This window comes from Bradyrhizobium sp. CAR08, from assembly GCF_052871955.1.
In genome coordinates this window covers 159,651-212,569 of sequence record NZ_JBIXJX010000004.1, presented here as the reverse complement: position 1 = coordinate 212,569, position 52,919 = coordinate 159,651, and the positions used below count along the sequence as shown (strand labels likewise).

The 52,919-nt window shown below is 62.5% G+C and carries 67 protein-coding genes (2 of these 67 cut by a window edge); 51 read left to right on the top strand and 16 right to left on the bottom strand.

The window, feature by feature from the left end; translation table 11 throughout:
• The 23 genes from ACIPUD_RS11045 to ACIPUD_RS10935 all read left to right on the top strand — a co-directional run.
• Positions 1–289, top strand: partial view of a LexA family protein gene (locus ACIPUD_RS11045; RefSeq protein WP_446480633.1) — the 3' portion only. The gene continues 68 nt to the left of window position 1, outside the view; the window shows 289 of its 357 coding nt (coding positions 69–357); the start codon falls outside the window, past its left edge; it ends in the stop codon at positions 287–289.
• Positions 286–912: an MT-A70 family methyltransferase gene (locus ACIPUD_RS11040; RefSeq protein WP_446480632.1), complete on the top strand. Its 627-nt coding sequence runs from the start codon at positions 286–288 to the stop codon at positions 910–912. The genes ACIPUD_RS11045 and ACIPUD_RS11040 overlap by 4 nt, the downstream gene beginning before the upstream one ends.
• On the top strand, positions 909–1,676 hold the full coding sequence (locus tag ACIPUD_RS11035; RefSeq protein ID WP_446480631.1) for a hypothetical protein: 768 nt from the start codon (positions 909–911) through the stop codon (positions 1,674–1,676). The genes ACIPUD_RS11040 and ACIPUD_RS11035 overlap by 4 nt, the downstream gene beginning before the upstream one ends.
• A gap of 19 nt (positions 1,677–1,695) precedes the next feature.
• Positions 1,696–2,268, top strand: a complete 573-nt coding sequence (locus ACIPUD_RS11030; protein WP_446480630.1) for a hypothetical protein — start codon at positions 1,696–1,698, stop codon at positions 2,266–2,268.
• Between the two features lie 55 nt (positions 2,269–2,323).
• On the top strand, positions 2,324–2,512 hold the full coding sequence (locus ACIPUD_RS11025) for a hypothetical protein (protein WP_247455430.1): 189 nt from the start codon (positions 2,324–2,326) through the stop codon (positions 2,510–2,512).
• A gap of 5 nt (positions 2,513–2,517) precedes the next feature.
• Positions 2,518–3,093: a hypothetical protein gene (locus ACIPUD_RS11020; protein WP_446480629.1), complete on the top strand. Its 576-nt coding sequence runs from the start codon at positions 2,518–2,520 to the stop codon at positions 3,091–3,093.
• Positions 3,090–4,217, top strand: coding sequence for a DNA polymerase III subunit beta (dnaN, locus tag ACIPUD_RS11015; RefSeq protein ID WP_446480744.1), 1,128 nt, complete (start codon positions 3,090–3,092; stop codon positions 4,215–4,217). Before ACIPUD_RS11020 ends, dnaN begins: the two co-directional genes overlap by 4 nt.
• Before the next feature lie 10 nt (positions 4,218–4,227).
• Complete coding sequence (locus ACIPUD_RS11010) at positions 4,228–4,446, top strand: hypothetical protein (protein WP_446480628.1); 219 nt, start codon at positions 4,228–4,230, stop codon at positions 4,444–4,446.
• Positions 4,443–6,374, top strand: a complete 1,932-nt coding sequence (locus ACIPUD_RS11005; protein ID WP_446480627.1) for a DNA cytosine methyltransferase — start codon at positions 4,443–4,445, stop codon at positions 6,372–6,374. The genes ACIPUD_RS11010 and ACIPUD_RS11005 overlap by 4 nt, the downstream gene beginning before the upstream one ends.
• A 16-nt stretch (positions 6,375–6,390) precedes the next feature.
• Positions 6,391–6,975 carry a LemA family protein gene (locus ACIPUD_RS11000; RefSeq protein WP_446480626.1) on the top strand — a complete coding sequence of 195 codons (585 nt, stop codon included), beginning with the start codon at positions 6,391–6,393 and terminating at the stop codon, positions 6,973–6,975.
• A 10-nt stretch (positions 6,976–6,985) separates the two neighbouring features.
• Positions 6,986–7,939 carry a TPM domain-containing protein gene (locus ACIPUD_RS10995; protein ID WP_446480625.1) on the top strand — a complete coding sequence of 318 codons (954 nt, stop codon included), beginning with the start codon at positions 6,986–6,988 and terminating at the stop codon, positions 7,937–7,939.
• A 172-nt stretch (positions 7,940–8,111) separates the two neighbouring features.
• A complete protein-coding gene (locus ACIPUD_RS10990; RefSeq protein ID WP_446480624.1) occupies positions 8,112–8,915 on the top strand; it encodes a hypothetical protein in 804 nt (267 codons plus the stop codon).
• A 20-nt stretch (positions 8,916–8,935) separates the two neighbouring features.
• Positions 8,936–9,211: a hypothetical protein gene (locus ACIPUD_RS10985; protein WP_446480623.1), complete on the top strand. Its 276-nt coding sequence runs from the start codon at positions 8,936–8,938 to the stop codon at positions 9,209–9,211.
• Positions 9,208–10,299: a DUF7146 domain-containing protein gene (locus tag ACIPUD_RS10980; protein WP_446480622.1), complete on the top strand. Its 1,092-nt coding sequence runs from the start codon at positions 9,208–9,210 to the stop codon at positions 10,297–10,299. Before ACIPUD_RS10985 ends, ACIPUD_RS10980 begins: the two co-directional genes overlap by 4 nt.
• Complete coding sequence (locus tag ACIPUD_RS10975) at positions 10,296–11,618, top strand: DNA-methyltransferase (RefSeq protein WP_446480621.1); 1,323 nt, start codon at positions 10,296–10,298, stop codon at positions 11,616–11,618. The genes ACIPUD_RS10980 and ACIPUD_RS10975 overlap by 4 nt, the downstream gene beginning before the upstream one ends.
• The gene (locus tag ACIPUD_RS10970; RefSeq protein ID WP_446480620.1) at positions 11,615–12,361 is read left to right on the top strand and encodes a DNA-methyltransferase; all 747 of its coding nucleotides are present in this window, start codon (positions 11,615–11,617) and stop codon (positions 12,359–12,361) included. The genes ACIPUD_RS10975 and ACIPUD_RS10970 overlap by 4 nt, the downstream gene beginning before the upstream one ends.
• Complete coding sequence (locus ACIPUD_RS10965) at positions 12,358–13,782, top strand: replicative DNA helicase (protein ID WP_446480619.1); 1,425 nt, start codon at positions 12,358–12,360, stop codon at positions 13,780–13,782. Before ACIPUD_RS10970 ends, ACIPUD_RS10965 begins: the two co-directional genes overlap by 4 nt.
• Before the next feature lie 104 nt (positions 13,783–13,886).
• The gene (locus ACIPUD_RS10960; protein ID WP_446480618.1) at positions 13,887–14,777 is read left to right on the top strand and encodes a DUF6456 domain-containing protein; all 891 of its coding nucleotides are present in this window, start codon (positions 13,887–13,889) and stop codon (positions 14,775–14,777) included.
• Positions 14,778–15,008: 231 nt separating this feature from the next.
• Positions 15,009–15,404 (top strand): hypothetical protein, encoded by a 396-nt coding sequence (locus tag ACIPUD_RS10955; protein ID WP_446480617.1) that lies wholly within the window; start codon positions 15,009–15,011, stop codon positions 15,402–15,404.
• 10 nt (positions 15,405–15,414) lie between these two features.
• Positions 15,415–15,693 (top strand): hypothetical protein, encoded by a 279-nt coding sequence (locus ACIPUD_RS10950; RefSeq protein WP_446480616.1) that lies wholly within the window; start codon positions 15,415–15,417, stop codon positions 15,691–15,693.
• Between the two features lie 28 nt (positions 15,694–15,721).
• The gene (locus ACIPUD_RS10945) at positions 15,722–15,997 is read left to right on the top strand and encodes a hypothetical protein (protein ID WP_446480615.1); all 276 of its coding nucleotides are present in this window, start codon (positions 15,722–15,724) and stop codon (positions 15,995–15,997) included.
• A complete protein-coding gene (locus ACIPUD_RS10940) occupies positions 15,994–16,332 on the top strand; it encodes an HNH endonuclease (protein ID WP_446480614.1) in 339 nt (112 codons plus the stop codon). The genes ACIPUD_RS10945 and ACIPUD_RS10940 overlap by 4 nt, the downstream gene beginning before the upstream one ends.
• A 10-nt stretch (positions 16,333–16,342) precedes the next feature.
• Complete coding sequence (locus ACIPUD_RS10935) at positions 16,343–16,723, top strand: hypothetical protein (protein ID WP_446480613.1); 381 nt, start codon at positions 16,343–16,345, stop codon at positions 16,721–16,723.
• A gap of 230 nt (positions 16,724–16,953) precedes the next feature.
• Here the strand turns inward: ACIPUD_RS10935 and ACIPUD_RS10930 are convergent, their stop codons facing one another.
• The 15 genes from ACIPUD_RS10930 to ACIPUD_RS10860 form a co-directional block, all read right to left on the bottom strand.
• Positions 16,954–17,223: a hypothetical protein gene (locus ACIPUD_RS10930; protein WP_446480612.1), complete on the bottom strand. Its 270-nt coding sequence runs from the start codon at positions 17,221–17,223 to the stop codon at positions 16,954–16,956.
• Positions 17,220–17,546, bottom strand: a complete 327-nt coding sequence (locus tag ACIPUD_RS10925) for a hypothetical protein (protein ID WP_446480611.1) — start codon at positions 17,544–17,546, stop codon at positions 17,220–17,222. The genes ACIPUD_RS10930 and ACIPUD_RS10925 overlap by 4 nt, the downstream gene beginning before the upstream one ends.
• Before the next feature lie 129 nt (positions 17,547–17,675).
• Entirely contained in the window at positions 17,676–18,044 is a 369-nt protein-coding gene (locus tag ACIPUD_RS10920; protein WP_446480610.1) for a hypothetical protein, read from the bottom strand.
• Complete coding sequence (locus ACIPUD_RS10915) at positions 18,044–18,325, bottom strand: hypothetical protein (protein WP_446480609.1); 282 nt, start codon at positions 18,323–18,325, stop codon at positions 18,044–18,046. Before ACIPUD_RS10915 ends, ACIPUD_RS10920 begins: the two co-directional genes overlap by 1 nt.
• Positions 18,322–18,510, bottom strand: coding sequence for a hypothetical protein (locus ACIPUD_RS10910; protein WP_446480608.1), 189 nt, complete (start codon positions 18,508–18,510; stop codon positions 18,322–18,324). The genes ACIPUD_RS10915 and ACIPUD_RS10910 overlap by 4 nt, the downstream gene beginning before the upstream one ends.
• A gap of 266 nt (positions 18,511–18,776) precedes the next feature.
• Complete coding sequence (locus ACIPUD_RS10905; RefSeq protein ID WP_446480607.1) at positions 18,777–20,948, bottom strand: DUF3560 domain-containing protein; 2,172 nt, start codon at positions 20,946–20,948, stop codon at positions 18,777–18,779.
• A gap of 120 nt (positions 20,949–21,068) precedes the next feature.
• Positions 21,069–21,788: a hypothetical protein gene (locus ACIPUD_RS10900; RefSeq protein WP_446480606.1), complete on the bottom strand. Its 720-nt coding sequence runs from the start codon at positions 21,786–21,788 to the stop codon at positions 21,069–21,071.
• 98 nt (positions 21,789–21,886) lie between these two features.
• Complete coding sequence (locus ACIPUD_RS10895; RefSeq protein WP_446480605.1) at positions 21,887–22,282, bottom strand: hypothetical protein; 396 nt, start codon at positions 22,280–22,282, stop codon at positions 21,887–21,889.
• A 239-nt stretch (positions 22,283–22,521) separates the two neighbouring features.
• On the bottom strand, positions 22,522–22,932 hold the full coding sequence (locus tag ACIPUD_RS10890; protein WP_446480604.1) for an ArdC family protein: 411 nt from the start codon (positions 22,930–22,932) through the stop codon (positions 22,522–22,524).
• Positions 22,933–23,085: 153 nt separating this feature from the next.
• Positions 23,086–23,790, bottom strand: coding sequence for a hypothetical protein (locus ACIPUD_RS10885; RefSeq protein ID WP_446480603.1), 705 nt, complete (start codon positions 23,788–23,790; stop codon positions 23,086–23,088).
• Positions 23,791–24,141: 351 nt separating this feature from the next.
• On the bottom strand, positions 24,142–24,513 hold the full coding sequence (locus tag ACIPUD_RS10880) for a hypothetical protein (RefSeq protein ID WP_446480602.1): 372 nt from the start codon (positions 24,511–24,513) through the stop codon (positions 24,142–24,144).
• Between the two features lie 34 nt (positions 24,514–24,547).
• On the bottom strand, positions 24,548–24,805 hold the full coding sequence (locus tag ACIPUD_RS10875) for a hypothetical protein (RefSeq protein ID WP_446480601.1): 258 nt from the start codon (positions 24,803–24,805) through the stop codon (positions 24,548–24,550).
• A gap of 13 nt (positions 24,806–24,818) precedes the next feature.
• The gene (locus ACIPUD_RS10870; protein ID WP_446480600.1) at positions 24,819–25,001 is read right to left on the bottom strand and encodes a hypothetical protein; all 183 of its coding nucleotides are present in this window, start codon (positions 24,999–25,001) and stop codon (positions 24,819–24,821) included.
• 47 nt (positions 25,002–25,048) lie between these two features.
• Positions 25,049–25,276, bottom strand: coding sequence for a hypothetical protein (locus ACIPUD_RS10865; protein ID WP_446480599.1), 228 nt, complete (start codon positions 25,274–25,276; stop codon positions 25,049–25,051).
• A gap of 120 nt (positions 25,277–25,396) precedes the next feature.
• The gene (locus tag ACIPUD_RS10860; protein ID WP_446480598.1) at positions 25,397–25,729 is read right to left on the bottom strand and encodes a hypothetical protein; all 333 of its coding nucleotides are present in this window, start codon (positions 25,727–25,729) and stop codon (positions 25,397–25,399) included.
• Positions 25,730–25,992: 263 nt separating this feature from the next.
• On the opposite strand from ACIPUD_RS10860, the gene ACIPUD_RS10855 reads away from it, so the two are divergent.
• The 20 genes from ACIPUD_RS10855 to ACIPUD_RS10760 all read left to right on the top strand — a co-directional run bounded on the left by ACIPUD_RS10855 (position 25,993) and on the right by ACIPUD_RS10760 (position 43,696).
• On the top strand, positions 25,993–26,262 hold the full coding sequence (locus tag ACIPUD_RS10855) for a hypothetical protein (protein WP_446480597.1): 270 nt from the start codon (positions 25,993–25,995) through the stop codon (positions 26,260–26,262).
• The gene (locus tag ACIPUD_RS10850; RefSeq protein WP_446480596.1) at positions 26,255–26,449 is read left to right on the top strand and encodes a hypothetical protein; all 195 of its coding nucleotides are present in this window, start codon (positions 26,255–26,257) and stop codon (positions 26,447–26,449) included. Before ACIPUD_RS10855 ends, ACIPUD_RS10850 begins: the two co-directional genes overlap by 8 nt.
• Before the next feature lie 314 nt (positions 26,450–26,763).
• Positions 26,764–27,120, top strand: a complete 357-nt coding sequence (locus ACIPUD_RS10845; RefSeq protein WP_446480595.1) for a hypothetical protein — start codon at positions 26,764–26,766, stop codon at positions 27,118–27,120.
• A 10-nt stretch (positions 27,121–27,130) separates the two neighbouring features.
• A complete protein-coding gene (locus ACIPUD_RS10840) occupies positions 27,131–27,652 on the top strand; it encodes a hypothetical protein (protein WP_446480594.1) in 522 nt (173 codons plus the stop codon).
• 6 nt (positions 27,653–27,658) lie between these two features.
• On the top strand, positions 27,659–29,371 hold the full coding sequence (locus ACIPUD_RS10835; protein WP_446480593.1) for a terminase large subunit: 1,713 nt from the start codon (positions 27,659–27,661) through the stop codon (positions 29,369–29,371).
• Positions 29,372–29,431: 60 nt separating this feature from the next.
• Positions 29,432–31,060, top strand: a complete 1,629-nt coding sequence (locus ACIPUD_RS10830) for a phage portal protein (RefSeq protein ID WP_446480592.1) — start codon at positions 29,432–29,434, stop codon at positions 31,058–31,060.
• Positions 31,032–32,444, top strand: coding sequence for a S49 family peptidase (locus ACIPUD_RS10825; protein ID WP_446480591.1), 1,413 nt, complete (start codon positions 31,032–31,034; stop codon positions 32,442–32,444). The genes ACIPUD_RS10830 and ACIPUD_RS10825 overlap by 29 nt, the downstream gene beginning before the upstream one ends.
• A gap of 36 nt (positions 32,445–32,480) precedes the next feature.
• Positions 32,481–33,506, top strand: coding sequence for a phage major capsid protein (locus ACIPUD_RS10820; protein ID WP_446480590.1), 1,026 nt, complete (start codon positions 32,481–32,483; stop codon positions 33,504–33,506).
• A 149-nt stretch (positions 33,507–33,655) separates the two neighbouring features.
• Positions 33,656–35,038: a phage major capsid protein gene (locus tag ACIPUD_RS10815; protein ID WP_446480589.1), complete on the top strand. Its 1,383-nt coding sequence runs from the start codon at positions 33,656–33,658 to the stop codon at positions 35,036–35,038.
• Between the two features lie 86 nt (positions 35,039–35,124).
• Entirely contained in the window at positions 35,125–35,610 is a 486-nt protein-coding gene (locus tag ACIPUD_RS10810; RefSeq protein WP_446480588.1) for a hypothetical protein, read from the top strand.
• A 76-nt stretch (positions 35,611–35,686) separates the two neighbouring features.
• Positions 35,687–36,355, top strand: coding sequence for an SAP domain-containing protein (locus ACIPUD_RS10805; protein WP_446480587.1), 669 nt, complete (start codon positions 35,687–35,689; stop codon positions 36,353–36,355).
• 69 nt (positions 36,356–36,424) lie between these two features.
• Complete coding sequence (locus ACIPUD_RS10800) at positions 36,425–37,105, top strand: hypothetical protein (RefSeq protein WP_446480586.1); 681 nt, start codon at positions 36,425–36,427, stop codon at positions 37,103–37,105.
• Positions 37,105–37,458, top strand: a complete 354-nt coding sequence (locus ACIPUD_RS10795; protein WP_446480585.1) for a hypothetical protein — start codon at positions 37,105–37,107, stop codon at positions 37,456–37,458. The genes ACIPUD_RS10800 and ACIPUD_RS10795 overlap by 1 nt, the downstream gene beginning before the upstream one ends.
• Complete coding sequence (locus ACIPUD_RS10790; protein ID WP_446480584.1) at positions 37,458–38,111, top strand: hypothetical protein; 654 nt, start codon at positions 37,458–37,460, stop codon at positions 38,109–38,111. Before ACIPUD_RS10795 ends, ACIPUD_RS10790 begins: the two co-directional genes overlap by 1 nt.
• A complete protein-coding gene (locus tag ACIPUD_RS10785) occupies positions 38,111–38,581 on the top strand; it encodes a phage tail terminator-like protein (protein WP_446480743.1) in 471 nt (156 codons plus the stop codon). Before ACIPUD_RS10790 ends, ACIPUD_RS10785 begins: the two co-directional genes overlap by 1 nt.
• Before the next feature lie 9 nt (positions 38,582–38,590).
• On the top strand, positions 38,591–38,812 hold the full coding sequence (locus ACIPUD_RS10780; RefSeq protein ID WP_446480583.1) for a hypothetical protein: 222 nt from the start codon (positions 38,591–38,593) through the stop codon (positions 38,810–38,812).
• A 70-nt stretch (positions 38,813–38,882) separates the two neighbouring features.
• Complete coding sequence (locus tag ACIPUD_RS10775) at positions 38,883–40,364, top strand: phage tail tube protein (RefSeq protein ID WP_446480582.1); 1,482 nt, start codon at positions 38,883–38,885, stop codon at positions 40,362–40,364.
• Between the two features lie 34 nt (positions 40,365–40,398).
• Entirely contained in the window at positions 40,399–40,806 is a 408-nt protein-coding gene (locus ACIPUD_RS10770) for a hypothetical protein (RefSeq protein ID WP_446480581.1), read from the top strand.
• 1 nt (position 40,807) lies between these two features.
• A complete protein-coding gene (locus tag ACIPUD_RS10765) occupies positions 40,808–42,502 on the top strand; it encodes an SGNH/GDSL hydrolase family protein (RefSeq protein ID WP_446480580.1) in 1,695 nt (564 codons plus the stop codon).
• A gap of 129 nt (positions 42,503–42,631) precedes the next feature.
• A complete protein-coding gene (locus ACIPUD_RS10760; RefSeq protein WP_446480579.1) occupies positions 42,632–43,696 on the top strand; it encodes an acyltransferase family protein in 1,065 nt (354 codons plus the stop codon).
• 12 nt (positions 43,697–43,708) lie between these two features.
• Here ACIPUD_RS10760 and ACIPUD_RS10755 read toward each other — a convergent pair whose 3' ends face one another.
• Complete coding sequence (locus ACIPUD_RS10755; RefSeq protein ID WP_446480578.1) at positions 43,709–44,770, bottom strand: hypothetical protein; 1,062 nt, start codon at positions 44,768–44,770, stop codon at positions 43,709–43,711.
• A gap of 239 nt (positions 44,771–45,009) precedes the next feature.
• Between ACIPUD_RS10755 and ACIPUD_RS10750 the strand changes: the two genes are divergently transcribed.
• The 8 genes from ACIPUD_RS10750 to ACIPUD_RS10715 form a co-directional block, all read left to right on the top strand.
• A complete protein-coding gene (locus ACIPUD_RS10750; protein ID WP_446480577.1) occupies positions 45,010–46,056 on the top strand; it encodes a hypothetical protein in 1,047 nt (348 codons plus the stop codon).
• Positions 46,057–46,211: 155 nt separating this feature from the next.
• Positions 46,212–46,643 (top strand): hypothetical protein, encoded by a 432-nt coding sequence (locus ACIPUD_RS10745; protein ID WP_446480576.1) that lies wholly within the window; start codon positions 46,212–46,214, stop codon positions 46,641–46,643.
• Between the two features lie 122 nt (positions 46,644–46,765).
• Complete coding sequence (locus ACIPUD_RS10740) at positions 46,766–47,056, top strand: phage tail assembly chaperone (protein WP_446480575.1); 291 nt, start codon at positions 46,766–46,768, stop codon at positions 47,054–47,056.
• Positions 47,056–50,688, top strand: coding sequence for a phage tail length tape measure family protein (locus ACIPUD_RS10735; RefSeq protein WP_446480574.1), 3,633 nt, complete (start codon positions 47,056–47,058; stop codon positions 50,686–50,688). Before ACIPUD_RS10740 ends, ACIPUD_RS10735 begins: the two co-directional genes overlap by 1 nt.
• A gap of 4 nt (positions 50,689–50,692) precedes the next feature.
• Complete coding sequence (locus tag ACIPUD_RS10730) at positions 50,693–51,043, top strand: phage tail protein (protein ID WP_446480573.1); 351 nt, start codon at positions 50,693–50,695, stop codon at positions 51,041–51,043.
• The gene (locus tag ACIPUD_RS10725) at positions 51,040–51,780 is read left to right on the top strand and encodes a phage minor tail protein L (protein WP_446480572.1); all 741 of its coding nucleotides are present in this window, start codon (positions 51,040–51,042) and stop codon (positions 51,778–51,780) included. Before ACIPUD_RS10730 ends, ACIPUD_RS10725 begins: the two co-directional genes overlap by 4 nt.
• Positions 51,781–51,782: 2 nt before the next feature.
• The gene (locus ACIPUD_RS10720) at positions 51,783–52,478 is read left to right on the top strand and encodes a Mov34/MPN/PAD-1 family protein (protein WP_446480571.1); all 696 of its coding nucleotides are present in this window, start codon (positions 51,783–51,785) and stop codon (positions 52,476–52,478) included.
• A 4-nt stretch (positions 52,479–52,482) separates the two neighbouring features.
• On the top strand, positions 52,483–52,919 hold the 5' portion of the coding sequence (locus ACIPUD_RS10715; protein ID WP_446480570.1) for a hypothetical protein. The gene runs 277 nt beyond the window's last position; only the first 437 of its 714 coding nucleotides appear in the window; the start codon lies at positions 52,483–52,485; its stop codon lies beyond the right edge, outside the window.

The window sequence follows — 52,919 nt, the reverse complement described above, 5'->3', positions numbered from 1 at the left end:
CATTGCTCCATCCTACGAAGAGATCCGCGAGAAGATGGGTCTCGCGTCGAAGAGCGGCGTTTGCCGGCTGATCGACGGGCTGATCGAACGTGGCGCGCTGGTGCGCCTGCCGGGCAAAGCGCGAAGCTTGGCAGTGCCGACGGATGCCGAGCCTGACGCCTTGTCGCTGGATCCGCTGCCTGAGGTGCGGCGTGCGATCGACGTCTATGCGGCCGAGCACAACATCAGCGCAAAAACCGCCTGCGAGGAGGCGTTGCGCGCCTATTTCATGGAGGCGGCCGCGCGATGACCGGCTGGTTCTTTGACCCATTGCCGATGTTCGGGTTCGATGTCGTGGACATCGATCCGCCGACGGAGTTCAAACTCCGCTCGAAAAACGGCAACAAGAAATCAGCTTCCGCTCAATACAAAATCATGTCGTGGGAAGATTTGGCGCAGCTGCCGGTTGGGCATCTTGTTCGCGGCAACGGCATCATTGCTCTCTGGGCAGCCCCGCCGACGCTGAAGAAGTCGTTGTGGTTGCTTGATCGGTGGGGCGCACGGTTTAAGACCGAGCTCGTTTGGCCGAAGGGCCGCATGGGTACCGGCTATCGCTCGCGCGGGATGCACGAGTCTGTTTTGCTCGGGGTGTTCGGCGATGAGCATCAGATCCACGACGCGCTATACGGCGAGATCAAGGGTAAGGCGCGCGGGCACTCACAAAAACCGATCGAGTGGTATCAGCATCTCCGTGAGAAGACGCCCGGCCTCGAGAGATTGTGCCTCTTTTCTCGGGAGAACCATCAAGGCTTCACTCATTGGGGTGACGAGGTCGGCACCATTGAAGTCGGCGCCAGGGTGCCGCCGCGCCGCCGCAAGAAAGAGAAAGAGACTTCCGCGGCCCCGCTCTTCGACGATGGAGCGGTGGCATGAGCGAGACCAAGATCTGCTCCCGATGCCGGACCGAGAAAGAACTTGCGGCGTTCTACATTAACCGGCGCTACGCGGCCGGCTATACAGCGCGCTGCCGAGATTGCGTCAAGCAAGCTGCGAAGGAATGGGCGTCCGAGAATCCGGACCGACGCCGCGACGTTCGCCTTGAGTGGAATGGCCGAAACAGAGCGCAAAAATGTGCATCCTCCGCCGCCTTACGCCAGCGCAAGCTCAGCGAACCTGGCAGTACGCTCCGACAGGACGATCGTGAGCGAGTAAAGCGGTGGCGTGCAGCTAACCCGGAAAAGGCCGCCGCCGCAGAGGCTCGGGCGTATCGAAAGCGCTGCCATGAGAGGCCCGAAGTTGAGAAGGCACGTCGCGCTCTCAACCGTGATCGCATGCTGGCACATCCTGTTCGCAGTATTGCCTGTCGGTTGAGTGGTAGCGTGCGGTCCGCGATCAAACGGCAGTCGACCAAGTCAACTCGCACGCTCGAACTGATCGGGTGCTCCATCCCGCAATTCATTGCGCACATTGAGCGCCAATGGCTGCGGGGAATGTCTTGGGAAAACTGGGGCCAAGGAGAAGGCTGCTGGCATCTCGACCACAGAAAGCCAGTTAGTTCGTTCGACTTGACGGACGCGGCTCAGCTGGCCGCGTGTTTCCACTACACCAACCACCAACCGCTGTGGGCAATCGAGAACCTTCGCAAGGGGGCGAGAGACCCGATCGAGTTCGCGCAAGCGAACGGACTCCTTCTTTAACCAGCAACCGGAGAACTTAATGACGATCCCAGGAAAGAATGAGCCCGGCCAGGCCGCGCTCGATGCCTCCAACCTCTCGAGGATCCGCCAGGCACAGTCCGACGCGGCCGCCAAAAATGAGGAAAACAACACCGTCAAGAATCGGCTGCGCGGCGTATTCGCGCAGACCGCGCAGCAGGGCCTGCACAATGAAGCGGGCAAGCTTGCTCTGAAGCTGGTCGAGGGCGGCGACGACGCCATCAACGAGTTCTGCGAGATGGTGCGGAAGTGCGGCGCCTATGTCGGGTATCTCGGCAAGGTGCTCAGCCCTCAACAGTTCGAACTCTTCGGCATGGCGGGCCTGGGTCCGACACCGGAGGACGAGCGCGCCAAGATTGAAGGACGCGCCGCCGGCTTCCGCCTTGATGGCGAGCCTCTCTCAACCGAGACGGATAGCCCGTACGACATTGGGTCGATCAAGGGCCAGGTCTGGCTGCGCGCATTCAGGGACGCGCGAGGCGAACGCGACACGGTTCTTTCGATGCCGCCGCCGGCACCGGAGGGTGGCGAGCCCGCGTCCAAGGGCGATGGCGCCGAAGACGGCGGAGCGTAGCCCCGACGAGACGACCCGCAGCAATTCCGCGAACGGTAAATGAGGAGAGGAAGTGATGAAGAACAAACCGTTTCTGTACGACATCAAGGCCGACGTGAAACTGAAGGAGAGCAACGAAACGGGAGCCGTCATCGGCCGCGCCGAGTATGAGGATTCTGCCAACTCCTACCTGATCCGGTACCGCGCCGGTGACGGCCGACAGACAGAAGCCTGGTGGGCCGAATCCGCCATCGGTCCGGCCTGATTGCCATGGAGATCCTGGGCCTAGACGTTGCGACTACCACCGGCATCACTTTGCTGGACGGTGAGCGCTATGCCTGGGCCCGGGCGTTCCGGTGGGAAGGGAAGTGCTCCGGCGAGATATTCAGGCACTGCCGGAAGACGCTCTACAGGATCATCGAGGACAACCACGTCAAGCATGTTGGCGTGGAGGAGCCACTTCGCACGGACATCGAGATCGGCACAGGAAAGCTCGATCCCGACACCGGTCTCGTGATCAAGACGCGGCCGCCGATGCAGACGTTCCAGCGCATCTACGGACTTTGTGCGGTCGTCGAAGAAGTCTGCGCCGCTCACGGCGTCAAGCACCACTATGTCAACCAAGGGACATGGCGGAAGGCGTTTACCGGAAACGGCAAGGCGTCGAAGGACGACTCGCTCCTGCTGGCGCAATGCATCGACAAAACAATCACATCACTCGACGCCGCCGAGAGCCTCGGCGTGGCTTGGTGGCTTCGTGGCCACCTCGACAAGCGCTTCGCAGCGCCCCGCGGCGATCTGTTCGAACCAAAATTGGCACCAACCCGGAAGGAGACACCATTTTGAGCACGTCATTCAAGGCAGTCCTTGAGCATGCCGCTCTAGTTAAAGCGCTAGCCCGCGTCACGCGCGTGGTCGAGAAGCGCAACACGATCCCGATCCTCGGGAACGTCCTCATTGAGGTCCAGCAGGACAAGATCCTTCTGAAGGCGACCGATCTCGACCTAGAAGTGATCGACATGGTGTCGGCACAGGTTGCCGCGAAGGGGGTGACCACGGTACCCGGGGGTCTCCTGCATGACATCGTCCGCAAGATGCCGTCCGGCTCGCAAGTCACGCTTGAGCAGGACGAAGCCAAGAACGTCGTGATCGTGAAAGCGGGACGGTTTCGCTCGTCCCTCCAGACGTTGCCGGACGCTGACTTCCCGAACCTCTCAGCTGGCGACATGACGCACTCGTTTATGCTGAAGAGCTCGGAACTTCATCGGCTGATCGCGCGCATTGAATTCGCCATCTCCACCGAGGAGACACGCTACTATCTCAACGGGATCTATTTCCACACCCGCCGGGAAGGTAACCGCAACACCCTTCGCGGTGTCGCGACCGACGGTCACCGTCTGGCGCGGATTGATCTCGACCTCCCAGAAGGTGCCACCGGCATGCCGGGTGTCATCATCCCCCGCAAGACGGTTGCGGAAGCTGACAAGCTGTTCGGTGTCGGCGACCATGAGGTGCAGATCGAGCTTAGCCAGGGCAAGATCCGGTTCATCGCGGGGGACCTGGTCCTAACCTCGAAGCTGATCGACGGCATGTTCCCGGACTACGATCGCGTCATCCCGCAAAACAACGAAAAGGTGCTCAAGATCCCGCGCGCGGATCTTTCATCGGCCGCGGATCGGGTCGCGACGATTTCGAGCGAGCGCGGTCGGGCCGTGAAGATGTCGCTCGCCGACGGAAAGCTTACGTTGACGGTGAGCAATCCAGACGCAGGCAACGCGGTCGAAGAGATGGACGCGGAGTACACGGCCGACAGCATCGATATCGGATTCAACAGCCGGTACCTCCACGACATCGTTGCGCAGGTCCAGGGTGACACCCTCGAGCTCAACCTAGCGGATCCCGGTTCGCCGACGATCTTCAAAGGCAGCGACGGCGACGCGCTCTACGTGCTCATGCCGATGAGGGTTTAGGAGCATGGCAGTGGATCGCGACGCTCAAGCCCTCGAGCGAGAACTTCACCGCATCTTCCGCAGCTACGGCGTCAACCCGACGGACATTGAAGGCGTCCAGCACGTTGGCATCTGCTCGACCAGACAGGTCGGCGACCATGGCGGGGCTTATGTGCCGTCGATGCCCGCGGTCCGGGTGGCCATCGCGTTGCCGACGCTGGCGCGTGACATCCTGGAGGCGCTGCGTTGAGAAAGCGGAAGATACTTGTCGCCGATCTCCTCTGCGGTGCCGGCGGTTCGTCGACTGGCTGCGAGCGAGCGTTGCGTGATCTCGGACTCGAGATGGAGCTTGTCTGCGTCAACCACTGGGGTGTCGCCCTCGAGACACACAAGAAGAACCACCCCGAGGCGCGGTTTTACTGCCAAGACATCGCAACGGTGCGTCCCCACATCATCGTGCCGGAAGGCTACCTCGATCTGCTGATGGCCTCTCCGACATGCACGCACCACTCCGTCGCGCGGGGCGGCAAGCCGACGTCGGATCAGCAGCGTTCGGATCCTTGGCACATCATCACTTGGCTGACCGAGCTCCGGGTCAAACGCCTCATCATTGAGAACGTTTGGGAGTTTATCGGCTGGGGCCCGGTGGATGCGCGAACCGGCAAGCCGATCAAATCGCGGAAGGGTGAATATTTCCGGGCATGGATCGACACTATCCGTCGGCTCGGCTTTGAACCGGAATGGCGGAAATTGAACGCCGCGGACTACGGCGATGCCACGACCCGCCAGCGCTTCATCCTCATGGCACGAAGCGACAACAAGAGCGTGCACTGGCCGGTGCCGAGCCATACCAAGACGGGTGACGGAAAACTCCTGTTCCCCGGGATGAAGCCCTGGCGGCCGGCCCGGGACATCATCGACTGGGATCTGAAGGGCAGGTCGATCTTCAACCGGAAGAAGCAGCTAGCTCCCAAGACGCTCGCCCGCATCTACGCCGGCGCCCTGAAGTTTGGCTGGCCCGATCCGTTCCTCGTCATCCTGCGCAACCACATGGATGGCAAGAGCGTGGATGGGCCGCTGCCGACGATCGCCGCGAGCGGAACACATATCGGCCTCGCCCAACCAATCATTGTGAACATGAAGGGGCAGTCGACCGCCACAGGAGCGGACTATCCGCTCCCGACCCAGACGTCGCACGCCGGGCACGTCTATGTCGCGGAACCATTCGTCATGGCCCCGGGCAGTACCGGCGCGCCGCGCGCGACAGACGAGCCGCTGCCGACCATTACTACCGGTGGTGCCGGTGTCGAGGAGCGGCCAGGCTGCGCCCGGCCGATGTTGATCGAGCCCTTCATCCTCAACCGCCATGGCGACAACGGCGGCAACCGCGCTCACGACATCGGCGCGCCGGCGCCGACGGCAAACTGTGACGGTGGCGGCTATCTCGTGGAGCCGTTCATCCTGTCTAGGCATGCCGAGGGCGCGCCGCGCTCGGTCCACGAGCCCACACCAACCCAGGTGGCCAAGCAGAGTCACATTCTGATCTCGCCCTACTACGGCTCGGGATCTGGGGAGACCTGCCAGTCAGCCGAGGAGCCGCTCCCGACGGTCACGTCCAAGGGCAGGTTTGGCATGGTGGTGCCGGTCACCCACACCCAAGGTGGCAACGTGGCGCGCGACGTCCGCGACCCGCTGCCGACCCTTACGACCGCCAAGGGCGGCGAGTTCGCCATGGTCATGCCTGTTACACACGCTGACCGGTCCGACCGCGTCCGCGATCCCGCTGAGGATCCGTTGCCGACGGTCACCGGCGCCAACCGCGGCGAGCTCGCGTTCATCGCGGCGCAGTTCGGCGAGCGGGAAGGGCAGCCCCCGCGGGTGCACGACGTTGAGCAGCCAACGCCTGCGATCTGCGCGACCGGGCACATCAACCTCGTCGAGGCGACTCCTCAGTTCGACATCCTGTTCCGGATGCTCGAACCGCACGAACTCGCCGCGGCGATGGGCTTCAACAGTGAGGAAGCCGAGTACGAGTTTGCCGGCACCAAGACCGAGAAGATCAAGCAGATCGGCAACGCGGTGTCGGTCGCGAAGATGAAGGCCTGTGTCTCCGCAATTATGGCAGATGCAGAAATGCGCAACGTAGAAGCGGCCGCGCCGAAACGCGCTATCGCCTAATCAGAGGAGGAAGATCATGAAGAAGTGGATTGCGATCGGTGTTGTGGTGCTCGTCGGCTTGTGGGCGCTCACGTCGTTTAATGGGTTCGTCCGGATGGATGAGAATGTCCAGAACAGCTACGCCCAGGTTCAAAACGTCATGCAGCGGCAGGCGGATCTGATCCCAAATTTGGTGGAGACCGCGAAGGCCTATGCAGGCCACGAAAACAAGACGCTGGTCGGCGTCGCCGAGGCGCGCTCGAAGCTTTCGACGGTGGCCAAGATGGACCCCGACAAGTTGGCGAAAGATCCTGACCTCCAGAAGCAACTGATCGAGGCACAGCAGACCATGCAGAAGAGCGTGGTCGAGCTCAACATGGTCCGCGAGGCCTACCCGCAACTCCAGGCAAACGAGAACTTCCGCGCGCTGATGAGCGAGCTCTCCGGAAGCGTGAATAGGATCGCGGTGGAACGCATGCGGAATCAGCAGACCGTTCGCGACTACAACGCGGCGGTTCGGACTCTGCCGCGCAGCCTGCTCGCCAGCGCGGGCGGCTTCACGCCGAAGCCTTACTTCCAGGCGAGCGACACGGCGCAGGGCACGCCACAAGTCAAGTTCTGAGGAGGTTGGCATGCGGAAATACATCCTTACCGTCGCACTGTTCTTGATTGCCGGAGCGGCAGCCGCCTTCGAGATTCCGACGCTCGTTGGGCGCGTCAACGACAACGCCAAACTGCTCTCGGATTCCGAGGTGGCTGCGCTCGTCGACCGTATCAAGGCATTCGAAGGACGGACCAAGAACGGCGCGCAGATCGCGGTGCTGACCTTGCCGTCCCTTGACGGGGAGTCGATCGACAAGGTGCGCTCCGACGTCTTCCACGCATGGCACCTTGGCCAGGCTGGAAAGGACAATGGGCTTCTGGTCGTCATCGCGCCTGTCGAGCGGAAGGTGGCGATTGAGGTCGGTTATGGCCTTGAGGCGGTGATCCCCGATAGCAGGACTATGCGCATCATCGACGACAGGATGAAGCCTAACCTCAAGAAAGGGGCAGAGAAGTGGTACGTAGCGCTCGACGCCGCCGTGGAGGCGCTGGCTTCTGATGTTCTCGCCAGTGAGGAGCCCCCGGCGCCACCATCTCGACCCAGTGGGCTGGCCATCCTGGCGTGGTCTGGCGTCGTCGGATCGATGGTTCTAGGGCTGACGCTTTGGATGGGAGCAATGTCCCGTAGACGCGAGCAACAGGTCATACGCGAGCGCGCGGAAAGAGCCTCTCAGGACCGACTTCGAGCGCAGCGCCAGGCGCTTTTCGGCGAGGCACCTTCATCCCGCCCTCGGACCACGACAGGCCGGCCAGCCAACGTTGCCGGCGCCGCCGCTGTTGTTGCCGGAGTTGCGGCCGCATCAAGCCCGCGACCGAAGCCGAAGGCGGCGGAGAGGCGACGATCCGAGGACGAGTCTTATCGGTCGTCCAGCTACAGCTCGAGCAGCGATAACTCATCGTCATCGAGCAGCAGTTCGAGTGATTCAGGTTTCTCCGGAGGCGGCGGGGACTCGGGCGGCGGCGGATCTTCGACCGACTTCTGATCATGGTGTCAGTCGACAACATCCTCGCTGCCTTGATGCTTCTGATCGTTGTCGGGGGCATCGTTGCCTATGTGCGCCTGTCTCGGCGGACGTGACGCAATAGGCCGAAAAAAAGCATTCCGGGCGAGAGAACCTCGCCTGAAAAAATTTTGGGGCAAGTCACGAAATTCAGATGAAAAAGCCGAAGCCGTTCGCCACCGAAGCCGATCTCTGTAAGCGATTCATCTCCGCGCTGCCGGAGGGATGGATCGCATACGCGGAGTCCTGCGGGTGGGACATCCTCCTGGTGCGCAAGTCCGACGGCTTCCAGATCGGAATTGAGGCCAAGCTCCGGCTCAATACCGAAGTGATCTCGCAGGCGATCGAGGAGTATGGGGCGTTTTCAGCAGGCCGACCTGGACCGGATTGCAGGGCGGTCTTGGTGCCGGCATGTGAGCCTGGCGGTTTCAGTCGCATCTGCAAGTACATCGGCCTGACGATCATCTACGTGAGATCAGAAGCCGAGATCGAAGACGCGAAGAAGCGGCATTACTACAAGCCAATGATCTTCGAACCAGGGCTGCCGGAGGTTCTGCACGGGCGTAACGAGGAAGAATGGTACGAGTGGGCGCCGGCCCGGCGTCACGACCTGCCGGCATATGTCCCCGACGTTATCGCGGGATCTCCATCGCCGGTTCAACTGACATCCTGGAAGATCGCCGCAATCAAGGTCGCGATCATCATGGAGAGGCGCGGCTATCTTCTTCGGTCCGACTTCAAACACGTCAACATCGATCATCGGCGGTGGCTGCCGTCGGCGACCGGATGGCTAGTGCTCGACGCCGGCGTTTACCGCGCCGCGGTCGGCTTCCCTGACTTCCGAGCACAGCACCCGCGCAACTATGAGGAGATCGCCGCCGATTATGAGAGTTGGAAGCCGGTCGATCCAATCGGTCCGTTGCCGCTACCTGAGCCGAAGCAGGAGCCGCTGCTGTGACGGAACGAACGAAATGCTGCGTGCCGTTCTGCCGGCGCTCGACGAAGGAACAGTACAGCGAATGGATCTGCTCGGTGCATTGGCCGATGGTGCCGAAGCGGACTCGTCAGCGGCGGTCGCAGGCAAAACGCCTTCTGAAGCGCGCGCACCTCCATGCGGACCGTGAAGCCCGCAAGACCCAGGGGTACATCAGCACCTGGCGCATGAACCGCATCGGCGCACTCCGCCGGATCGCCTCGGCATCATGGGAGCGCTGCAAGCGCGAAGCGATTGAAGCCGCGGGAGGATTGCGGTGACCCGCGACGACGCAGACGAGATCAAGGCGAGGCTGAACGACCGGCTCGAGCAGGTGCTCGATAGATTTTGGAGCGGCTGGAAGAAGCGCGGATCCATCGCGTATTGCGCGCCCGGCATCAAAGGCGACCTTGGCTCATTCCAGGTTTATCTCAAGAAGTCGGGGAAATACGTCCGCGGCGCATGGGTGCGCAGCTCAGAATCCATCGGCGGAGACGAACTCAATCTCTTCGCCTATGGGCTCACCGGCAATCATCGGGCTACCAGAGAGGTCTTCGACAAGGCGCGCGAATTCGTCGGGCTGGATAATGCCCGTCTGGAGACGCCGGAAGAGGCGCGCCGCCGAGAGGATTTGGCCGCCGACCGGGCGGCGAAGCGAGAAGCCGACGAGCGCCGTGCCCTAGAGCACGAGGCCGAGCGCCAGCGCAACGCCGGCGCGCTGTGGAACGAGATCGTTCCCATATCTGGAACGCATGCCGAGGCCTATCTGCTCGATCGCGGAATCCCGGTACCGCCGGGTGGGTGGGACGACTGCTTGGGCTTCCACCCGCGCGTGATCTATGACCTCGACACCACCCTTGCATTTCCGACGCTGGTCTGCCGCGTCGACGACAACTTTGGCGACCTGACCGCAGTCTGGAAGATCCACCTCGACCCGAAAAAACCGAGCAAGGCACCAGTCGACAAAGCGAAGATTGGCGCCGGCGTGGCCGCGGGCGGCGCGGTACGCATCGGCGGCGTTGCGGCTCATATTGGTCTGGCTGAGGGGCTCGAGACGAGCCTCGCTGCGCGCGCGCTGATCAAATATCGGCATCCGGTTTGGGCTGGCCTCAGCACCAGCGGTGTCATCGGCTTCGAACCGGCGCTCGGAGTCGAGCACATCACCAGTTTCCCGGACGGCGATAAGCCCTGGCGCAAACAGGACGGTGAGCTCGTCCTGGCTGAGCCCCCGGGGCGCGCCGCGGTACGCAAGCTTCATGAACGGATGGAGGCGATCGGACTGCGGCATGACTCGCAGCCGGAGCCGCGCATCCGCAACGATTATCTCGACATCTGGGCCGGCCGCCGGCGGTTGGAGGAACGTGCTTGACGATCAGGATTCTCAACGGGGACAGCCGCGCGGTCGTCAGGACGCTACCAGACAAGTCGGTGCACGCCTGCGTCTGCTCGCCGCCGTACTTTCGTCTCCGGGACTATTTGACGCCCGGCCAGATCGGGCTCGAGCGATCCCCGGAAGCCTATATCGCCGAGCTCGTGGCCCTGTTCCACGAGATCCGGCGCGTGCTGCGAGACGACGGCTCGCTCTGGATTAACATCGGGGACTGCTACGCCGGCTCAGGCCGCGGCGGCAACCCGGCGGCGGCGAGCTCGACGCTGCTCGGTTCACTTCAATCCCAAGAGGCCTCCATGGTCGTGAGGCAGAACTGGGAGATCGGAGCCAGCTCGAGGACGGCGGCAAACACGGAGCGCGGCAGCCGCCGGCCCGCGGGGATGCATGAGGAAGCCAGGCTGGCGGGTGCCGTCGGCCGAGCCTGGGAGTCGCCACCTGCCGGGTACAAGGACAAGGATCTCATCGGAATTCCGTGGATGCTCGCGTTCGCGCTGCGCGCCGACGGCTGGTACCTGCGCAAGGACAACATCTGGGCCAAGCCGAACGGGATGCCGGAAAGCACGCGCGACCGGTCTACTTCGGCTCATGAGTACGTTTTTCACCTGACTAAATCCGAGCGCTACTATTTTGGTTACGAGGACGTTCGGCTGCCGCCCGCACCGGACTCGGTGACCAGGCTCGCGCGCGCGATGCGCGGCCGCCTCGGCGACGACGATACGCAACTCGTGGTCAGCGGCGGCGGCTACGCGCCCGCCGGGCAGCCGCCGCACACCGGCGCCCGGAAGCGCGATCGCCGGCGCGGCCACGGACGCCGTCACGCCGGCTTCAGCGACCGCTGGGACGCAATGTCCGTCGCCGAGCAGGGCAAGAACGGCGCCGCGCTGCGCTCGGTCTGGTGGGTCGCGCCGGGCGGCTTCAATGACGAGTTCTGCCTGGAGTGCCGCCGCTATTTCACCCACGCGCAGGTTGGAGGCCTCCGCACGGAGCGGATCGAGCGCGCCGGCCGCCTCGTGACACTGCGATATTGCGAGTGCGGTTCGTGCGATGGCTGGCTCAACCACTTCGCCGTCATGCCGACGGAGATCGCCGCCGCGTGCATCTTGGCCGGGGTGCCGGAGGGTGGAACTGTCTTGGATCCGTTTGCCGGAGCTGGCACTACGGGGCTTGTCGCCGATCGGCTTCAGCGCAGCGCTGTCCTCATAGAACTCAACCCGGATTATGCCGAGATGGCCGCGCGCCGCATCCGCTCCAGCAGCCCGATGCTGGCCAACGTTGGGCTCGAGCAGGTGCCGGCATGACCGTTCAAATCATCAAAGGCAACTGCCTCGAGATCCTGCCAACGCTCGAGCCGGAGTCGTTTGACCTGGTGCTGACCTATTGCCCTTATGGTTCGACGTCCCTGCCGTGGGATCGGTGGCAAACCGGCTGGCCTGCCGCGGCGCGCCGAGTTCTGACGCGAACCGGGAGCATGTGGGTGTTCGGCACCACGAAGATGTTCTTCGAGCGGGCTGGAGAGTTCTCGGGATGGACAATGGCCCAGGACGTCGTGTGGGAGAAGCACAACGGCTCCGGCTTTCAGGCAGACCGCTTTAGGCGCGTGCACGAGATCGCGTGCCAGTTCTACCGCGACGACGCGCCGTGGGCAGACATCTACAAATGCCCGCAATTCACGAATGATGCGACCGCGCGGCAGGTCCGGCGCAAGAGACGGCCGGCCCATACTGGTCATATCGACACCGGGCACTATGTCAGCGTCGACGGCGGGCCTCGGCTGGCCCGCAGCGTCATGTACGTTCGATCGGAGCATGGCCGCGCCGAACATCCAACCCAAAAGCCGCTCGGTATCGTCGAGCCGCTTCTCCTCTATTCCTGCCCGCCAGGTGGGCTCGTCCTGGATTGCTTCGCCGGCAGTGGAACGACGGGCATATTGGCTGAGCGTCACGGCCGCAACAGCGTGCTGATCGAGGCTGACGACGAATTCTTCGAGATGGCCAACCGCCGCATCGGCAGCGACGGTTTTAAGTTCCCGGTGCCGGCATGAACCAAGAAGCGACACCGCGCGCGCTGCGCAACATCCGCGCCGAGGAGGCTGTGATCGGCAAGATCATCGGTTCGGCCGACGCCTATTGGCAGGTCTCCGACTATCTTTCCGCCGAGCACTTCGTCGTTCCGCATCACCGGGCCATCTTCGCCGCGGTCGCCGATTGCTGTGAGACCGCCGGCGGCCCGGCATTGAGCCTCCTGGAGTCGAAGTTGCCCCAGGAGTTCGAGGGGGTCGGTTCGGTCGAGGCGGTGCTCCAGATCCTGATCGAGAAGGCCTCGGACGTCAGCAGCGCGCTGGATTTCGTGGACGACGTGATCGTGGCTTGGCGCGAGCGCATGGGCATCGAGCTCGGCCGGCGTGCCTCGGACCAAAGCAAGGGCTATGAGGGGCGCCGGGCCTCCGTCGAAGAGTTGCTGGCCCAGGTGGACGACCAGGACCGCGCCAGGCATCCGGTCAGCGTTGGCGAAGCGGCTCGCAGCGCCATGGAGCGCGCTGCCGAGGCGTATCAGCACCAGGGCAAGAAGTCGGTTGGGATCCTGACCGGGATCTCGGAAATCGACAAGGTACTCGGTCCTCAGATCGGCGGTACCGCGATCATTTTGGCGGCACCGTCGGGGCAGGGAAAGTCGGCCTTGGCCTCGCAGATCATGCGCGCCAATGCGGGGCCCTCACTGGACCCGTCGAGCATTTTTCCCTCGCTATCGCTCAGTCTCGAAATGTCAAGCATCCAGGTCGGTTATCGAGACTTGGCCGCGATGACTGGCGTATCGGTTCGGAAGCAGATAACCGGCGAGCTTTCGCAGGCCGAGTTCGAGAGCCTTCAGCGTGCCCGAACGCACCTAGAAGCCATGCGGATCTACGTCCAGGATCGATCGAGGCTTACGACGACCCAGATCGAGAGGGAATGCCGGGTTGCGGTCCGCCGCTATGGTGTGAAGCAGATCTTCATCGACCATCTGAAGCTAGTGCAACCGGAGAAGGACCACTGGAACCTCGTTCGCACTATCGAATATTTCACGGCGGCGATGAAAGCGCTGGCCAAGGAACTCGACGTCGTGATCTGGCAGTTGGCGCAGATCACGCGTGATGGCCAGAAGTCGGGCGGAAATTGGCGCTTCAAGTCCGGCGACATCTACGGGGGCGGTCTGGTCGTTGAAAACGCGGACGTCATCCTCGGCGTTGTCATCCCGAAGGTATGGTTGCGAGAGAACAAGCCGGACCAGCCGTCCGAGGACAAGCCGCAGAACCGCCCGATATGGGATGCATGGCTGCGAAACATGCAGATCTGGGAAGACAAGGCCGAGTTTGCCGCACTGAAGGTGCGCAGTGGCGTCGGTGAGACGTGGAAGGAAATCGGGTTTGACGGGCCGAGCATGACGTTCGGCGACCGCGCAGAGCGCGACGAGATCCCGTTCTGACGAAAAGCCGGTGACGACCCAGCAACTTTGCCCTTGCAATCATAGCCAAATCACCCCGCAAAAACATAAACGTGATTCGTCCTTGTTCTGCTTTTGAGGGGCGGATGTTGGCTCGAGTCACTGATGTCGCACCGGTCTATGTTGATAAGGAGCGCGATCGTCGCGCGCGGGCCTTCCAGCGCGAACTGCGCCGCGCCTTTCCGACGCGGTCGTACAAAGGGCTGTCCTACAGCGCGCAGCTGATCTTCGAGGAAGAGCGTGACTTCCAACGCCAGATCCAGGACTGCATCGTCGAATGGCTGATGGGCTACGAGACGGAGCGGGCCCGCAGGGTTTCCGAATGGCTTCGACGCGAGAGGCTCTACCTCCAAGGCTTCCAAAAGGCGGCGGCTCGTGGCGCGGATCCGTTGAACCTGCTCGGCAAGCCCCTCACAAAGAAGGCGGCGCGGGCGAAGGAGGAGGCTGAGCGCCTGGCCAGCGGCAAGCGCAAGCAGTTTATTCCCGACCCCGACCACCCGATGCATGACGTGCTGGTCGATTCCGTGGCGAGCGCGCACCACAATCTGATTGATCGGAAGAAGCCCAACGATCCGGATGAGAAACTGCGCCGTGCCGCCGCGGATCGCTTCCGGTCCGACTTCGACAAGGCCTCATTCCATGGCTCGAAGGGCTTCGCGCTCGGCGACAAGGTGGATGGGAGCGGCGGTGGCAGCGCCTCGCATACGATGGCGCTCGAGGCTCAATCCAGGCTCAACGAAGTGAAGCGGCGTCTCGGCAGCCGGCAGTACGACATCCTCGTCGCTCGCATCGGCATGGAAGCCAGCAGCGAGGACATGCACAAGAACGGCGGACAGGATCATCGCTCCAACAACATCGAGCTCAAGGTTGCGCTGAATTCGCTGGTGCAGATCTATGACGGCGTCCTCATCGTCGATCGAACTTGGTCCGCGGCCAAGCAGATCATCAAAGCAGCCGGCATGGGGATGAAGCGCTGATGTCCCTCAGTCGATTTGCTCCCAACACACGCGAAACGGCGGAAGAGCAGAAGGAATTTTATTGGCGCAACTACGGTTACGTCGTTCTCCCGATCGACGACCCGCAGATTCCTTGGGACCTGAAAGAGCAACTGGCCCGTTACATGACCCGGCGCCACGGGAGGCGGCGAGAGGCTAGAGTCTAATGTTTCATGCTTATCCGGTCGCCACACACAACAGTAGGAGATGAGAATGTTTGACTTCGTAGAGCCTCACGACGGTCCCGTGGTAGTCGGCCTTGAGAAGTTCGAAAGGGTCTACGCTAAGGAGCAACCGCAGTATCGACCATTGCGCACTTTGCCGGGCCGCAACGGGGATAGCGCCATCGCTCGATTCCATCTGACCGACGCGCAGCGGCAAGCGATAGCGGAAGGGGCGGATATCTACCTCGAATTATTCCATTTCCGTGGGCCGCTCGCGCCAAGCTTGCTCATGGTCATGAGCGAACCGGCCGACACGGCGAATTTTCGTTCTTGGTGGAAGGCACAGACCGACGCCCCGTACCAATTGGATGCCCTATCCAAAACGGAGTCGGAGAACGGGCCGCCGCGGCCTAGCAGTCCGCCAAGCCACACGCCAGTCGGCTAGGGCATTGTCCATGACGACCTCGCATTCACCGCTCCGCGCCCTCAAGGCTCAGGCCGACAACATCGCCCGCATTCTCAAGGCGATCGAGCGTGGGGAGAAGGTGACGGAAGATGTCGGAGGCAAGCTCGCGGCGTCCCTGACGGCCGGCGTCGCCAAAGTCGCGATCGCGATGGATGACAAGATGATCATCGTCGACATTGCGTGGGCGACGGTGAAAGCGACCGGCGAGATGGCGCTTGCCGATTACGTCCTCAAGCTGATGCGCGGATCGCGCGACACGAACCATTGAATCGATCAGTCCTTTGTGGAGATACGGGATGCGGCACGCGATTGCACGATGGTTATCGCCCGAACTGGCAAACGAAGCCGAGCGATATTATTGGCTCCGCGGAGAGATCAGCTATAACGCGCGTTGGCTGGCCGAATTTCCGTTCGTATCCCGCACACTGGATCGCATCCTCGATTGCGAGGTCGACCACTTTCGGGCTGCCTACGTTCCTGCGGTTTGCACGGAGCCGGCCGATATCTCCGCCTACCGCGAGTTGCTGCGTCGCGAAGCAGTATCAACGCGTCCAATCACGCTTTCGCCATGAGCCGCATTTCTACACTCGGCCCCCGTGTCGCTACGCTCGACACCCGCAAGGCGAAACCGCTGCCGAAAAAGGCCGACCCTCACTACCAGACTGCCGAGCACGAGGAATGGGCGGAGTTCGTCAAGAAGCGCGCCGGCTACCGGTGCGAGCATGTCGACGACGGAAAGCGATGCTGGCGCAGTGCGGAGAAGGGGTATCGGATGTATGCCGACCACATCAGGGACATCAAGGACCGGCCGGATCTCGCGCTCGATCGCGACAATGGCCGCTGTGCTTGTAGCTCGCACAACGTTCGCGCCGGCATCCATGCCCGAGCGAACCGCATGAAATCGTAGGGGAGCGCCGATGTCCGCTTTCGTATCTGGAACAGCTTATCCGATCGAGACCCTTCCCGATGATCTCTACGACAAGGCAATACCGAACCGAGATCGGTGGGCGCTCAAGAGCGCACTGTTCTGGAACGACTGCCAAGGCTGGTGGCACGAGAACATCGCCGATTACTGGCTTGCCAATAGGTTCGGCAGCCACATTGCGCGTTTTTGGATGCCGGAGCCCGCTCAACCGATGACGCGCGAACAAGTCCTTTCCGAGCAAGGTATGGTCGTATGCCCGGATTGCGATGTCGCATTCGATCCTTTGGTAAGGCACACATGCCGGCATGAGACCCTCGAGCTTATCGCGGCGCAGCGCCGCTTACAGGCTCAAGCCGACGGAGCCACGCCATGACCAAGCAAGCACCTGGACCGCGAGAACAGCAACTCCGTGCACAACGCGAGCAGCGCTGGGCCGAGAGCCAGGCCGCGATCAAGGCGGCTTCCGCGCAAGAAGCGGCTGCTAAGCCTACCGCGCCAGCAGCGGCGAAGTCGGTCAAGAAGGCGGCCGCGAAAAGCGGGCGCAGCCGGGCCTCGAGCAAAATCGGCCGTAGCCAGGGATCTCGGAAGAAGTCGTAGCCGTGGTTAGCGGAACCTGAGCTCGCGCTCGAACGCGGGCCGACGATCCATCAATTCTTGGACGCAAGGCGAGACGGGATCCTTGCGACCGACCGCTGCAGCGGTGGCGACCGCGTCCGAGGCGCGCCGCGCGAGAGTCAGCCAAACGTACAGATCAGCGGTCGGCAACGTCGGCATCTGCGCGAGCGTCGGAGGCGTTTTGCTCGGGTCTTTGCACTCGGCGTGCGCGGCCAGCGGCAGCAGGCTCAGCCCAATGACCAGGACGACCCGCTTCATTCCGCTTCCTCGTCGACATCAGCCGGCATCTGCCGGAGCTTCTGATACGGGAAGGCGCCGAGCTCGGGGTGGTGCCGGTCCTCCTCGATCATCGCCGCAGCTGCCATACGTGCCGTCCCCTTCGCCTCCGGGAGCGTCAGCAGCGTGAGCGCGATCGGCACCCATGTCGGGATGTCCTGACCGTCGCGTCCCCACCGGTTGACGGTGACGAGGTTCTGGCAGAACACGCGGGCGAACGCCTTCCTGGTCAGTCCCTGGCGCTCGAGCTCGCCCTCGAACTCCTCGTTCGTGATCTTCTTGTGCTTGAAACGTGGCGGGGCCATCGGGTTCATCCTTTCCTGTTGGGCACAGTCGCCCGAAATCGGCCGTAGCCGAGGGTATGGCGGATCGCCGGCGCGGAGTCGAGCCCGCGCCGAGCCGGCGAAATCGGTCGTAGCCGAGGGGCTGGCGCTCTACGGCGGATCCAGCGGCGATACGAAGCTCTTGCCCTTCATCGCCACTGTCGAGGTTTCGCGGCCGCTCTCGATCATGCGCAGCCACTGCTCGGGGGTTCCCGTGAAGCCTGGCGCCGCCTCGACGTAGTGCGCAGCCAGCCATTCGGCGAGCTCCCGCGCCGAGGCGCAAGCCGGGGAAAGCGGCGTGCCGGCGCTGGTGATCTCGTAGAGTTGCCAGTGCGTGCAGGCCTCCGCCGGCCAAGCCGGCATCCGCTCGTCGGTCGCTCGCGCCAGCGCATCGTCAGCCTTGCGCATCGGGATGTAGCGGCCGGCGGCGCTCCTGGGGTGCTGCCAATCCGCCGGCACGCGTCTAACCTGCCGGCCCATCAGAACAGCGCTCCCTGCGCGGGCGGCGGCTCGGCCTCCGCAGCCAGGCGGCCGAGGTGTTCGACCGTCTCGCCGGCAATCTGTTCGCGGTCGTCGTCGATTATCAGCCAGCCGTCATCACCGCCAGCGGGATCGTAGATCACAAAGTCACCGCCCCACTTCGCATGCACGCCATCGGCAACCCTGCGGACGAATGGCGGGACGTCGGACGCGGTCTGAAACTCCGCCCAGGTCGCGACCTTGTAACCAGCCGCAGTGACAGTTTCCTCCGCGCTCGTCATGGGCGTGCTCCCTCGGCGCGCTCAAGCGTCGCTTGCAGGTCCCAGGCTTCAAAGATGCGGGCCCGGGCCTCAGTCAGCTTTGTCCGCACCTCCGGCTTAAGCCGCTTGTCCTCGGCATCGACGACGCGCGCGACAGAGTCCAAAAGCCGATTGTAGACGTCCCAGTGAAATGGATGTTTCCGCATGCGGGATACTCCTTTCAAAATCAGTAGTGGGGATGGGTAACTCTGCTCAATTAGGTTTCGGCCGCGTCACGTTCTCGAATATCTCTTTGAGACACGTCTCGCAGATCGCAAACGAGCCAGTATCAGCGTCCGGGAGCCGAATGGCGGGCACTTTCGGAGCCGCCGGATCGTGATCCTCCATCTCGCATTCCTCCTCGTCATCCATTTTGCTCGGTCCTCGAAAATCAGTCGTAGGGAAGGGGTGGGGAATCAGCCGCAACCGGGGATCAACCCGGCGGCGCGTCGATCACGACCAGCGCGGTGTTCACCATGGTCCCAGCATGCTTAAACGAGCCGGGCGGGAGGTCGCGCCATTCCGTCGCGATGGGCTCCAGCCGCGCCCGCTGGCGCGGACCGTTGGCGCAGATCGCGACGAGCCGGCCGCCAGGTTTCAAAAACTTGCGGGCGTGCTCGATATGCTGGATGTCCGCGCCGTTAGAAAAGGGCGGGTTCATGATGATGCGGTCGAACTTATCGAGGGCGCCGGCCATGTCCATGAAATCGGCGTTGATGATGGTCACGCCTTGCTGAGATCGCCCGAGAGCTTGGGCAACCTGATGGTTGATCTCAATCGCGACGATGTCGAGCGACCCGGCACCGTGGACGCGAGCGGCCTCGATGAGCGCGCCTGTCCCCGCGCTCGGTTCCAAGATGCGATGGCCTGGCCTGATGTCGGCCAACTCCGCAACCTCGGCCGCGAGCTCGGGCGAAGTCGGGAAGAGTTGCGGCGCCACGACGACTTGCACCCCGCCGCCTTTCAGCATGGCCCGCATCGCCTCGAAATCAGCCGTAGGCGAGGACTCGGGCAAATCGGCCGTAGTCGGGAGGGAGACGAGCGCATCGACCAGGACGGGGCGCGGTGCAGGCGCAACCGGGGCCAGGGGAGCGACAGCCTCCGGCTCGGCCATGATCTCCGATACCAGCGAAAGCGCTGCGTCGATATCGGCATCAGGTGCGGCAACGAATTCCCGGACGAACTCGGTCGGCTCCTTAGGTTCGGCCGGCGGCACGGGCTTCGGCGGATCGACCCGCTTTGCATCCGTGATGAACACTGCAGCGTAGGAATGCCGCTTATTGTCGTCGCATTTGCCACGGAACGCATAGGCGCCAATGGCCGCGCGCGTGCGATGCGCCCCCGTTGTGTCGGTTGCGGCGCGCGGGCGATAGCCGCGATATGGTTTCGGCACCTTGTCGTATTCGGCCTGAGTCAGGTTAGCGAAGCCCTCGCCCGGATAGTTGCAGAGCGGGGGAAGTTTGCCGGCGGCTTTCGCTGCGGCCGCGCTCTCGTCGCTCGGCGCCTGGTAGTCCCGGACGCTCTCGACCCGCCAGCGCGCAAGCTTGTTGCGCGAACCGGCCGGCGTCGTCGTGGTGATGCTCGAAACCGAACCGTTAGCGCCTCGGTTGACCTTGGTCACAGTCAGCCACTCGCCATTTCGGCCAGCCTGCACTTGGCCACCCACGGCGAACGCGAAGCGGTCGGCCAGCGGGTTGGCGCTCGCCTCGGTGCCGATCTGCTCGGCCAGCATGGCGCGCTCATAGGCCAGGCGGTTGTCATAGTGCGCGATCCATCGAGCCTTGCGGGGCAATGAGCGCTCCAGGCTGGGGATTGCGATCTCCGCCGCCTTCGCCGCAGTGATAACGTTCCCCTCGATGGCGGACCAAAGCCCCATGGCGCCCTCGTACTGCGAGGCCGGCGGGTCGCGCGGATAGTCGGCGAGGGGGAACGACATCGACCAGTAACCGCCGACGTTAGCGACAGCCAAGCCCATGGCGCGCTGTTTCTCTGCATCGGTGATGCCGGCGACGACCAGCCACGCCTTTAACTGCCTTTGAGCGTCCGCCGTTTCCTTCTCGACCTTGCGCCTATCAGCCTCGATTCCCTTGATGCGGCGATGACGGACGGCGGGAAGCTCCTTGTATTTCGCGTGCTGGATCGCGCCGGCCGCGCGCGCCGTCCAATATTTCGACGTGTCCCACAGCTTCACCGCCCTGCGCATGTTGTTGTGAATGCGCTCCTGATCCTTGCGGGCCTTCTTCTCAGAATGATGGCCTACCAAAATCGGTTGACCGCCATAAAACCGTTCCGCGATCTCGTCGGCGGCCTTGCTGGCGCTGTTGGCTTCCGCAAGGCGTTTTTCGCTGTAGTCCTCGAAACGTTCGGCGCGCTGCTCGGCGCGATCCACCAGGCTTGTATCCTCGTCACCGATCTCGCCCGCGAGCTCAATCAGCAAATCCTCGGCGGATGGCGACCAAGTCGGCTTGACGAAGAGTTCCTGTTTCGGCGCCCATTTGAAGCCTGCCGCCTTCACGCGTGCATAGGTCTCGGCGTCCAGGCGCTGCGAAGCGTACAGGCGCAGGCGGTTGTCATCGGGTGAGTAAGTTGCGGAATAGGTAGTCATGCTGAAAAGCTCCTTTTTCATTGCGCACAATCGCGCGGGGATGCGGTCTATAGGGGGCCCGCTGAATCTCGTCAACGGGAAATCAGTCGTAGGAGAGGGGCAATTAGCCGTAGCCGGGGCTTACGCCGGTAGGTCGTGGCTCTCAATGATGCAGGCGCCATCAAAGGACTCCGCCCACAGATCGGAGATTGCCTCAGCGTCCAGCGTATCGAGATTGTCCGGCATCGGCTTGGACTTGTACCCGGTCCGCAGCACGTCGCGCGCAGCTGCCAGCGCCTCCGCCTCGGTCGCAAAGGCTTCCGTGCCGATTCCCATGTTGTCGCCGTCGGTTGTCAGCGTCCAGACCTTGCGCGTTGTCGGCGCGGGCGCATCCGGGGCGATCTTGCCGGCGGCGTGATTGCGCGCGCGAGCGGCTTCCGCATCCTCCAGCGACTGCGCAATGGTGCCGTCCTCATCCCCGAACATGTCTTGCATCTGCTCGATTTGCTGCATGGTCGAGGAAAGCGCGCCAGCCAAGTCCTGGGCGATCGATCGCCAATCGATACCAGGCGAGGGCGCAGCCGGGGGCAGCATCGGAACGTCGGCCAGCGCGGCGGCGATCTCCGGCCAGCGCTTGGCGAGTCTGGTCGTGACGTCGGCATGATCCACCATCGCGCCGGTCTCAAATTCGGGATTGTCGGCGCGGACGGCGCTCAGCACCACGCGCGCCACTTGGAGACGTCCGATTTCAGCCATGCAGATATCGGCTTGATCGGACGGGCTATCGTCGGCCGAGTCCGGAATCGTCACATCGAGCGCGCCGATAATGTCGTCGGTGAAGTCGCTGCAGGAATAAGTCATTTCGAATTGTCCTTTCGCTTTGCGCACTATCGCGCGTCCAAAAATCAGCCGCAGCCGGGGAGGCCAGTCGTCACCGGGAAATTGGCCGTAGCCGGGGACTAAATCTCGGCCAGGGCTACGCCATCTTTGGCCGCGTACTCGACAAGCAATTCCAGCGCCCATTCCTCCGCCGGCCCGGAGACAGCACCTTCGTCCCCCGGGTACTTCTGATTGACACGGGAGCAAGCATCACCCGCCCAATCGTCGATGCCCGGTACACCGCCGTAAATCTCGCGCGCGGCATCCGCGACGCACTGCACGTTGAGCGTAGCCAAGCCGTAGATACCGACGGTGTTCTCCGCATCGTGCAGCAGCCGCAAGCCGTCGTCCCGCGTTGAGCAACCGCGCGCGTAGCGCCATGCGACTGCATAGCGTTCTGCCTTGTGCTGTAGGCGAAAGCTAATCTTGCGAATCTCATTGGCTAGGAACTGGAGCGGGGGATTGGTCAAGGTCATGTGCATTGTGATCCTTTCAAATCGGCCGAGGCCGGGGGATAGAGAATCGGACGTAGCCGGGGACTAGCGGGAAGGCTGTAGGCTTTTCGGCGCCTGGTCTTTTTCGGCGCTGCAATTTTGGTGCACATATCGATTGCTATATGGGCTGTAGTGCAGTAGCTCGCCCCTACGTTGGCGGCACTCAGCGCATTCTGCGACACGCATGCTCAATCCTTTCAAAGTCGGCCGTAGCCGAGGGGTTACGCCGCAACGGCTTGCGTGGTCTCGACTGGATCAGTTTGCGCGACGTCGAAAACCGGGACGAGCAGGAAACGGATTGAATCGCCGACGGCTTCCAAAGCGTCCCCGGCTTTTTCGCCGCTCGGCGCCGATGGTTCCGCCTTGCGTCCGCTCGGCGCGAAGATGTAGAGCGCGGTTTCGCCTTTGCGCACCGCGCGACCGAGCGCCAACCATTGCCGGAAGCCGGCAACCATCGTCGCGTCGTCGCGCTGCATCGCGGCCAGCATATGGTTTTTTCCGGATATCGGTTTCCCCTCGGTTGTCAGGACGGGGACGCGGGCCATCCAAGCGGCTTTCTGCTCGTCGCTCATTGCGGCGATCTGGTTAGCCAAGGTGCGTGCCTTTTCTTTGTTGGGGTTCTCTTTGGGCATGTCGGTTCCTTTCATGTTGCGCACGGTCGCGCGGTGCTTGGTCGAGCCTCTAACGCAGGGACTCGCATTTATCGATATGGGCGGCGATCATGTAGACAGGGCGCAGCTGCCGACAGTAGGGGCAGCGCGATTTGAGGGGCTGGCGGTTGCGCGTCACGCCACAACCCGCAGGATGCAAGCCGAGCGCGGCGACGGCGCGGCGGGCGGATTGCTCGAAAGGAGCGAAAGCCGGGACGATGAGAGAAACTTGGCTGCAGCCCGGAAGGCCCGCCGCTCCTCTGGCGTGGTCACGGGAGCCTGCGCCGCGCGCTCGGCTTCCTCAGCCGCTTTGCGATCTGCAGCGATGCGGGCGGCATCCTCCGCGTTCCACTTCGCGCGGATTTGCAATTCCGTCCAGCCGGCCAAGCGCAATTCGCACCACTCAATGGGATAGGTAATCGTCCGCGAGTCGTCGCCTTCCGGCATCTCGGCAAGCTGCCTGCGAAGCATCGCCAGCCGGTAGGTTGCGCGGACAAAGTCGGCGCGCGTTAAGCTTCCATCGTCCGCCTTTTCCGGACAACTCAGGGAAGCCGCCGCAACGGCTGCAGCGTCATAGCTCCCGGAACGCCATTCGGCAGACCGCGCCGAGCAATCGGTCGCGTTGTATTCGGTGCCGTTCGTTTCGCAGGTAATTGACTCGATGGCCGGCACCGCGATGCAAGCCGACCAATCGGAATTCTCGCCAGCGCGGATTGCCATGCGGGCTTGATAGAAAGCGATCGCCACGCGAATCGCGCGGCCGACGTTTACGGGCTTGCCAGGCAGAGACACTGCGGGAGCGCGGACCGTCTCGCCATCGGCGAGCGTCACCACCACCACGGGTGACTTGCCGAGCTTCTTTGCGCTCGCGTTCTGCGGAATCGGATAATCGGCCCATGGCGCGAAACGCGGATCCGCCGCCGCTTCCGGGATCTTGGCAGCCTTGACCGCAGGAAGTGCCATGCGGAGCATATCCGCCACGGCGCGCCAATTGGCGCCTTCCGGTTCGGCGTTGGCGTTGTCATAGGCGAGGATTGCGAGCGAGCGGCGATCCGTTGCCTTTGCAGCCTTTACGGTCGCGATATCGATCATTTGCATAGTCGGGTTTCCTTTTCGTGGTTGCGCACAATCGCGCGGGTGGTCCGCTTTGGCGTTCCGTGCTGCCCGGTCGTGCCGGGCAGTGTCGCAACGTCAAGTTCTCTCGAGGGTCCACCATCCGGTGAATTTGTCGTCAACGATCTCGCCTGACTGATAGCCTTGCCCACACAAACCGGCGACGTGTTCGACATGCGGCGCAAAGAGCTCTGCAAGGTCGCTGAGATCGTTTGGAAGGCGCTTCCCGCGTCCTTCCGTCCAGATTTTAACTTTTAGCGTTGCTTGAGCCATTGCAATTAATCCCAGGTTCACGTGCACGAATTCAGATAAGAGCGCTTGCCCATACGGGCCAGCGCGCGGCGGGTCCGCTTGTCGTTCGGCCGTCGGTCGGTTTCGTGGCGGGCGTAACGCATGGTCGTTCCTTTCAATGTTGCGCACAATTGCGCGGTTTCGGCGGTTGCCGATCATGCCCGGGTTTTCCCCGGGCATGGGCTGCAATCGCTCAGGGAAGGCGGTTCGGATAGAGACCGATATTGAACCTGCAGGACCGGAACGTGCTCGGCATCCATACGGCCAGATGCCAGTCACGCGAAGCGCGATCCATGAACGGCCAGCGCTTGCGCATGATGGCGATTTTACGAAGGTCGTGGAACGCCGCACCGATGTGGAGCGCGCGCGACGTGCGCCCATCGGTGAGGTACCACGGCTGAAAGCGCTTCGCGATTGCGGCGGTGCGGCGCTGTTTGCTGGAAGGCTTCATGGTCCCGGGTCTCTCAGATGGCCGAAACGAGAGATAGCGCGCGGCTGATGGCGGCGACCTTGTGAGCCGGGATGGTGGAATCGATCATTGCGGCGCGACAGGCAACGGTGACGAGATCGCGCGCGGTATTCGGCTTGCCGTCGAGAATTGCGTTATACGCGTCGGCCAAAAGCCCGTTGATGGTATGCTTAGACATTGCAGTGACTCCTTTGGAAATGCGCACAATCGCGCGGGTGGAATGTGTTAGGCCGCGATGGGTTCGAAACCATGCCGGCGCCGGAAACTGTCACCACGAAAGCAAGAGAAGGCCGCCTTAGCGGTGCGGAATTGCCAGACATCGGCCGAGCTGCGAAAGCTGAATTCGACCCGGTAAGGACGGCGCACATTTGAAGCGTCGCGAGTTAGGGTGACGAGGCCGATGGCATTGCCGGGGATAAAACCGTAGTTGATCCGGGAAATCTGCTTTGCCATGTCGGCGGGCCTTTTCGGTTGCGCACAATCGCGCCGTCTGTTTCCGCACCATGCAGACTACCGGCTGGCCTGTCAACTGCAAAACGCATATTTGCGTAAAAATATTCGATTGGCGGCGGATTAGTCCGCAAATTTGAGGTTCGCTTGATCTAACGCCAGATTGAATTTTCCCAGCAATTCCGCGCGCTTCTGCCCAGTATCCGGCTTGATCCCGGCAATAATCGCCCAGCATTGGCGGGCGATATCGGGTGGTGCGCCTTCCGCTCGATACTTCGCAACTGTGTTCTCCGCGACGTAAAGCAGCGCGGCAACAGATGCGATTGAAAGCCCAAGGCCTTCCTGCCAAGCGCAGAAATCGGCCGCGTTGATTCGGAGTGAGCTATCAGCGGAGGCAAATGCGCGCGGCCGGCGGATGTGCTTCGTTGCCTCTTTCGCGGCCTTTGCTTTCGTCATGTCGAATCCTCAAGATTGAGTCAGCGGCGCAGTCGACCATTGGCGCTCGCACCTATAACGCAAATCTGAGTCAGCACGTTACGGACCGCAAGAGCGCTTGTCAGTCCTCAACGGGAAAGCGCGGAACCGCCGATTTGACAGCCGACTCAGGAACTGATTCAGAGCGGGCACGGTGACGAACTGTCGCTGCAATCGGACGGTGACATAGCGGCCCGCCAGCGCACAACGCGCGGCGGGCTTTGCATTTGGCGGAGTGCGCCAGCATGGCCGACGATCACGACAAGCCCGCCATACTAAGCCGATACTGGCAGGCGACAGGTCGCACGCGCATTCGCTCCGGCTGGTTTGGCGTGCTCGTTATCGAGGTGCTGCAGGAACGTGTGGCCATGGTCGGCAAGGTCTGCCAGCACCAAGCGCGCTGGCGCCGTGCACCGCGCGGCCAGGTCGTGACGTTCGGGCAGGCTGGCGCGGTGCGCGCCCATGCTGCCGAGCTACCAGACCCGCACCGTTACGATTTCGTTCGCCGTGGGTGACGTTGTCGGCTTCAGGCTGGCAGCTGGTCGGCCGCATGATCGGCGGGCCCTCGAGCTCGGTACCGCCGGCAACGTGGTGGTGCTGCCCGTCATCAGGATTGAGCGCGATCTAACAGCCGACGCATGGGACGGGCTGCCGAGCGACAGCGCCCCGCACCATGCGGCCACATGGCCGGAGCAGAGCTAGGCGCCAGCGGATCGGCGCGCGCCTGCCACGACAGCAAGCCACCACTACCCGACAACGCTAGCCGTAGAGGCGAGGGGTTGCCCCGCGCGGCGGGCGCCACGGGCAGCCTAGGCCGGCCAGGCCAGCACCATACCCACGATCGGCAACCCATAGCTGCGCCCAAAGCGCGCCAAACGAGCCGAAACAGCCCGATTAGCGGCCGAAATGACCGCAAATCGACCGATAGACCCGGGGGGGCCAAATTCCCGGAGAAATCGCGGGGGGCCGACCGCCAGGGGTCTCATTCGGAGATTTTTTTTGGGGCGGCCGAAATTTTGGGTTCTGGCGTCATTTTTGACGGTTTCGAGAAAAACGGGAATTCGATGCGCAGCACCGGTCAAACGAAGGCGATGGTCGAAAAGTTGCCCGAGACCGGTTCGGTGGTCGTGGTGCACACGGACGCGCTGCGGACCTATGTCCGGGACATGATCCTGGCCTTGTGCGGATCCGAGGTGCTCGGACGCACCCGGATCGAGGTGATCAAGAACCGAGCCGACGCGGACCGACTGCTGGGCCTCCGAGTTCCGGTTTTCGTCGACCACGCGTTTTCAGCGAACGTCTCCCCGGAGACCGTTGGAGTGGTCCGGCTGATGGCAGACGGCGCAAACGCCGCGTCACGGAAGTGCGGCTGAGGATCTCAGGATGGTTGAGCGTAAAGCCCGCGGCAAAGCTGCGAAAGCGAAGCCGGGCGCCAAGGCGGCCAAAAAGGGAAAGCGCAAGAGCGCGGGTCGGCCCGAGATCAAGGTCACCGCAGCGGAGCGGGAGAAGGTCGAGATCCTTGTCGGTGGCGGGATGCCGGTCGAGGAGATCGCTTCGGCCATGGATATGGCGGTCAACACGCTGAAGAAGCACTTCCGCCTCGAGCTCAAGATCGGCCGGTCGAAGAAGCGCGCCGAAATGCTGATGGCGATGTTCAACAGCGGCAAGGGCGGTAACGTCTCGGCGCAGAAGTCCTACCTCCAGCACCTGCTGCTCGCCGATGCCGACGACGCGGTCCAAAACCCGTCAGCGGACGAGCCGGCAACGACGTCGGCGAAAGCGGCCAGTGGCTACAAGAGCAAGAAGGAAGCCGCCCAGGAGGAAGCCTTGACGGCCGGCGTCGGTAGCGATTGGGGTTCAGATCTCGACCCGTCGGCACCGGGCTCGAGCGTCAAACCAAACTAGGGCCGCATGGGTCTCATCGTTCGCGATTGGACGACCGCGCTCCCTGATTGGGAAAGCCGGATACTCGGGCGAAAGTCGCTGATCCCGCCGAACCTGAGGCTGTTCGACGCCGAAGCCGAGAAGGCGCTTCGGATCTTCAAGCGGCTGAAGGTCCCCGATATCGAGCCGCACGCGAACGGCGAATTCTGGACGCACGGAGAGGCGTGCGACGAGTGGGTTTTCGACCTGGTCCGGGTGGTCTTCGGGTCGTACGACGTCTCGATCAAGCGGCGGATGATCCAGGAATATTTCATCCTGGTCCCGAAAAAGAACGGCAAGAGCTCGGTGGCCGCGGCCATCATGGTGACGGCCGCAATCATGAACCGGCGGCCGGAAGCCGAACTGCTGCTGATCGCGCCAACGAAGAAAATCGCCGACATCGCCTTCAAGCAGGCACACGGCATCATCAAGCTCGACACCGAGCTCAAGAAACTTTTCCACCCGCAGGTGCACCAGCGGACGCTGACACATCGCCGCACCGGCGCTGTGATCATGATCAAAGCGGCCGATAAGGACGTCATCACCGGCTCAAAGGCGACCTTCATCCTGGTCGACGAGACGCACGAGTTTGCCGCAAAGGCGAAGGCGGCCGACATCTTCACGGAAATCCGCGGTTCGCTGGCGTCGCGGCCCGACGGGTTCATGATCCAGATCACGACCCAGTCCAAGGATCCGCCAGTCGGCGTATTCAAGGACGAGTTGCAGACCGCGCGCGACGTCCGCGACGGCAAGGTGGTGCTGCCGCTCCTGCCGATCCTGTACGAGCTCCCGTACAAGATCCAGGACAGCGAGGAATGGCAGGACGAGAAGTTCTGGCCGATGATCAACCCGAATTACGGGCGATCAGTCGACCCGGTGTTCTTGACGACGCAGCTGATCAAGGCGAAGCGCACCGGCGCCGCGGCGCTCGCGCTGCTGGCCTCACAGCATTTCAACATCGAGGTCGGGCTGCGGCTCAGATCCGATCGGTGGGCCGGCGCCGATTTCTGGGAGAAGGTCCCGGAGAAGGTCGCATCGCTCGACGCACTGCTCCAGCGGTCCGAGGTCGTTGTCGTCGGCATCGACGGCGGCGGGCTCGACGACTTGCTCGGTTTGGCCGTCCTTGGTCGCGAGCGAAAGACGGGAAGGTGGCTGCTTTGGTGCCGGGCGTGGGCGCACAAGATCGTGCTGATCCGGCGCATGGAAATCGCGAACGCGCTGCTGGACTTCGTCAAGGAAGGCACGCTGACCATCGTCGACAAGCCCGGCGAGGATGTGGTCGCGGTGGCTGACATCGTCATGCAGATCGAGGAGGCCGGGAAGCTCGCTGAAGGCCCCGCGATCGCGGTCGACGCCGCCGGCATCGGTTCGATCGTCGACGAGCTCACCAGTGAGGAGCGCGGGTTCGAGAAGGACCGCATCGTCGGCATCGCCCAGGGCTGGAAGCTGAACGGCGCGATCAAGGACACCGAGCGCAAGGTTGCCGGCGGTGAGTTGATCCACGACGGCTCCAGGCTGATGGCCTGGTGCATCGGCAATGCGAAGGCGGAACAGCGGGGCAACGCCGTCGTGATCAACAAGCAGGCGAGCGGTACCGGCAAGATCGACCCGCTGATGGCTGTGTTCGACGCGGTCTCGCTGATGTCGATGAATCCGGAAGCCGCCGGCTCCGCCTACGAAGAAGACGACGTTCTGGTGTAATGCCGGCTGCCATTGGCGCCGCGCGCCGGTAATCCGCAACTCATCAGGACAGAGCCGCCCATGGGTTGGAGAGACAGGTTCGCGGGCGTCTTCGCTCAGCGGTCACAACTGGATCGTTGGGCGAGCGACCTCACCGAGGCCGTGCAGCGGGACGATGACGACTTTTGGTATTCCGAGCTCGGTCGGAAATCCAAGGCCGGCATCCGCGTCACCCCTGACATCGCGTTGCGCGCGTCGGCCGTCTATGCCTGCATCAAGGTGTTGGCCGAGACGATGGCATCGCTGCCGCTCTCGATCTACCGCGTGCTTCCGAGCGGCGACCGGGAAGAATTCAACTCGCACCCGATCGCGGAACTGATCCGGTACCAGCCGAACGGTATCCAGACGGCGGTCGAGTTCTGGGAGACGACGGTCTTACACTCCGCGCTGCGCGGCGTCGGCTACGCCGAGATCAAGCCAGGCACCCGCGGTGCGGTCGACCAACTGATATCGCTGCACGCCGACCGCGTCACGACCGAGGTCATTCGCGACGGTACCCTGCGGTTCAAGATCACGGACCCGTTCACCGGGGCAACGCGGACACTGCTGCAGGAGGAGATGTTCCGCATCCCGGGGCTGTCGAGCGACGGCATCACCGGCTTGCGCGCCGTCGATATCGCCGCCGATGCCATCGGGCTCGGCATGGCCGCCGACAACTATGCGTCGAGGATTTTCTCGAACAACCTCAACATGGGTGGCTTCCTCTCATCGCAGAAGAAGATGTCGGTCGAGGCGCAGAAGCGCCTGATTACGAAGCTGGTCGAGATGTTCGCCGGCGGCAACAATGTCGGCCGGCCGATGATCCTCCAGGACGGGATCAAGTACGAAAAAGCCTCGATGTTGGCCTCCGAGGCGCAACTCCTCGAGGCGCGGAAATGGCAGTTGCTGGAGATGGCGCGGTTCTGGCGCATCCCCCCGCATATGCTCGGCATCGACGACACGACAAACCGATCGACCGTCGAGGAGCAGTCGCTCAACTTCGTCAAGTACACGATCAGGCCCTGGGGGCGCCGTATCGTGCAGGCGATCCGCCGCGATCTGATCATCGCCAAGGGCGTCTACGAGGCGGCCTTCGATTACGACGACCTCGAGATGGGAAATCTCCAGGCTCGCGCCGATTACTTCACGAAGGCGCTCGGCTCCGGCGGCTCGCCGCCGTGGCTGACCCAAAACGAGGTGCGGCAACGCGAAGGCTGGAATCGGCGCCACGAAATGTGGGCGGATGTCTTGCCGCAGGGGACCAACCCGGGCGGCGCTGCCGCGGGGTCGAACCAGCCGGCGGCGATTGGCTCGCCGGCGCCGGCCGCCGCAATCGAGGACAATACGCCGGAAGCGCGCGCGCGGCGGCTCGCCGGTAAGGAAAACAAGGCGTTCCGCAAGGCGCTGCTGCGTCACGCCGGCGACCCGGATGCCATGCGGGATTGGATCAAGGCGTTCTACGGCGGGCACGTCAGTTGCGTCATGGAGACGCTAAGCATCCCGAAGGATGCGGCTCGCGCCTACTGCGATTTCCAGAAGCGCCAGGCGATCGAGGCGAACGATTGGCATGCGCTCGTCGACGGGCGCGAAGAAAAGCTCGCGGCGACGATCGCCGCAGTCCTGAAACAGCATGAGGTCGAACATGGGAACGATGCGCCTGTTCAAGCGTGAGATTCGCTCGGTGAATGGCCGGGTGCTCGCGTTTGATATGAATCACGGGTTTGGGGCGTCTCTGGCCCCGCTGCTCGAGCGTATCGCTCGCGGCCGCGTCGATGACGCCGATATCCGCGACATGTTCCTTGGCCGGGCCGAGGCGGACAGCGACGAAGCCGTGGAAGCGGCCAAGAAGCGCGCCGAGGCACTGGCTGGCCCGACGATTGTGCCCGGCAGCAAGACGGGACGCTTCACGGCGCTGGTGTCCTGTCATGGGATCGCGATGTATGACGTCGAGTACCAGCCGTACGCATTCTCGACGCTGCGGCTGTCCCAGATCATGGGTCGGTTGGCCGCGGATCCGACCATCGAGACCATCTTCCTCGATATCGACAGCCCCGGCGGTTACGTCACCGGTACCCAGGAAGCGGCCGATGCAGTCTTTGCCGCGCGCAAGAAAAAGAGCGTCGTCGCGCTGATCAATCCGCTTGCGGCATCAGCCGCATACTGGATCGCCAGCCAGGCGGAGACGATCATCGGCGTGCCGTCGGCCGACGTCGGCTCGATCGGCGTCTTCATGTGCCACTACGACTGCTCCGCCATGCTGGCGGATCTCGGGGTCAAGCCGACGTATATCTACGCCGGCGAGTACAAGACCGAAGGCAATTCCTCGCAGCCGCTTAGCGAGGAGGGCAAGGCCTTCTATCAGTCCGAGGTCGATGGTACCTATTCCGACTTCATCAATGCAGTCGCGCGCGGCCGCGGCGTCTCGGCACAGACTGTGCTCGACAAATTCGGCAAGGGCCGCGTCTACGGCGCACCTCAGGCGAAGAAGCTCGGGATGATCGACGATATCTCGACCATCCAGGGAGCGCTGGCGAACTGGGGCATTCCCGATATGTCGCAGGAGGCCAATCGGCGCCGCGCCTCGGATGATCGACCCGCAGAACCGGCACAGGCCGAGCCCGAGACGGAAGGGGCCGAGGCCGCGTACGACCCGAAGGCGCCGCTCCAGATCGACATGGACGCTGTGCTCACCGAAGGCTGCGCAAGCTTCACAATCCGTCAGGTGCTGAGCGCGCCTGGTGTCATCACCGCCTATGTCGCGGAGCCGTGGCCGAGCAAGGTCATGATCGACCCACAGCTTTTCCAGGACGGCAACCGATGCGTCCTCGAGGTCAACGGTACGGTCACGGTTGCCGTCGCCAACGGGGCCGCGGTCTACACCAAAACTCACGAGACGGCGGGCAGGGCGTGGATCTGCAAGCTCGAGGAGAACAGTTCCTTCACCCCGCCTCCTGGCGATGAGCGCGAAGGCGCGGCCGCCGAGTCGGCCGAGGTGTTTGATCACAAGGCCGAAGCCGAGCGCATGCGCCTTCGCATCGCGATGCTCGCCGCCTGATCGCCAGATCCATTCACTTAAAAAACGGCGGTCATCATGAACGCACCTCTCCGGCACGACAGTCTCCAGGGTCTCGTTCGGGCTTTGCTCGTCCGAGCTCAGGGCGGGCCCGTTGATGCTCTCCTCGACGCGCAGGCCACCGCGACTGGAATTGGGGAGGGTGTCGCATCCGCCGGCGGATTCCTTGTGCCGCAGGCGGTGGCCTCCGACATCTGGACCAGGATTTATTCGACGGGGCGCTTGATCCGCCGCTGCGCGCCGCAGCCTGTGACCAGGAAAACTGGGGTGACCGTCCCTGCCACCGGCGAAACCAGCCGGGCCGACGGCTCTCGGTTTGGTGGGGTGCGTAGCTATTGGGTCGATGAGGGTACCCCGCCGACTGCTTCGAAGCCAAAGTTCGATCAACTCAGCCTAGCCCTGAAGAAGCTGCTGACGCTGATCTACGCCACCGACGAGCTGATCGAGGATGCCGCGGCACTCGCAGCGTATTTGAACCGCGTCATGCCGCTGGAGATGGCATTCACGATCGAAGACAAGATCATCAACGGGTCCGGTGCAGGAGTGCCGCTGGGCGTCCTGAATTCGCCATCCCTGATCGTTGTTCCGGCTGAAGGCGCTCAGCCGTCACAAACTGTGGTCTATCAAAACCTCGCAAAGATGGTTGGCCGACTCTGGCCTGGCTCTTTCGGCACCGCCACTTGGGTCATGAATAGCGACGTCTTCAATGCGGTGCTCCAGATAACGAATGGAGCCGGGGCCCCCGTTGTTGATGCGGGAGCCGACGGTATTTTGCGGCTGTTTACCTTCCCAATCGAGGTCAGCGAATACCCGCCGGCTATCGGCAGTGTCGGCGACATCTCCCTCTGCGACTTCGGGCAGTATCTCCTGGCTCAGGAGTCCGATCCGGTAGAGAGCAGCATCCACGTCCAATTCACCACGGACGAGACGGCATTCAAGCTGCGCTATCGGGTCGACGGAAGCCCGGCATGGAAAAGCCCTGTGACGCCGAAGAATGCGACTTTGACACAGTCGCCGTTCATCGCGCTCGCCGCGCGGCCCTGATCTGAAATCCCAATTCGCGGAGTAGGGGCGCTGTAGCGACCCCGATCTTGCGCGTGCCAACGCGGGCTCAGTCGAGACCGCAAGTTCTGACTGAGTCCACCCAACCAAGGCGCCCCATCACGGGCGCCTTTTTTATTGGAGAACGCAAAATGCGTATCAAAGTGCTGCGCCAGAAGAAGGCCGATTTGCTGATCGAGGCTGGCCAGCTTGCCGCGAAGCTCGATGCTGGCAACATCACCCCCGAGGAACTTGCCCGCCTCAATCGCATCACGTCGGCAACGGCCGCGACCGCAACCTCCGCCGAGATCCCGAGCGAGCTCGCGCAGGTCAACGCCGAGATCGCCCGCGAGGAAGTCCTCATGGACGAGCGCCGCTCGATGGAGTCGGTGAGCAACCTCAGCGCCGACACGCCGGCTGAGCGCGGCGCCCGCCTTCCGGCAGAGCCGAAGAAGGAGCCGGAGAAGTTCGGTTCGTTCGGTGAGCAGATGATGGCGATCGCGCGAGCCGGCGTCCCCGGCGGCTCGATTGACCGTCGTCTCGTCATGACGCAGTCGGCTGGTCCGACCGGCGTCAACGAGAGCGTGGGCTCCGAAGGCGGCTTCCTGGTGCAGACCGACTTCCAGGATCAGCTGCTCGACGACCTGTACGTCGGCGGCGACATCCTCCAGCTGATCAACCCGGGCAAGATTACGCTCGGTGCGAACTCCAACGGCATCCGTCTCAACGGTGTCGACGAGACCAGCCGGGCCAACGGCTCCCGCGCCGGTGGCATCCAGGCGTTCTGGACCGCCGAGGCCGGCCAGAAGCAGGCCAGCCAGCCGAAGTTCCGTCAGATCTCGATGGAGCTCGATAAGCTGACCGGCCTCTGCTACGCCACGGACGAGTCCTTGCAGGACGCCGCAATCCTCGAGCCGTGGCTCAAGGAGGCGTTCAACATCGAGTTCACGTTCAAGCTCGAGGACGCCATCGTTAACGGCACCGGCGCCGGCATGCCGCTTGGCGTCCTGAACAGCGGTGCACTTGTCACCGTCGCGAAGGAGGCCAACCAGGGCAACGGTACGCTGCTCTCCATGAACCTCCTGAAGATGTGGGCGCGCCTGCCGATGCGCAGCCGCAAGAACGCGGTGTGGCTGATCAACCCCGACGTCGAGCCCTTCCTCGGCCAGTTGAGCATGCCGGTGTTCAACGTCGACAACACACAGGTTGTCGCCGGGCTGCCGGCATTCGTTCGGTACGAGCCGCCGACCGACGGTACCTATGCGAAGCTGCAGGGCCGCCCCGTCATCCCGACCGAGTACAACAACACCTTCGGGAGCCTGGGCGACATCATCCTCTTCGACCCGACCGCCTACCTCGCGATCGACAAGGGACAGATGCAGCAGGCGTCTTCGATCCACGTCCGCTTTATCTTCGATGAGACCGCGTTCCGCTTCGTCTACCGTTTCAACGGTCAGCCGAAGTGGCGTACGGCCCGCACCCCGTTCAAGGGCGCGAACTCGCAGTCGCCCTTCGTCACCCTCCAGGCTCGCTGATCCGCGGCTGAAGGTACGAACTAACCGGGACCGCCGCGTCCGCCGGCGGTCCCTCCACTTCATCCCAAAATCCTGGAGACATCCAAATGTCGAAACTCTCTCTGCCGGAGCAGTTCAAGATCGTCGAGGCGCTCGCCCCGGCGGCTGACGCTGCCGGTCGCGCAAGCATCGGCGTCAGCCTGAAGAACTACGCGAAGGCGTGGCTGCTGGTGACCCTCACGCAAGGGAACGCGGCAACGGTTGCTATTGCCATCAACCAGGCCACCAACGTCGCAAAGGCTGGTGGTAAGGCGCTCGCCAATGCGGCTCGCATCTGGGCGAACCTCGACACCTCGCTGACGGACACGCTCGTTCGCCAGGCAGATGCTGTCAGCTTCACCACCGATGCTGCTCTGAAGAACAAGCAGGTCTTGATCGAGGTCGATCCGGCGACCCTCGACGTCGCTGGCGGATTTGACTGCGTCTACATGAGCACCGGCGCCTCCAATGCTGCGAACATCACGCAGGCGCAGTGGATCCTCAGCGGTCCCCGGTTCGCTTCGGCCACGCCGCCGTCGGCGATCGTCGACTAAGCGCGCAACGAAAGAGTCGGGACCGCGTTATCGCGGTCTCGGCTGTTCGAGGGTGTAGCAAACACAGGAGTGAACCATGTATGTGCGCCAACTCGCCGGCCGACAGGACGGCATGATTGTGGAGATGGATGCGGTCACGGCAAATGCCGCGATCGAGCAAGGCACCGCAGCCCGTCCGACGGACGATGAGATCCAGGAGGCCGGCTACCAGGCTGAGAATCGTGACGTCGAGGTCCAGCCCCGCCAGGTGCTGCTCGGCTATCGCGTGGAGCCGAGCCTCGAAGGTGGTGGCTGGGATCTGTTCGATGCCGGCGGCGTGAAGCTCAACAAGGAGCCTTTCCACAACCGCCCCGAAGCCATGGATGCCGCCGAAAACTTCGGTCGTCGTGCCCGGGGCTTGCCGGAGAAGGCCGAAGTCTGGGGCAACGGAGGCAGCGGCAGCGCGAGCCGTGCGAGCGAGGGCATCCAGATCGAGAAGATGACGGCCGAGCAGTTGCAGGTGGAAGCCGCCCGCCGCGGCATCGACAGCAGCAAGGCTAACAAGAAGGCCGACTGGATTGCGCTGCTGAAGCGCGACGACGAGGTCCAAGCCGCGATCGTCGCCGGCAACTATGACGCCCTGACCGTCGACGAACTCAAGAAGTTGGCAGCCGATCGCAACATCGACATCACCGGTAAGACCGCGCAGTCGGACCTGGTGGATGCCATCAAGGCCGCCGACAGCAAGCCGCTGATCGCCGGCTAAGGCGGCGAGCCAAGCTGAGATCCGATGCCGGGGGCCGCGTTGGCCCCCGGACCGCTTTTAGGGGGGCGCATGTTCACCGTTGTCACTCCCGCGGCCCACAAGGACATCACCACCCTCGAGAACCTCAAAGCCGATCTCAACATCACAGGAAACGCCGAGGACCCCTATCTGGGGCGCGCCATCAAGCAGCTGACGTCGCGGATCTGCTCCTACATGAATGTGCCGTACGCGCAGGATGGCACCCGGACGATCGGTTTCGAGACGCTCGAGGAGAAGTTCGGCCGTAGTCCATGGATGCGGTCGCAGCGGTGCGAGATCGTACTGGCAAGGAAGCCGGTTTCAGCAATCGTGTCGGTGATGGTGGGTGCCACGGTGATCCCAGACACCTCCTATGAGCTCGACGGTCCGGCTGGGATGCTGAGGCGTGTCTGGGACGGCTCCGCGACGTCGTTTTCCTTCCTGCCGACTGATCGGACCGTCATCCAGTTCAAGGCCGGGTGGTCGCTTCCTGGGGATGACCCAGTGGTAGGCCCACCACTTCCGGAGGACATCGAGGCCTGCGCAATTTCGCTAATCAAGGCAACCCGCGCCGCGCGCACCCGCGACCCGCTCGTCAAGGCGCAGTGGGTGACCGACATCGAGCGCCTCGACTTCTGGGTTGGCGCCGTTTCGGGCTCGAGCAGCGACACTAGCGGACTTCCGCCGGAATTGACCGGGCTGCTCGATCCGTACTGCTACGAGTCGATGTAATGGACCAGGCCGCCGCAGACCGCGCCCGCGAGGCCATCAATCGGGTCGGCCAAGTCATCAGCATCCGCCGAATGACGAAGACGACACCGCAAACGGCCGTGAGCCGCGCCGATATCAAGGCCGCGGTCAGGAACTACACGCCAGAGGAACTGGTCAACGGCGTCACGGCCGGGATGCGTCTGATCACGGTCTCGAAGCTCGATCTCGCCGCAGCGGGCTTTCCAAATCCGCCGATCAAGGGAGATCGCATCTATCTCGGTGACGCGCTCGCCATTCCAACGACGATTGATACCGTCGACCCGGACCATCGCGAGTACCAGGGTTGCTACGAGATCCGAACGACCGGCAACTGATGGCCAGGATATCGACTTTCGCCAAGGATCTGCAACTGGCCACGGCGGGCATCGCGCCGGAGAACATAGCCAAGCAGCTCGCGGCATTCGCTCGAGCAGAGTTGGCCAAGGCCATCCAGGAAGGCGAGGGCTCGGAGCGGTACGATCGCTACGTCAACGGTCGCGCCGGCGCTGCGGAAGAGACGGTCGTGCCACCAGGCCCCATCCTGTACGTCTTCCATTGGTGGCGCGAGATCATCGAGTTCGCGCTCCAGACCGCCGTGGAACGGTCACCGGAGAAGTCCGGAGATTACAAGAAGTCCTGGTTCATCATGACGCCCGGCGGCGTCATCAAGAATTTCGACGAGATCCCGATCAACTCGACCGTGATCTTGACCAACAACCAGCCGTACGCCCGAAAGATCGATGTGGGGCACATGCGGATGTCGGTGCCGCCTGGCGTTATTGAGGATGTCCGGAAGGCGGTGATGTCGAAGTTCGGCAACTTCGTCTCGGCCAAGCGGACACTGATCCCGCTGCCCGGCGGCTACACGCTAAAGGGGCGCTTCCGGCGCGGCTATCGACCATTCGCACGGACAAAGCTGCGGCCGGACACGATGCCCGGTGCACAAATGACTTATCCGGCGCTGGTGCTGACGATGAAGGTGTCGTGATGGCGTTTCCGGACGATCCGGTCTTCGAGGCCATCAGAGGATATCTCGGTTACACCGACGATAGCGGCGCGTGGGTGCCCGGCGCGTGGGATCCGGCCGACGGCGCGCTCGTCTACGAAAACGAGGGCGATGGCGCACCCGCTGGAGATGTCGCTACGTGGGTTTTGGTGATGCTCAACAGCACGCTCTACGGCCAGCAGTCGATTGGTGCCGGCGATCAGGCCGATAACCGCTGGGACGAGAACGGCACGATTTGGCTTCACGTTTTTACCCCAAAGGGGACCGGATCGGTCGAGGCGCGCAGGCTCGCCAAGGGACTGGCGAACCTCTTCCGCGGCAACAACGCGCTGATGAACGGCCTGCTCGAATTCCTGGACGCCGATCTCGGCGCCGGCGACCCCGGCAAGGAAAACGCGAACTACTACCTCATGTCCGTCAGCGTCGACTGGCGCGTGATCGACGCCCAATAGGAGGTCCTCATGGACTACGAAGTGCTGAAGCCGTTCAACACGGTGAACCGCCGTTTCAACCCGGAAGTGGAGCAGGGCAACACCGTCACCGCGACTGACGATGTTACGCCGCACACGATCGAGTCCCTCGAGAACGGGGATTTCATCCGGGCCCGGGAAGAGAAGCCGCCGGTGGTCCCGCCGGAAAACAAGATGGTCGCGCAGCCGGCAGTCCCCGGCTCCGAGAAGTAACCAGCCCCCACACCATTTCTGACCTCACGCAAGGCGCCTCCGGGCGCCTTTTTCTTTGGGAGAATGATAGATGACGTCGGCAAATCGGACCCAGGTAAGTGCTGTTCGCGAGTCGACGCTCGGGGTGACACCGACCACTCCGCGTATGCGGAAGATGCGGATCACGGGCGAGTCTCTGCAGTTCTCGCCGACTTACGTCGACTCCGACGAAATTCGCGATGACCGCATGCTCGGCGACCCGATCAAGACCAACCAGGTCTCGTCTGGCGGCGTCAATTTCGAGCTCTCGTATCCCGACGATCTCTCGCCGCTCTCCGAGATGATCATGTCGGCCTTCGAGAATGCATGGGTCAACACGCCGCAGTTCTTCAACGACGGTACCGCGGACAGCATCATCACCGATGCCGGCACGGTCGCAAGCACCTATGCGGTCTCGGCCGGCGGCGCGGCGGTCAAGCTCGGTCACCTGGTTCGTGCGACCGGCTTCACGCAGGCGGCTAACAACCAGATCTTCCGCTCCAGCGCTTCGACCGGCACGACGGTCGTCGGTGGCGCCGGCCTGGTCGCCGAGGTCGCGCCTCCCGGCACGGCCAAATTGAAGGTGATCGGCTTTGCCGGTGTCGCGGGTGACATCACGGCGCTCGCCGACGGTCTTGGCTCAACCGCGCTCGACTTCACGACCCTCGGCCTGGTCGTTGGTCAGTGGGTCAAGGTGGGCGGCAGCGCGGCCGGCAATACGTTCGCGTTCCTGATTGCCGCCGGCACCAAGGCGCGCGCAGCGGCCTATGCCCGCATCACGGCGATCGCGGCACAGAAGCTGACGCTCGACAACCTCCCGTCCAGCTGGGCGACCGATGTCGGCACCGGCAAGACAATCTGGGTTTTCTTCGGTGACCAGATCAAGAATGGTGTGACGAAGAACTCCTTGACGATCGAGAAGGGCTTCCTGGCACAGCCGGTCCCTTCCTACATCGTCAACAACGGCATGTGCGTGAACACCTTCAGCGTCGATCTGACGAGCGGCGACAAGATCAAGGGTACGGTCGCCTTCACCGGCATGGGCGGCGGCATCAGCACCACCACACTGGATGCGGTTCCGGATGCGGTGACCACCGGCGTCGTCATGGCGGCCAACGCCAATGTCGGACGCCTCGGCGTCAACCAAGTCCAGCTCGGAGCGCCGAACTGGGCGAAGGGGTTCACCCTTCAGATCAACAACAACCTGCGCTCCCGAGATGCCGTAGACTCTGATGCCCCGGTCGACATTGCCGACGGCGAATGCACAGTCACCGGAAAGCTGACGACCTATTTCGGCAGCTCTGCGGAGGTCCAGGCCTTCTATGACGGCACGCCGCGTCAGATCAACTCTCGCGTCACGAAGAACGGTCAGACGCTGATCCTCCAGGCTCCGCGCGCAGTCTATCGCGGTGGTGGCAATCCTCAGGCAACAGCGAAGAACACCGACGTCATGGCGGATTTCGACTGGCAGGCGGCCCAGGACGTCGCGACGAACGCGCACGTCTTGCTCGACCGCTTCGAATACGTCGAGTGAGATCGACATCCGCGGAACACTCTTTCGGAGGTAGATGATGGCGCTGAATTTTCCGCAATATCTGCGAACAGCGCTCGGCTTTGCTCCGTCGAGCAAGACCGAGGGGGCAATTCCTGTCGAAGACATCGGCCTCTATGCCGGCGCTAAGGTCGTCACCGTAGCCGGCACGGCGGTGACGCTCGACAATGACACCCATCACGCCCGCATCCTCGATTTTACGTCAGGGACCGCGGTAACTGTGACTGTGCCGGATTCCCTTCGTCCTGATTTTTTCTGCGGCATCAGCCAAGGCGGCGCAGGCCAGGTGCAAGTCGTGGCCGGCGCCGGTGTCACGCTTAACGAGCCGTCTAATCAGCTCAAGACGTCTGCGCAGTACGTGATGCTTTCGCTCATAGCGTTCTCGCGGAACGCTTTCCGTCTGTTCGGCAGCACGGCGGCCTAAGATGCAGATCGGCGTTCCTTCGCTTCTTCAGCCTGGCGCTTCCCTTGGGGGAGTGAGTATCCCGGCGTGGGTGCTCCAGACGTTTGGAACGCCCGTCCTCGACGAGGATTTCACCAACAGCAAGTTTTTCTTCAACCGACAGAGCTACGCCAGCGAGGCGCTGCTGAATACGGCGGCTGGCGCAACGAAGTCGGGCAACGCCCGGACATTCGGCCCATACCTGCCGGACCCGGCGACCAACGCCATGGTCAATGGCGATTTTTTGAACGACGTTGCGGGTTGGACGGCGGCCAATTCAGCGACGCTTTCGGTCGTGGCCGGCCAAGGCGTGATGCAGGGCAATAGCGGGACAAACCCGCAAATCTACAATGCAACGGCTACTGTTGCTGGGCAGGCTTACAAGTTCACAGGGTCGCGCAAGGGCGGCACCTCCACTGCCGTGATCGCGGCTCCGAACTCGAATTTTAACCCGCTGCAAACCTTTGTTGGCGGCGATGTGCAGGCCACTCTGACGCCTAGCAGTGCCGTTGTTTCGGCGTCGGCGGCCACAATGTATTTCGGTGGCCGAGCGCCAGGTGCAGGCATCTCGGGCGCGTCTACCTTCGATGATTTCTCGGTTGTCCCGTGTCAGCCGATGAACGGCATGGCGCAGGGGGCGTCGGCCGCGCAGATCACGGCGACGACACCATCGTCAGCGGCGGGCACGCAAGTTCTTTTCGAAAGCGGCGATCAGTCGGGCTTCAATCGGATCAGGTTGGCATGGGGTGCGGACACGCATCTCCATTACCTGATCTATTTCGGCTCCTCCACGGTCGTTTTCGACATGGACCTTGGAGCCATCGCGACATCCACGCAATTCACGGTTCTGATCGGTGCAGGTGTCGATACGTTCTGGTATTCGCTGAATGGCGGTGCGCGGGTCTATGCCGCCTCGGTTGGCAGCATGCCAGGGCTTGGCATGCTCTGGTTCGGTCGTTCCAACTCCGGTGAAACATGGCTCGGGTCTATTGCTCGCGTCACTGTTTGGCCGACCGCGCTGGCGGCTGCTCCGTATCTTGTTCGATATGGTGACAGCCTCGTTTTTGGCACGGGCGCAACGATTTTTCCGACCGATACTTGGGGCTACAAGCTGGCCGGGTTCCTTGGTAGACGAGACTCAAACCAAGGCGTCGGCGGCGAAAGTTCAACCAATATTGCAAACCGCTTCCAACTTGGCATCAACAACGTCGGCGTATCGCATCCGGAGATGATGGTACAGAACGTGGGCGGCTGGGGTGATCCGCGAACGCTCTATATCCTTGAAGGTGGCTACAACAACATATCGAACGTAGCTGGTACTATCGAAGCTGACTTCAAACGCGAGTCTGACATTCTCGACGCGGTCGGCGCCCGGTACATCGTCATGGGTCCGCCTACCGCTGATGTCGCGGCCCTCTATATCGGAGGAGCCAATAGGTCAAAATACGACACAGTTTGCGCCAATCTACTGAGCTACTATGGTTCGCGCTATGTGGATGTTGACGGGGCACTCAAGGCGCAAAGCACCCACACCGGACAGGACGCAACCGATGACGCAAACGGCGTCGTTCCGGCTTCACAGCGCGCGACCGGAGATGCCGTTCACTGGAGCAATGCGGGGCATTTGACGGTGTTCAATGCGACCAAATCGAAGATTCAGGCGTTGGGGTGGGGGTAAGGCCGTTGGCTGTCCATTCTTTGGGCCCGTGTGGTAACTATAGGCACAGCAAAGACCTTGCGCGCTTGGCGTGTGACCGATAATTCTAAAGTGTGTCATATTGTTTTGCTCTTTTGATTGGTATTGCTGGTGACCGATAGCAAGTATTGTCCGCAGCTCGACGGCGTTCGAACGTTTTGCATCATCTTCACTGTGTTGAACCACATCCCGGGCAGGCCATGGTTCGTGGACGGCACGGTTGGCGTGGACGCCTTCTTTCCGCTGAGCGGCTGGCTAATAACGTGGCTCCTTCTTGAGGAGCGACGAAAAGAAGGACAGATAGACCTGAGAGCCTTCTACCTGCGAAGGATTTTCAGGATCGTGCCGCTTTATTATCTGACTATCGCGATTTACGCCTGCGCCGCGCTGGCCGTGTACTTTTTGACGGCTAATCCCGCGAAGCTCGAAGAACTTCGAACTGCGGCACTCTATCTCGTCACCTTCAATTCCGAATATCGTCCCGACGAAGCTGGCGTCGTCTTCGGGCATGCATGGACTCTAGGTATAGAAGAAAAGTTCTACGTAATTTGGCCGTTGATGTTGTTCTTGGCCGTACGGTTTACCGCCTTTGCCGTAGTCGCAGCGCTCGTTGTGATCGGCGCGCTCTTCGGTTTGTTCGGAACGAATGATTATCTCGTCAGGGGGTATTTTGGCCTAGGCGTGGGGGCTGGCATGGCCATTTGGCTCAATGGCTCACCGCTCGCCGCCTCCTTCTTCAGGAATTTCCCGTTTGGCTGGGTATCTCTGGTGATGACGGTGATGATGTACGTTGGGCTCATAATGGCGCCAAGCGTGTATTGGCACTTAGGACTTTCGGCCAGTGTCTCGCTTTTGATCGTGAGTGTCTGGTTTGACCGAGAGCAAAGCCTGGCCCGCTTTCTGGCACGAGCTCCTCTGGTCTGGCTCGGCACCTTGACCTACGCGATTTACCTTTTGCAAACATTGGCGATCAACCTTGCTCAAGGTCTCCTGCAGAGGCTCCACGCGCCAGCTAATTTTCTAACAATCTTTTTGACGGCATATGCTGCCTCGGTCGTCATTGCGTGGCTGGCCCACGTAGCGGTTGAGCAACCAACCATCGATATTGGCCGTCGCCTTGCCGGTAATCGGAAGACTGGACAAGGTGGCCTCAGTTCCAGTGCACCAGGAATTTGAAGCCTGATAACTTCACTCAGGACACGGATTCGCTCGGTTGGCATCAAAGGCATGCCCAGCGCTGGCTGCTTCACTGAGGACGTAGTCCGCTAATCCGACGATCGTACTCGTTAAGACTAAAGTGTACGCACGCACCATGGGCACGCTGACCTGTTCGGCAAACACCATTGTGCTTTCAAGGCGATCTAGAGCAGGGTCCGAATCTGGATCGAAATGAGAGGCCGTCGAGTCGGCAATCAAGCGAACGAGTTCGTTTTGGTTATGGGCTTTCCCTCCAACCGAGAAACCGAGCTGCTCAAGCCAGACGTCTAGGTCGAGTTCTGCATCGCCGGCGCGACGCTCGTGAGAGACCTGAAGCCGATAACTCTCAGTTGGCTGCGGAAATGATGGGTCGAGCGGCGGCTCTTCACGGACTGGCGCATAGATCGGCAGGGGTAGATCGAGCCGTCCAGCGATCCGTTGCAATAGGGGGCGAAAATTGCGGCCGCCTAGGGCGATGGTAGCGCGCAGAGTGGCTGCGCAGCCGTGAATGCGGTGTACCGCGCCGGCCGTGATTGCGTCGATGTCGCCCGCCAGTTGCTGGCGGCAGGATTTGAGGAAGGCGAGTTCTTCCTCAAGCGTTCGTAGCCGATGTCCACTTCGGGGGCTTAGTTTAGCAGCGTCCTCGCGCCGCTTTAGACGGGCGCCAGCGTTGCTCTGGGAGAAATCAAGGGGCGGCCGGGTTCCAGGCATCGGAAGTGTCACAGCAGGTGGAAGAGATTGGTCGGAATGTGCCACCAGTACGCCGTTGATCACGCACAGGTGGTTGTCTACGCCCCAGGACAGGCCGATCGTGAATTGGGGAGCACCAACGAATTCGAGCTGCACGGTGGAGAAATTTAGCGTGGCGCCTGTTGCGTGATACAATTCAAACCGTATCGTGCTGTCGGGTTCTGCAAAAATGGTAAGCTGCCAACCCGTCAAATCGCTAAAGTGGCCCATCCCCAGGCGTTCAGCGACAGGCCACCCGCGCCTCCAGTCCATGTCAGCGATGATCGAGGCGCTGCGATCGTCAACTTGAGCTTCAACGGACATTTCCCGATATCCCCAGTAGTTGTGGCGAAATCATACAGCCAGAGCGGCCCGAAATCACTCCCTCAGGGGCTGTGAAAGCCGCGACAGGGGGGAGCGAGCGCTAAATCTGCGGTGCGAGCGGGTTGCGTGAACGGTTGCGACTAGCCGGTGAAAACCCGGGCTGGTTGTGTCGAAAGCGAAGCTCCTAAAGGTTGTGCACACTAGTTCTTTCGCCCGGGGCGCCGGGCGGGAGACCGAAAATGACTCTGCGCAAGCTGATCAAGAACTACCAAAAACATCCACTATCACGCTGGCACGCGCTGCGCCACTCTACCCGGACGAACCAGGTAAATCTGCTTCGTCAGATCAATCGCAGATACGGACACACGAAGCTCAAGAAGATCAAAGCCGCGACTTTGATTGAGTGGCACGCCGAATGGCTCGACGGGACCAAGTTCTCTGCGGCCAGGGCGTTCATCAAGAAGATCCGGGTCGTCTTCGGTTTTGGCCTGACGATTCTCGAAGACAAACACTGCGCGCGGATCCGGCAGGTGATGTCAGCCCTGCGGTTCTCCGGCGCGCCCAAGCGCAAATACCGCATTACGGCGGACCAAGCCGCGGCCGTACGTGAACGTGCATGGAGCGAAGGGTGGGGCTCGGTCGCGCTCGCGCAGGCCTTGCAGTTCGAGTTAATGCTGCGCCAGAAGGATGTGATCGGCGAGTATCTCCCGGCCAAACTGGCAGAAGGCGGGCCCGGCATCACGGTCGGCGAAGAGAAGTGGGTGAGGGGGCTGCTCTGGTCCGAGATCGACGACAGGTTGATCCTCCGCCACCAGACATCGAAGACTGGCAAGCCGGTCGTGGTGGACCTGAAGCTAGCCCCAATGGTGATCCAGGATCTTCGGCGCTTGGGAGTGGTCTCGAAGCGCGGGCCATTGCGTTTGATCAAGCGGCTCGATGGGCCGGTGATCGTCAGCGAGACGACTGGACTCCCGTACCCTGCGTACGAGTTTCGGCGTCTGTGGCGCTCGATCGCGCGCGCGGCCGATGTTCCGGACGAGGTGTTCAACATGGATAGCCGGGCCGGCGCTATTACGGAGGGATTCGACGCCGGCGCCGATCCAGATTTTATCAGGGCGGCCGCGACGCACAGCGAGTTAGCGACCACCCAGGGGTACAACCGCGGAGACGAGCTCGAGCGCTCCTCAGCGGTGCTTCTCGCTCGCACAAAAGAGCGGAGCAGGTTGAGCAAAGGCCAGACCAAGGGCTCACGCAGGCCGTTGACGGACCGCAGGCGAGCGGCATAGTAGAAATTGCGTTCAGTCGGTGGTTACGGCCGCCGACTACTTCTTTCCGCCTCCTGGACCGATTGGTGTCGGTCGAGGATTGGTGTCCTCGTGGAGGCGGACCCACTGCCGGCGCCCAGCCGGCTTTCCCTTGACCAACAAGGTGACACCAAATCATGGAAACCTCCCCGATAACTGCCTCTACCAAGAAGCTCGTTCGTCTCGATTCCTTGAAGGCTGACCTGCAGAAGGAGCGGGAAGGCGACTGGATCAAGGCGGGCGACATCAATCCGACGATCCGGTGGTTCGTTCGGTCGACCAACTACCCGCCGTTCCGCGCGGCCCGTGACGTCGAGATGAAGAAACTCGGCGAGAAGTATGGCGGCGATCAGATCCCCGACGACGTCAACGCCGAGGTGATGGGCAAGCTGGCCGTCGAGCATCTCTTGCTCGGTTGGGACGGCATGGACGTCGAGTACACGCCAGAGACGGCCGCCGAGATCCTGACCGACGAGGCCTTCCGGAAGGTGCGGTATTCGATCTACCTCGCCGCCAGCAGGGTCGGCACCTCTGAGGTGCAGTTCGTCGAGGACACAGCAAAAAACTGAGATCCGCCCTTCGCTACGAGCTCGAGCAGAAGGGTAAGGACGCATGGCTCGCAGAGCTCGCCGAAGAAGACCCGGATGCCGCGGACTTTGCAGGGCATGCGGGGCGACCTGATGACGCCTTCGTGCCGCCGGGGGCCGAACTTCCTTGGCGCGGCTGGCACGCGCTGAGGTTCGACCGGCAATACGGGGCGATGGGCGGCGAGTCGCCGATCATGTTCGTCGCGATCGATGCCTATGCGAGGCGGTACCGCATCCGCGGCGCCGCGTTCGAGACGTTCCACGCCTTGGTCGGTGCCATGGACGAGGAATACCTCGAGCACGTCCAGCGGAAGGCTGACGACGCCAGAACTGCTGATGAAGAGCGCCGGCGAGTAGCCGGACGCGGTCCCAACCACGACGAGGCTGTTCCCTGATGGCTGGTGTTGCCCTCTCATCTCTGCGCGTGACGACGGACGGTGACTCGTCCGGTTACGTCCGTGCCGCCGAAGCGAAGGTGGCCGCGGACCAGCGGATGATCGCGTCGGACAAGTCGCGGAACGCGTCGCTGGCGCAGGCCGACGCCGCGCTCCAGCGGGCTATCCCGGGCGTCGGCAGCTTGGGAAAGACGCTGCTTGACGGCTACGGCGCCGGCGCGCAGTTCGAGGCGATCGTTCGCCGGATCGGCAGCGCTGTCGATCGCGGCATGGGGCTGGACCGCGCCAACCTGCTTCTCGAGGCCACCTATCGGAAGTTTGGGCTGACGGCGGACGCGGCGGTGCTGGCGGAGCGTGGCTTTGTCTCCATCACCGGGGCCGTTCGAGAGCTCAATGCGGAATACGAGCAGCTTTCCCTAGCCGCCGCGAGCGCCGCGGCCGCCGTTCAGCGAACGGAGACGCAGGCCGGGATCAACGCGGCATATGGGATCGGGGCAGGGCCATCGAAGTCGGCCCAGGAGAGTGCTGACGCGTTCCTTGCGCAGTTCGGTGGGCTGGAGGGGGTGGCGCGCGCGAAGGCTCAGGAAGCCGGAGCCGCCTTTGCCCAAGATCTCGACCAACGCATGATTGCCGGCGCCGGCAAGTCGGCCCGCGACGCCGCAGCTGCCTTCGAGGCGCTATTCACGCTCGATAATCAGAAGGCGCGCCAGGCTGGAGAGAATTTTCAGCGCAGCCTTACCGAGGCGCTTGGTGGCGGCGGCCCGTCGGCGACCTCGCAGGGGGCGACCTATTCAGCTCTGGCCGAGCAGGTGGCTCGCCTTGATCAGGTCGAGCAGGCCAGGGCAGGGCACAACGCACAAGTCACCCAGCAACTTGTCGCGACAGCGTACGGCTACGATGCGGTAGCGAAGTCAGCCAAGGATTCCGCAGCAATCTTCCTTGATGTGGCGCAGGCAGAGGAGCAGGCGGCCGCCAAGGCTGCGGCTTTGCGCGCGCAGATCAATCCGCTGGAGACCGAGATGGTGCGGCTCGGCAAGGAGATGGTCAGCTATCGCGGACTCCTCGACCAAGGGTTGATCTCAAGCTCGGAATTCGAACAAGCCCAGGCCATGGCGGCGAAGCGGCTATCCGATGTCGACATGAACATGAGGAACGCCGCGACCGGCGGCCGTGTCCTGTCTGGCGAACTCGCCAACCTCGGCTATCAGGTCAACGACGTCCTCACCGGTCTCGCCCTCGGCCAGTCGCCGTTCATGATCCTGGCGCAGCAGGGTGGACAGGTCTTTCAGATCTTCCAGAACTCGAAGGCCAGCATCACGGACTTCTTCTCTGTGATCGGAACCAAGGCGTTGAGCCTGCTCACCGTGGGGCGCGTCGTCTTTGGCGGCATCGCGGGAGTGATCGGGCTCGCGACCGCCGCGCTCCAGTCCTACCTTTCCGCCCAGGAGAAGGTGAATATGGGGCTGCTCGGCTCTGGTCGAGCGTCCGGCGCGACGGCATCGGGCATCAACCAGACTGCGCAAGCCGGGTCTTCGCTGGCCGGGCTTTCGGTTTCGGAGGCACGCGAGCTCGCCACCGCCTTGGCCACCACCGGCCGCGTCGCGAACGACAACATCCTGCCGATCGTCCAGATGGGGAAGGACATCTCCCACATCTTCGGAATGGATGCCACCGATGCGACCAAGATGCTCGCCGACGCCTTCTCGGATCCGGCGCGCGGCGCCGATCAGTTGAACCAGCGGCTCGGCTTTCTTGATGCCGGCATGAAGCGGAACATCGACAATCTGGTCGCACAGAACAAATCGTACGAAGCCCAAAAGGTGCTGTTGGCTGGAGTGAAGTCGAGCCTGGACGGCGTCTCCGACGCTGTTTCTAGCTCGTCGAAATTCTGGACAGTGCTCGGGAACGCCATCTCCAATTCTTGGGATGGACTCGGCGGCTTTTTGGCGTCGATGACCGGGTTCGGCCGGACGCTTGATCAGCAAATTGACCAGATGCGGGCGAAGCTGGCCACGCTGAAGAATACCAGCACCGACTACAGCATGGGATTTGGGCTCAACACCGGCGGCAGTGCCAAGGATATCGCGGCAGCCGAGGCCGAGCTCGACAAGATGGTGGCGACGCAACAGCGGCTGGCGCAGGCCTCCGCCATGGCTGCAGCAGCCCAGAAGTCGTTTCTGATCGAAACGACGGCGCGGTCCCTTCAATCGGAGATCGCCGATCGCGAGAAGCTGAACAACGATCTGAAGGTGCTGCACGACATTCTCACCAGCCTGGGCGGTGACGAGGCCGCCGGCGCGCGCCTGGCGCAGCTCGGCCTGTCGATGAAGCAGTTGGCCGACGCCACTGCGGTCGCCGCGGAGAAGGTAAAATCCTTCAAGTCCGACTACGAGACTGCGGTGGATGCCGCAAAGACAGCCAATGCTGCGATCTCGGCGTTCTCACCGTCTCAAAAGGGCGACATCGCCCGCCAGCAATCATTGCAGGCCAACCAGAGATCGAATTACGACGCCACCCAGAAGCAGGCGCTCGCCGATTTGGCCGCTGCCAATGCGGTCAAGCAGGTCACCGTGGCGCTGTCGGAGGCCGGCCGCGCCCGCGAGCTCGCAGGCCGTCAGGGGATCGACAGCGCGAAGGCCGAGCAGGACATGGTCGGCAAGACCATGGCGCAGCAAGAAACCATTCGTGCCAACCTTCAGGCTCGGCAGCAACTGGAGCAGGAAGCATCCGTCAACCGAACTGCATTCGACGAGGCGCAGTATCAGCGGCTGGTGAAAATCAACGAGCAGCTCGGCCGGCAGAAGCAACTGGCGGCCGAGGCGGCGCTCAACGACAGCATCAAGTTTGGCCGCAACACCGCGCTGCTGTCGCCCGAAGATGCGCAGATCGCGCAGCAGTTGAAGTTCAAATACACAGACGTCGCCGATGCTCTCGGCAGCGTCGAGGACTCCGCAATGCGGACGAACCAAGCTCTCAGCCAGTTCTCGTCACAGGCCTCCGGGCAGCTGACGACCGGACTCGCTGACATCTTCGACGGCACGAAGTCGGTCGGGCAGGGCTTCGCCGACATGAGCCGCACGATCGTCCGCGCGCTCGAGGAAGCCGTCATTAAAATGATGATCGTTGCCCCGATCATGCGCAGCCTTCAGGCGCTGACGGGCGGTCTTTTCAGTGGCGGCGGCGTCTTCGGTGGCGGCGGATTGCCGGGTACCGCCGGCAGCGCATTCTACGGTCCCGTGGCGCCCAGCGCGCTCGGGAACGTGTTCGGATCTCCGACCAAGTTCGCCAACGGGGGGACCTTCACGAACTCCATCTTCTCGTCACCGACGCTATTCCGTTTCGCAAACGGAGGAGCGATGCAATCAGGCGTCATGGGTGAAGCCGGGCCGGAAGCCGTGATGCCGCTCCGCCGTGGCCGGGACGGAAGACTCGGGGTGGCCGGTACCGGTGGCGGCGGCGCAACGGCGGGCATCGGAAGCGTCAATTTCGGCGACATCCATATCAACGTGCCGGAAGGCACCTCGCCAACAGATGCGGCCGCGATCGCGCGCTCGGTCCGCCAGACCATGATCCAGGTCGCCGACGAGCGTATCAACCATCACACCCGGCCGCGTGGCCGACTGGCGGCATGATTCCATGGCACTGGACGTTTTCACCCCCATCCATAATCCGTCCAAGGAGGGCACCCGGCGCGCAGTAAAGCGGCGGGTCAACACCGCCCAGTTTGGTGACGGCTATTCTCAGCGGAGCGGGGACGGGCTCAACGCATCACCGCGCACCTTTACGGCGTCGTGGAGCGCGTTGGCTGCAGCCGAAGCGCAGGTCTACGAAGATTTTTTCGATGCCCATAAGTCGACGCCGTTCCTCTGGACGCCGCCCCTGGAGGTGGCGCAGCGAAAGTGGATCGCAGGCGACTCCGATCAAGGCTACCTCGGCGGTTCCACGGTGTCGCTCACCTGCACGCTCACCGAGGTATTTGACGTATGACGGTACCGGTTCTCGACATCCAACAGCCAGATATTGGTGATGTCGCCGAGCTCTACGATGTCGACTGCACAAGAATTTTCGGAGACGTGCTCCGTTTTGTCCCTGCTCCCCTGATAGCCGATCCGACGGCGCCGTTGCCGCAACCAGTGACGTGGCGCGGCCAAACCTATGAACCGCGCGCGTGCGAGGCGTCGGGATGGCTATGGGATGGCCAGGGGCCGCTGCCGCAACCCAAGTTGACCGTGGCGAACACCGATCGGGCCATGTCGGCCCTCTGCATCGCCTACAACGATCTCCAAGGGGCGATCGTGACGCGCCATCGCGTTCCGGTGAAATACCTGGACGGCATGCCCGAGGCGGATCCCGACGTCGAGTTCGATCCCGACGTTTACGTCGTCGACCAGAAAACGACGCAAAACAAGATGGTGGTCGAGTTCCTGCTTGGTGCCGCGATCGACATCGAGGGACGTCTCATCCCTGGGCGACAGGTCATCCAGAGTTACTGCCCGCTGCGGCAACGCATCTGGAATAGCAACACCTCGTCCTTCATCTACAACCAGAGCACCATGGCCTGCCCCTACACCGGCGCGGCGTATTTCAACGAAAAGGGTGAAGTGGTCGGCTCGCCCACGCTCGAGGTCTTCTCGAAGCGGCTTCAGTCCTGCTGCAAGAAGCGCTTCCCGACGGGAGACCTTCCATTCGGGGGATTCCCCGGCGCAGCGAAATACAGGGGATAGCGATGTTCGCTCCTGAGATCGAGAACGCGGCGCGTGCGCACGCCGTGGCGGAATTCCCTAAGGAGTCGTGCGGCATCGTTGTCGGCGATCAGTATATCCAGATCCCGAACATCGCCGAGCATCCCGAAGCCGACTTCGTCATGCCGATCGACACCTGGACCGCGCATGGCGAGGTCGAGGCCGTTGTGCATAGTCACAGCCAAAAGTTCGGGCCGCGACCCAGCGCAAGCGACATGGCGCACCAGATCTCAAGCGACGTGCCTTGGGGCATCACGGTCACCGACGGCAATACGGCGACCAAGGTGTTGTGGTGGGGTGATTTTGTGCTCGAGCAGCCGCTGATCGGCCGCGCATTTGTTCACGGCGTCACGGATTGCTATTCCGCCATTCGCGCTTGGCGCTGGCAGAACTGTGGAATCAGGATCCCAGATTTCCCGCGGGATGAACACTGGTGGGAGAAGGATCTGGATCTCTACAACGAAGGGTTCGGCAAGGCCAGATATCGCGTCATCACCGCGGACGAGGCAAAGGTCGGCGATGTCGCGCTGATCAACTTCAGATCGAAGGTGCCGAACCATGGCGGCACCTTGGTTGAGGACGGACTCCTATACCATCACCTTCAAAACCGCCTGTCGTCTCGCGAGCCCATCGGCCGCTGGGTGCCGATGATTTCAAAATGGCTACGCTACGAGGGGTGACCGAATGCTTCGGGCAGTCGTGTTGCATGGCGCTCTCGCCAGCAGGTTCGGGAAAACATTTGAGCTCGACGTCAAAAGCCCGGCGGAAGCCATCCGGGCTCTCATCGTGCAGATCCGTGGATTCCGGCAGGCTCTGCGAGAGGGTGATTATCACATCCTCAAGGTCCGACCGAATATCACGACTGACCTCGAGCTCGATGAACTGAAGCTGAGGCTTGGCAAAGCCCGAGAGATCCATGTCATCCCTGTTATCAAGGGGTCGTCGAGCAGCTGGGGCAAGATCCTCGCCGGCGTCGCTATCATCGGTCTAGCGATCGCCGCCCCTTATGCCCTCGGTCTGATGGCTCCGGTCACGGGGTCACTCGGCCTCAGCGCGGCGCTTGGCGCATCGACCGGCATCTTTGGCCTGACCTTCGGAAACATCGCGGCCACCGGCGCTGC

Excerpts from the sequence above, each read along its gene's own strand:
- ACIPUD_RS10810 (WP_446480588.1), top strand. The coding sequence starts at position 35,125 with ATGTCGAAACTCTCTCTGCCGGAGCAGTTCAAGATCGTCGAGGCGCTC.
- ACIPUD_RS10935 (WP_446480613.1), top strand. The coding sequence starts at position 16,343 with ATGTCCGCTTTCGTATCTGGAACAGCTTATCCGATCGAGACCCTTCCC.
- ACIPUD_RS10995 (WP_446480625.1), top strand. The coding sequence starts at position 6,986 with ATGCGGAAATACATCCTTACCGTCGCACTGTTCTTGATTGCCGGAGCG.
- ACIPUD_RS10855 (WP_446480597.1), top strand. The coding sequence starts at position 25,993 with ATGGCCGACGATCACGACAAGCCCGCCATACTAAGCCGATACTGGCAG.
- ACIPUD_RS10825 (WP_446480591.1), top strand. The coding sequence starts at position 31,032 with ATGGGAACGATGCGCCTGTTCAAGCGTGAGATTCGCTCGGTGAATGGC.
- ACIPUD_RS10910 (WP_446480608.1), bottom strand. The coding sequence starts at position 18,510 with ATGCGGAAACATCCATTTCACTGGGACGTCTACAATCGGCTTTTGGAC.
- ACIPUD_RS10880 (WP_446480602.1), bottom strand. The coding sequence starts at position 24,513 with ATGATCGGCAACCGCCGAAACCGCGCAATTGTGCGCAACATTGAAAGG.
- ACIPUD_RS10870 (WP_446480600.1), bottom strand. The coding sequence starts at position 25,001 with ATGTCTAAGCATACCATCAACGGGCTTTTGGCCGACGCGTATAACGCA.
- ACIPUD_RS10765 (WP_446480580.1), top strand. The coding sequence starts at position 40,808 with ATGCAGATCGGCGTTCCTTCGCTTCTTCAGCCTGGCGCTTCCCTTGGG.
- ACIPUD_RS10750 (WP_446480577.1), top strand. The coding sequence starts at position 45,010 with ATGACTCTGCGCAAGCTGATCAAGAACTACCAAAAACATCCACTATCA.
- ACIPUD_RS10965 (WP_446480619.1), top strand. The coding sequence starts at position 12,358 with ATGAACCAAGAAGCGACACCGCGCGCGCTGCGCAACATCCGCGCCGAG.
- ACIPUD_RS10990 (WP_446480624.1), top strand. The coding sequence starts at position 8,112 with ATGAAAAAGCCGAAGCCGTTCGCCACCGAAGCCGATCTCTGTAAGCGA.
- ACIPUD_RS11025 (WP_247455430.1), top strand. The coding sequence starts at position 2,324 with ATGAAGAACAAACCGTTTCTGTACGACATCAAGGCCGACGTGAAACTG.
- ACIPUD_RS10795 (WP_446480585.1), top strand. The coding sequence starts at position 37,105 with ATGGACCAGGCCGCCGCAGACCGCGCCCGCGAGGCCATCAATCGGGTC.
- ACIPUD_RS10725 (WP_446480572.1), top strand. The coding sequence starts at position 51,040 with ATGACGGTACCGGTTCTCGACATCCAACAGCCAGATATTGGTGATGTC.
- ACIPUD_RS10840 (WP_446480594.1), top strand. The coding sequence starts at position 27,131 with ATGGTTGAGCGTAAAGCCCGCGGCAAAGCTGCGAAAGCGAAGCCGGGC.
- ACIPUD_RS11040 (WP_446480632.1), top strand. The coding sequence starts at position 286 with ATGACCGGCTGGTTCTTTGACCCATTGCCGATGTTCGGGTTCGATGTC.
- ACIPUD_RS10875 (WP_446480601.1), bottom strand. The coding sequence starts at position 24,805 with ATGAAGCCTTCCAGCAAACAGCGCCGCACCGCCGCAATCGCGAAGCGC.
- ACIPUD_RS11035 (WP_446480631.1), top strand. The coding sequence starts at position 909 with ATGAGCGAGACCAAGATCTGCTCCCGATGCCGGACCGAGAAAGAACTT.
- ACIPUD_RS10950 (WP_446480616.1), top strand. The coding sequence starts at position 15,415 with ATGACGACCTCGCATTCACCGCTCCGCGCCCTCAAGGCTCAGGCCGAC.
- ACIPUD_RS10790 (WP_446480584.1), top strand. The coding sequence starts at position 37,458 with ATGGCCAGGATATCGACTTTCGCCAAGGATCTGCAACTGGCCACGGCG.
- ACIPUD_RS10780 (WP_446480583.1), top strand. The coding sequence starts at position 38,591 with ATGGACTACGAAGTGCTGAAGCCGTTCAACACGGTGAACCGCCGTTTC.
- ACIPUD_RS10915 (WP_446480609.1), bottom strand. The coding sequence starts at position 18,325 with ATGACGAGCGCGGAGGAAACTGTCACTGCGGCTGGTTACAAGGTCGCG.
- ACIPUD_RS10805 (WP_446480587.1), top strand. The coding sequence starts at position 35,687 with ATGTATGTGCGCCAACTCGCCGGCCGACAGGACGGCATGATTGTGGAG.
- ACIPUD_RS10905 (WP_446480607.1), bottom strand. The coding sequence starts at position 20,948 with ATGACTACCTATTCCGCAACTTACTCACCCGATGACAACCGCCTGCGC.
- ACIPUD_RS10955 (WP_446480617.1), top strand. The coding sequence starts at position 15,009 with ATGTTTGACTTCGTAGAGCCTCACGACGGTCCCGTGGTAGTCGGCCTT.
- ACIPUD_RS10770 (WP_446480581.1), top strand. The coding sequence starts at position 40,399 with ATGATGGCGCTGAATTTTCCGCAATATCTGCGAACAGCGCTCGGCTTT.
- ACIPUD_RS10785 (WP_446480743.1), top strand. The coding sequence starts at position 38,111 with ATGGCGTTTCCGGACGATCCGGTCTTCGAGGCCATCAGAGGATATCTC.
- ACIPUD_RS10755 (WP_446480578.1), bottom strand. The coding sequence starts at position 44,770 with ATGTCCGTTGAAGCTCAAGTTGACGATCGCAGCGCCTCGATCATCGCT.
- ACIPUD_RS10945 (WP_446480615.1), top strand. The coding sequence starts at position 15,722 with ATGCGGCACGCGATTGCACGATGGTTATCGCCCGAACTGGCAAACGAA.
- ACIPUD_RS10815 (WP_446480589.1), top strand. The coding sequence starts at position 33,656 with ATGCGTATCAAAGTGCTGCGCCAGAAGAAGGCCGATTTGCTGATCGAG.
- ACIPUD_RS10820 (WP_446480590.1), top strand. The coding sequence starts at position 32,481 with ATGAACGCACCTCTCCGGCACGACAGTCTCCAGGGTCTCGTTCGGGCT.
- ACIPUD_RS10895 (WP_446480605.1), bottom strand. The coding sequence starts at position 22,282 with ATGACCTTGACCAATCCCCCGCTCCAGTTCCTAGCCAATGAGATTCGC.
- ACIPUD_RS10745 (WP_446480576.1), top strand. The coding sequence starts at position 46,212 with ATGGAAACCTCCCCGATAACTGCCTCTACCAAGAAGCTCGTTCGTCTC.
- ACIPUD_RS11030 (WP_446480630.1), top strand. The coding sequence starts at position 1,696 with ATGACGATCCCAGGAAAGAATGAGCCCGGCCAGGCCGCGCTCGATGCC.
- ACIPUD_RS10800 (WP_446480586.1), top strand. The coding sequence starts at position 36,425 with ATGTTCACCGTTGTCACTCCCGCGGCCCACAAGGACATCACCACCCTC.
- ACIPUD_RS10890 (WP_446480604.1), bottom strand. The coding sequence starts at position 22,932 with ATGCCCAAAGAGAACCCCAACAAAGAAAAGGCACGCACCTTGGCTAAC.
- ACIPUD_RS11000 (WP_446480626.1), top strand. The coding sequence starts at position 6,391 with ATGAAGAAGTGGATTGCGATCGGTGTTGTGGTGCTCGTCGGCTTGTGG.
- ACIPUD_RS10970 (WP_446480620.1), top strand. The coding sequence starts at position 11,615 with ATGACCGTTCAAATCATCAAAGGCAACTGCCTCGAGATCCTGCCAACG.
- ACIPUD_RS10830 (WP_446480592.1), top strand. The coding sequence starts at position 29,432 with ATGGGTTGGAGAGACAGGTTCGCGGGCGTCTTCGCTCAGCGGTCACAA.
- ACIPUD_RS10735 (WP_446480574.1), top strand. The coding sequence starts at position 47,056 with ATGGCTGGTGTTGCCCTCTCATCTCTGCGCGTGACGACGGACGGTGAC.
- ACIPUD_RS10720 (WP_446480571.1), top strand. The coding sequence starts at position 51,783 with ATGTTCGCTCCTGAGATCGAGAACGCGGCGCGTGCGCACGCCGTGGCG.
- ACIPUD_RS10835 (WP_446480593.1), top strand. The coding sequence starts at position 27,659 with ATGGGTCTCATCGTTCGCGATTGGACGACCGCGCTCCCTGATTGGGAA.
- ACIPUD_RS10930 (WP_446480612.1), bottom strand. The coding sequence starts at position 17,223 with ATGAAGCGGGTCGTCCTGGTCATTGGGCTGAGCCTGCTGCCGCTGGCC.
- ACIPUD_RS10775 (WP_446480582.1), top strand. The coding sequence starts at position 38,883 with ATGACGTCGGCAAATCGGACCCAGGTAAGTGCTGTTCGCGAGTCGACG.
- ACIPUD_RS11020 (WP_446480629.1), top strand. The coding sequence starts at position 2,518 with ATGGAGATCCTGGGCCTAGACGTTGCGACTACCACCGGCATCACTTTG.
- ACIPUD_RS10925 (WP_446480611.1), bottom strand. The coding sequence starts at position 17,546 with ATGGCCCCGCCACGTTTCAAGCACAAGAAGATCACGAACGAGGAGTTC.
- ACIPUD_RS10900 (WP_446480606.1), bottom strand. The coding sequence starts at position 21,788 with ATGACTTATTCCTGCAGCGACTTCACCGACGACATTATCGGCGCGCTC.
- ACIPUD_RS10860 (WP_446480598.1), bottom strand. The coding sequence starts at position 25,729 with ATGACGAAAGCAAAGGCCGCGAAAGAGGCAACGAAGCACATCCGCCGG.
- ACIPUD_RS10730 (WP_446480573.1), top strand. The coding sequence starts at position 50,693 with ATGGCACTGGACGTTTTCACCCCCATCCATAATCCGTCCAAGGAGGGC.
- ACIPUD_RS10865 (WP_446480599.1), bottom strand. The coding sequence starts at position 25,276 with ATGGCAAAGCAGATTTCCCGGATCAACTACGGTTTTATCCCCGGCAAT.
- ACIPUD_RS10940 (WP_446480614.1), top strand. The coding sequence starts at position 15,994 with ATGAGCCGCATTTCTACACTCGGCCCCCGTGTCGCTACGCTCGACACC.
- ACIPUD_RS10920 (WP_446480610.1), bottom strand. The coding sequence starts at position 18,044 with ATGGGCCGGCAGGTTAGACGCGTGCCGGCGGATTGGCAGCACCCCAGG.
- ACIPUD_RS10960 (WP_446480618.1), top strand. The coding sequence starts at position 13,887 with ATGTTGGCTCGAGTCACTGATGTCGCACCGGTCTATGTTGATAAGGAG.